Origin of the sequence: Pseudooceanicola aestuarii, from assembly GCF_010614805.1 — a bacterium.
Classification (GTDB): Bacteria; Pseudomonadota; Alphaproteobacteria; order Rhodobacterales; family Rhodobacteraceae; genus Pseudooceanicola; species Pseudooceanicola aestuarii.
This window is the reverse complement of record NZ_JAAFZC010000001.1, coordinates 970,001-1,027,671: the sequence shown is the minus strand read 5'-3', so window position 1 is coordinate 1,027,671 and position 57,671 is coordinate 970,001. Positions and strand designations below refer to the sequence as shown.

Genomic DNA, 57,671 nt, shown 5'->3' with positions numbered 1-57,671 from the left:
CGATGACACGCGTCGCCGAACTGACCGGCCGCGAGTCGAGCTTGGAAACCGAAATCGATCGCCTCGTCCAACGTCGCGACCGGCTCCGGATTTCGTCCGAGACGGCCGAGGCCGCTGCCGAAGAAGCGCGGGCCAGCCTTCAGAGCGTTCGCTCGGAACTCGAACAGCTCGGCGCACGGATCGACGAACGCAATACCGAGCTTCGGCGGCTGAACGACCGCATTTCCGAAGCCCATGAAGCGCTGTCCGCAGCCCGCGCGAGGCTGGCCGACATGCCAGCGAAGCCGGAGACGGAAACACCTGAACAGCCGGCCGGGACTGTGGCAAGCCCCGCCGAGGCAACCGCACCTTCGGACGAGGGTATCGAGACGGACGACGAGGCCGCCCAGCCCGCAAGTGAAGAAGGAAATCAATAATGCTTACGGACAACACGATCATCGTGCTTGCGACGGCGGGTGTCCTGATCCTGCTTGCGCTGGTGCAGCTTTTCTTGGCCACCCGGCATGACCGGGCGGTCACCGCCGCCGGTCCCATCGAGGAACTCTCGGTCTACGAGAAGAGGCTCGAAGAAAAACAGCGGCTCATGGATGACCTCGAAGCCGAGCTTGAGAAGCGGCGAGAGGCGATGGCCGTGGTCGCCGATGTGCAGGCCGAAGTGGATGGCCTGCGCCGGCAGAAGGAAGAGCTGCTTCAGGAATGGGAAAGCCTTCGGGAACGGCGGGACGAAGTCGCGGCGGTGCGCCGCGAAACCGAGGAAGCCGCCGTCGAGCGTCAGCAGCTTGAGACGGAAATCGCCCCGCTGCGCGCCGAGTACCTCGAAATTCAGGACCGCCTGAACAAGGCCGAAGAGCTGGTTGGGCGCATCGACTCTCTCAAGGAAGAGCACGGAACGCTTTCGGCGCAGGTCGACGAGCTGCGGGACAGGAAAAGGGAACTGGAAGAGGCCGACGAGAAGGTCTCGCGCCTTGAGGCCCGGGCGCAGGAGCTTGAGACGACCAATTCCCGCCTCGAGGGCCGCCAGGCCGCACAGGAAAGCGAGCTGGGAAACCTCGAGGCGCGGGTCTCGTCGGAACGCGAGGCATTGGCCACGGCCCAGACCGAGCATGGCCGACTGGCCGCCGATGTCGCGGCACAGGGCCAGGAGGCGCGGCGCATCACCGCCGAAATCGAAACGCTGGAGGAAACGCGCAGCACGCTTGAGGCGAGGTTGGCACACCTGAAAGCCGAAATCGCACGCAGCGAAGGCCGCTCTGTCGATGGCGAGACCGTCGAAACCGATCCGCTGCGCGAACTCAAGGAAACGCCTCCGGTCGTCGTGGCGATGCGATCCTGGAAGCCCGCGCCGCAAAAGAACGAAGCGGACGCAATCCAGCGGGTGGAGAGACGGCTTCGCGCAAAAGGCCTCCATTACCCGACGCGGACGCTGCGTGCCTTCCATACCGCGATGAAGGTCAATGAGACGACCCAAATGGCCGTGCTCGCCGGCATCTCCGGGACGGGCAAGAGCCAGTTGCCACGGCAATACGCCGCCGGCATGGGGATCGGCTTTCTTCAGGTGCCAGTTCAGCCGCGCTGGGACAGCCCGCAAGACCTCATGGGGTTCTACAACTACATCGAAGGCAAGTTCCGCCCAACGGACATGGCGCGCGCGCTTTGGGCCGTGGACGAGCTGCACAATGAGGAAGCGGACCGGGATCGCATGATGATGATCCTGCTGGACGAGATGAACCTTGCCCGGGTCGAATATTACTTCTCGGATTTCCTGAGCCGCCTCGAAAGTCGCCCGCGCCCAAGCGATGTGGGCGATGCGAATGAACGCAAGGATGCCGAGATCGAGCTTGAAATTCCGAACATGCAGATGCCGCCGCGGATCTTCCCCGGCTACAACCTTCTGTTCGCAGGCACGATGAACGAGGACGAAAGCACGCAGTCCCTGTCCGACAAGGTCGTCGACCGAGCGAACATCCTGCGCTTCGCGGCGCCGAAGAAAATCAACGAAGGTCATGCGGAAGGCGACGTCGAACCGACCAGGGCTCTATCGCGAGAAACCTGGACGAGGTGGGGCCGCTCGAGCGCCCACGTTGACGGGGATGCCCGGGTGACCGCAAGGGTCGAGCAGATGGTCGACCTAATGCGCGAGTTTCAGCGTCCCTTCGGTCATCGCCTGGGCCGGGCGATTATGGCCTACGCGGCGAATTACCCGGAGGTCGAGGGCGGTCGCGGCGTCGACGACGCGTTGGCTGACCAGGTCGAGATGCGCCTCCTGCCCAAGCTCCGTGGCGTCGAAGTCGACATGGCGGCTCCGCAATTCTCCAACTTGATGACCTTTGTCGATCGCGATCTGGGCGATGCTCCACTGGCCGAGGCGATCGACGAGTCCGTGCGCCTGTCCGAGGCCACGGGGCAGTTCGTGTGGAGAGGGGTCTCACGCTGATGCGGCTGATAACGCGGCCGTGGTCAGCCAAGTCCTTGGGCGAAGGCGGAGCGTTCGGGCCGAACGATTGCCTGCTCGGCGAGTTCCAGGGTCAGGCTCCGCGCGGCCTGGAATATGCGACGCTTCTCAGCGGCATGGTGAGGAACACGCCCACGGGCCTGGCGCTGGTCCCCTATCCCAAGCGCGACCATGCTGTGGCACCCGAGCGCGAAGACTTCCCGGTTCGCCCCCGCTTCGGCCACGACCCGGTAACGGAAGCCGAGAAAGAGGGAGCGGCCGCGCTTCAGCACATGAACGAAGTCCTTGCCAGGATCCAGGAGTTGGAGGAAGCGCTCGAAGATCCAGCTATGTTGTGGGAGCGCCTGCGTGAGGCGTGGCAGCGCGCCGAGGACGAGGCCGACCCGAGGATGGCTGAAATCGTTCGGCAGGCGAGGCGAATGCAACCCGTGCTTCGGGAAATTGAGAAACGGGTCCGACGGGTCTTGCGCAGACACCGGGAACTGACACCTCTCGACCGCGTCCAAGAGATGGACCGCGCATCAATGGTCTGGCTCAGCCGGCAACCCGGCCGAAGCATTCCGGAGCGTGCAGGGGCCTCGCAGCGGATCCTTGCGACCGTGAGACGCGAGAACTTTGATACTCTGGAAAACCGCGTTCTTCATGCCTATGCGCGCCTGGCCGTAGATGCGGCCCGGCAATGGATACGGGAGCATCCAAGCGCCAAGTCCAGCGCGCGCTACGGTCAGGTCGACGCATTCCGGAAATCTTGCCGGACCCTGGCGAGAACGCTTGCGGATCTCGGGGTCGCGATCGCGCCTGCCGGCATCACCCCCAATTACGTCCTGATGCAGGACCGCAGCTATAGGGAGGTTCACGATTGTTGGCTCCGGCTTCTGCTGCGGCGCAGGACCGAAGACGATCTGTGGGCGTGGCAGGCGGAGACGTGGACCGATTTTGCCGTTCTCGCGATCATCCTCGCAATCGATGAACTGGACGAAGCGGAACTGGTCGCTCAGTCCCCGATATCCTGGAACGAGGAAGCGGCAGGGGGGCGTTGGTTCGATCAGGATAGACCGATCGCGGTATTCTGGCTCCGCGACACGAACCGGATCGTGGAGGTCCAGGCTCGTCCGGAGAAACCGGGAGCTCTGCTCAGCGTCGCGCGATCTCACGTGGCATTGCGGATCTCCGATCCCAGTCGAACGGATTTGCCTCGACGCGTTGCGGTCTGGACGCCCCACGCGATGCGACGGCTGGATCTCGACGAATGCGTCATCGAGGCGGCATCCCTTCTGAACCAGATGCAGCCGCTGGCCCTGACCGAGGTGCTTCGCCATGGGCTCATCATTACTCCCGCTCGAGGCCGACCTGAAACCACGAGCGTTACTCGCGGCAAGGTCGCAGTCAGGGCCATCGCGCTCGGACCTTCCGGCAATGACCTTGCGCAGGGGTTTCAGGCGGTGCGCGATTTCGTGCAGGGCGAGATCCACGAGACATCGAAATGACAGCCAGGAAGTTCTGCGGGTTTGACGTGAACGGTTGGCGCGACTTCGTTGCCAGGAATTGGCGCTCAAGGCCGGGGGAGGAAGACGAGGTCGGCCCCGTCGAAGTCGTTCCAAGTGGCCCGCTTACTTCTGTTGTTAATGTCGGAAATGCTGGCACAAGCCGTTGGATCGGAGGCGCTCAGGCAGACGCCGCTCCTCACGGACTTGGTGGGGGGTGGGGTGAAGTCGGAGCACCAGAGCGCCGCATGTCGGTCCGGGAGCTCCTCGAAATGAAGGACGAGGACGTCACAAAGTTGGCGTCCTGCTTCGCGGGATCGACCCAGGGGGCCGCCTACAACATCGCGTCAATCGACGAGGGCCCCGACGGGTCCGAGACGGCACAGGAACACCTGCTCGCTGCGCTGTCCGCCGGTAAGTATCGGAACGGCTTGCTTGTCTGGCGTCCTGTTCTCGCGGCGCTCTATGCAATCGAGCATGGTCTCGTAGCGGAAGGACAGCGCGTGGGTGTGGTCTGCCACGACCGGCGTGGCCTGGCCGTTCAACACCTTATCATCAGGGGGGCACGCGGCGTCCTGGCACCGGAACGGCGCGAGGCTGCGACGCATACGCCAGGGAGTATCGGATACGAAAATCTCGTGCATGCCGCGCGTAAGGTCGCAATCGGTCAGGCCGGCCTCACATCGAGAACAGCCCATCGCGCCATCGCACGTTCAGTCGGAAAGATGGCCTTGGGACTGACTTGTCCGCCCGAGATGGTTCGGGTCCAGAACGGGGACTGGGAACTCCTCGAGTTGAGCGGATACCAAGCTGCCGACAAGGTGACGGAATTTAACGAGGTTCTCGACCTGCAGGGCTGCGACGTGGTGCTCCTGGAGACGCTGACCGAAGGGGCTCTCAAGGACCGCATCGCCGCAAGTATCGGGAGCTCGTCGCCCGTTTCCCTTAGCGTGCTGCCGGCACCGGCCGTGGCACACGGCGCCTTGCTTGCGGCGCATAGGGCCGGGAACGGGGTGCCGATCTTTTTCGACTTCTTGCCCAGGCTGTCCACCATTGTCTACGGGGCTGATGGCGCGGCGAATTTCGACCTCATTAGACCGGAAGAGACGCTTGAAGCCGGCCGCACTTATCGGAGCCCTAACCCGGCAACGCTCGCGATACCGGCGGGGCAGGAGAATGTCTCCGTGTATCTTCGAAAGGAAGCTTCACCACCACCGCGAAAGGCGACCATCGCGATCGGCACGCCGCTGAGGGAACAGGCGGCCGTGTCGCTCTGGGTCGAGCAGAAACCGGCGGCCGGTCGGGCAAGAATCCTGATGGAAGCGCCAATATTGGGTCGGATCTTCACGGTCGACTGGGACGATGCACAAGAAGATGCCCGATCTTGGGATGAGATCATCGAAAGCCAACAGCACCATGTCTCAATCCCGCAGCGCTTGGTTCTTCCATGCGGGATGCCCGCATGGGAAGACACCGCTCGCGCCGATGGTCTGCTCAGTCTTCTCCAGTCGGAACCCTTCCGCATCAACCCCGATTGGGAAACGCTCGCGGCGAAGCTGTCGCAACGGCCGTTCGGGCAATACTGCATCTCCAGCGATGGAGATCTTCCCGCCGAGATCGGCCGGGAGGAAATTGAGCGACTCGATATCCTGACGGACAAGGCGCTGGACGTTACACGCAGACGCCTGGCCGGCGAAACGGGCGCAGGGACCGAAGACAACGCGGCCTTGAAGTTCTTGACATGGCAGTTCCGGCGGTGTCCGACCGACGTGGTCAAATGGTTGACGGAGTGCATCGAGACGTGTGGGCGGGCCCACCCGTTCGTGCGTCACCAGATGAGCTGGGTCCTCGTCTACCAGGGGCTGGGACGGATCCTTCGCGATGAGGAGGCCGTTGAGCGCGTCGTCGAGATGCTTCTGTCCTCGGACGTCGAGAACTGGGTGTGGAATCGGCAAAGCGCGTGCATGGCCTTTCTGCTGTCGCGGTCGGATATGACCCCGATGCTGCTGTCTCGGGAGGACGTTGACAGATTGGCAAGCCGCACGCTGACGGACTTTAGGCGCAACATCGGTGAAGAATACACCAAGTTCAACTACGCGCCCTTTCTGCTCGCGGGTCTTCTCAGGTGGCGCCTCAAAGACCCCACGGCCCTGGTGTCTGGCATTGATCCCTTGGCCGACGATTTCCTGGCGATCATCGAGGAAGTCGAAGTTGATCTGATTGGCCGCCGTAGACCGAGTGCCAACCTCCAGCGGCGACGCGACAAGATCTTGCCGATTCTACGGGATCTCAAGGAGGAATTGCTCGGCGAAGGGACAAACCCGGATCTTCTTATGGACATCTACGGTGCGAGCTGACGCTGAGATGCTGCATGCGCAGTTCAGCGAAGTCACTTGTAGCTTCTGCACATGCCTTACGGCTCTATGCCCGCCAAGTCAGCTGGGAAGCAGACGCGGGGCATGCAGAGGCGGTAAATGTCCGCTCACCGCCCGCCCTAATCCAGATTGCCGTGGTGGTTGCAGATACAAGCGCGCACGCGCGACGGGCGCCGGGAGGATCCCGCTCAGCGCATGCATGCAGGCCCGGAGTGTATCCTGCCATTTCTCATGAAGACCGGGAAGCTGTCGCGAGGCGCACTGGGCTTCCATGCTCGCTGTGAAAGGACTAAAATGCAGGGATGGAGAGCCACTATGGGAGCCGGTGCGTGCTGAAACCTGACGGCGAAAACCTTTGTGCGTAGTCCGCGAAATCCTTTGTGCGCAAAGGATGGTTTAACCCATTCAAATCTCAAGGGGCGTAGCGAAGCACTACGCGCGCGCCTACATGGGGGTGTAGGATCGCGCATAATCCTGCGCGGTCCCCATAAGTTTGCGCGATTTGCCCATAATGTAGCGCGGATATGCATGCACAGGTTCTTGGGTGCCGTTGGCATTCATCAGCGAAAGGCTTATCGCAAAAGAGATAACATTGAAGGGGGGACTGCCTTCTGGTTGCAACTTTCCTTTTCAGCGTAAAGCGACTGATAGTTTGATGCCTATTGCGAGCGAGATATTTTCATGAGCGGCAACACTACGTCCGAAATCGACCAGATTGATGAAGTTGCCAATGTCCATGGCGACGTGGGCGAAAAATCCGGCTCAGGTTCCGGGGCTATGAAGCTGACGAAAGCCACGATCAAAAACTTTAAGGCGATCGAGGAAACCACCGTTCCGTTGTCAGATTTCACGGTTATTGTGGGAACCAATGGCAGCGGAAAGAGCTCTATCCTGCAAGCTCTTCATTGGATGCTACAGAGTGGTCGAAATCTAAGCGTGGAGCCACGATCCCCGGCAACCGCGACAAAAAATGCTGAGGCCTCCACTCTTTCGGAGCTCGAAGCGACATACATGCCGTCGCCAGAATACAAGAATGCTTCTCATTCAACCGAGTATGGCAACTTTGCCGCAGCTCCCAGAATGGATTTGGAAATCGAAGCAAGCATTGATGGGGCACCGACCATCGGAAGCTCGATGTGGATCAAGTCCGCACGAAACGAAGGTATTAGCGTCCATATTCCCTCCAACAATCTGATCACTACGCTAATACGATCTCAGCAGCGGGAAATTTCCGCATATATTCCGGGACTTGCGGGCATACCATTGTCTGAGGAAAAGCGGTCTAAGAGGATTGTCCACCGCCAAGCAGCGGCAGGCGACGCAAATACGGTTCTCAGAAATATATTGGAGTTGCTCAAGGCAACCGCGTCGACACATGGAGCGGATGGTCTTGCAGAAGTCGAGGAACTTGTGTCTCGAGTCTTGGGGCCACTAAACCTCCAAGTCACTTTCGATGATGAAAAAGACTACAAAATAAATGCTGCGTTTCAAACGGAAGCGATGAAAGTCGCCGATCCTAAGCGCTTTAAGCCGTTGGAGCTGGCCGGTATCGGATTTCTACAAGTCATCCAGATATTTGCATATTTGGTTTATTTCCGACCTCGGCTTCTCTTGGTCGATGAGCCGGATTCGCATCTTCATCCCGATGCGCAAGAACGACTTACTCTCGCTCTCATGGATGCAGCCATCAAGTATGACTGCCAAGTTCTCCTTACTACGCACAGCCCCAGTGTCGTTCGAGCTCTTACTGTGGATGCGACGCTCATCTGGATGAAACAAGGAAAGGTTGCCAGCGACAATACTGATGAAATCCGGCGCGACATGGGTTGGGGCTTGCTGGACAAGAGCATCCTGTTGGTAACCGAGGATGATAAGGTTGGCATGTTGAACAAGCTGCTCAGCCAGTGGCCAACCTTGTTTCAGAAGACCGCAATCTGGCCTGCCCGCGGTAGCTCAAGCCTTCCTCCGGCAGCGAGCATCGCAGGCCTTCGACAGTTGTTCGGTAATAAAATGAAGATCGTGCTCCACAGGGATTGCGATTTCATGCTGCAAAAGGAACAAGCTCTTCTCGCGCAGCCTTACAGCGATCAAGATATCGCGGTCTGGTTCACAAATGGCTCAGACATTGAGTCTTACTGGATCAATGATGCCGTAGTTTCATTTGAGTTTGCAGTGTCTGCGGAGGAAGCCCGCGAGTTGATCAATGACGCATGCGATCTGCTCGACGCAGAGGATGCTGCAAAGCGCTTCAACTGTAAACGGACAGAGGTGCTCAAACAGATACCAGCCTACCGAAAAGGCGAGGCTGAGTATGTGGGAACGGCAGAAGCGCGAGATAAGCTTTCTGAGCGCGGCAGAGAGTTCACATATGTAGGCAAAGAACTCCTTTCAGCCGTGCGCAGGTCAGCCACAGATAAAGGACAAAAAGGTGGACATGGGCTGGGGAAAGCTCTTCCAGGAGATCCAGAAGTGGCAGAAGACCTGAAGATGCTATTGCAGGGCCTCTGAGATTGACCTACCGAACTCGCGAGGAGGCAAGGCAGGACGTGTTCGACTACATCGAGATGTTCTACAACCCGAAGCGCCAACACGCCCGGAACGGAATGCTGTCGCCGGTCGACTTCGAGCGGCAGCAGAAACTGAGACACGAAGGCGTCTGAGAAACGCGGGGCAATTCACTCGCATCGACGAGTTCGGGCGGGAACTTGTCGAAAAAGGCACGCAGGTAGAAGTGACTGTTCTTCAGGTTGCCTGCAGTGAGGATCGCCCGACCAAGCACTCACCCAGTCGGCAGATGCTCGGCGGGGGGTAGGGCCGTTGTCTCGACTTCCTCGACGAGCGCGCGCGGCACTTTGTGCCGCCCGACCGTGCCGCGTTCTGCGTGCAGAACCACCTGAGCAGCAGCGCAGGCATCCTCGCCGGCATCGTGATGTTCAAAGGACAGGCCGAGGAACTGTTTCAAGGATGCCAGACCGTGCCCACCGTTCCCTTTGAGCTCAGGCCAAGCACGGCGGGCAACGCCAACGCTATCCAGCCAATGCCGATCTGGCTCGGAACGCCCCAGCCCTGCACAGGCAGCACGGATTGCGCTGCGGTCAAATCCGGAGTGCTGGTAGACCATACTGCCCGACAGCAGCGGCTCCAAGGCCTCCAGAACTTCGTTGATACGCGGAGCGTCCCCGACCATGCCGCCGTGGATCCCGTGCAGCCCGGTAAACGACCAATGGCGGGTCTGCGGGTCAACAAGGGTGACCCAGGTGACGATGCTGTCGTCCGGACGAATACAGGCGACACCAACTTGGCAAATGCTTGCGCGGTCGTGGTTGGCCGTCTCGACGTCGAGGGCAAAGAAGCGAAAGGGGCCCGCGGGCAACGGCGGCAAGACGTTCTCCGCCGCGACGGCACCGCCTTCGAAGCGGGCCTTCTGGCGTGAGAGCGCGGCCCGCTCGAAGGGGCTTAGCCCAAGCCGCTCGATCAGTGCATCGACGAGGGCCTCGGGTTCAGCATAGGAATCCGTCCGGCGGAAGTTCCATGCCTTCGCAGCGGGTGGTGCCAGTGCAATGACTTGTGCTTCCAATCCGGCAATCGTCGGGCGCTTCTGCAGTCGGGCGAGGCGGCATCGCGATCAGGGCTGCGAGCACATCATGGGCGGCGATCGTCATGGTCGGGTATTTCCGTGCTCTTCAGCGTTGCAGGCGATGGACGGCGCTGCGGACGTGGATCATGTCGAGGTGGTCGGAGGGCGTGAGTGCGGCAGTGACGAAGCCCGTGCCCAGGATCAGACGCGAGTGCTACCCGCTGGTCTCGTTTTGGAGCAGATGGAATCCACCGGCGTGACACATCTGGCGATAGGTGCGGCTGGTCTTCAGCATTGTGTGGCCTCTTAACTCGGCAGAAACTTGGCGGCGGGAGATCGCTGGATGCGCCGAAATTACTGACGATCGGTTCATATACGGCTCTCGAGCTTGCTGCTCTTGAAAGCTTGTGTATAGAAAGCCCGTTTGTCATACGTTGTGAAAGTGTTCGAGTGTGGACTCTCGCTGCTACAGAGGTGGTCCTGAATTTTCGACCAGTTTGCCGCCGGGCTAAGCTATGGCATGGGTTTCATTTCAGGCGGCAGCTTTCAGGTTCGGGGCCCGACTATCATATGCCTCGATGGGCGTCAGCAGCCCATGGGGTGAGTGCGGGCGCTTTTCATTGTAATAGGTGATCCAGGCGCCGATCCCCTCACGGGCTTCAGAGCCGGTCTCGAAGGCGTTCAGGTAGACGCATTTGTATTTCAGGGATCGCCAGAAGCGCTCGATCATCCGGTTGTCCGTTGCGCGGCAGTCGTTTGCTTGCAAACGATGAGAGCGGGGCCAGCGCCCGCGGCCGTCCATCGAGATCTTCACCTTGGCGTCATGCAGTACATCGGTGAAGTCGGTGCTGGTGAATTGCGAGCCCTGGTCAGAGTTGAATATCTCCGGCGGGCCGTATCGGGCCAGCGCCTCCTTCAGCGCCTCGACACAGAACCCTGCATCCATGCTGTTCGACAGCCGCCAGCTCAGAACCTTCCGGCTGTGCCAATCTATGATGGCGACAAGATACAAAAAGCCCGGGCGCATGGGGATATAGCTGATGGCGGTACACCAGACCTGGTTGGGGCGGGTTATGACCAGCCCCTTGAGAACGTACGGGTAAATCCTGTGCTCGGGATGCTTCCTGCTGGTCTTCGGCTCCTGGTAGATCGGCACAAGACGCATGAGGCGCATTAGCCGCCGCACACGGTGGCGACCGCATTTATGCCCCTCTCGCTGCATGTGACGGGCCATTTGCCGCGACCCGTACCAGGGCGTTTCCAGGAACTGCCGATCGATGATCTCCATGAACGTCAGGTTCGCTGCGCTTTCGCCGCGCGGGTGATAATAGAGGCTGAAGCGCGCCAGCGACAACAGGCTGCACTGCCGCCGGACGCTGAGATCGGGGTGATCGTGCTTCACCGCTTTCTGCCTCCAGCGCCGAGGATGAGACTGGAGGCATCGGCCAAAAAAAACCCGCTCCACGACCAGCTGGCCGATCTTGGCGTGCAGCTTCTCGACATCCTTCTCGGAAATCGCCGGCTCGGTCGAGGCGCCACCGCCAAACGCCGATGCCATGTTCTCGATCACCGTTCTCTTCCATCCGCTGATCATGGTCGGATGGACGCCGTACCTCTTGGCCAACTCGGCCGTCGTCAACTCTTCACGGATGGCTTCAAGAGCAATCTTGGCCTTGAACTCCGCAGAATAGCGATTCCGCTTCGTTACGTGGTGGTGTTCCTTCGTCAGTCGCTACCGCTTGGAAACTGGTCCGAAATCCTGCGACCACCTCTGGCGCGTGTTTCCGACCAGAAAACATGACTGGCGAGGTAGGTGTTCAGATACATCAGCCCGAGCATCAGCAAGGTCGAGGTCGCGATCATGAGGAAAAAGCGGGAATAGGCCTTCGGGGTTCTCCTGAAGTTCTCGGAAGAACAACAACCTTCCAGTGGGTGGATGTTCCCGGAAAACTCTATTCAGTTGGAAAGCGGGCGGTGGTGGGGGGATTTCCGACCAGCCCCCCACCGGGCGGGCGATGGCCCGGCCCGGAGACCATCCCGGCGCGTCGCCTCGGGCAGCGGCGCGTCCGAACCCTGCCCTCGTCCGCTCAGGCGAGGAACTGACCAAACACCTGGGTCTGCATCTTGCGGCCGTCGGGATCGGCGGCGGTCTTCAGGGCGGTCAGGGCCTCAGCCCAGTCGGAGGTCCGGACGCGGATCGGTGGCGTGTCGGAGGACAGAACGTCGATCACGACCTGCGCGACCTCCTCCGCTGTCTGGTAGGCGCCGGAACCGCCCTGGCGTTGCTGCGATCCGCTGACGTATTTGCGCAGGATCGGCAGGTATTCATCCTCCAGCATGCCGCCGGTATCCGCGATCTGTTTCAATACGGTGTTGGCGAATTCGGAGGCGATTCCCCCCGGCTCCACCGCAGTGAAGTGGATGTCGAAATGCGGGGTCACGTAACAGGCGAGGGATTCGGTGAACCCTTCGACTGCGAACTTGGCGCCGCAATAGATCTCGTTGAACGGCTGGCCGACCAACCCGCCGACCGACGAGATGTTGATGACATGCCCCGCGCGCGCGCGGCGCATGTGCGGCAGGACCGCCTTGGTACAGCGGACCACGCCCATGAAGTTGATATCCATGATGCGCTGGATATCCTCCTCCTCCGCCTGCTCCAGACTGCGGGCAAACCCCATACCCGCATTGTTGATCAGCACGTCGATCCGCCCCTGCGCGGCGATGATCTGATCGACGGCCGCGCCCACCGATGCGGCATCCTGCACGTCCAGCTGTAGTACGTTCACCGTTACCCCCGCGGCCAGGGCTGCGGTGTCCAGCGTGGACCGGCGGTCGGTGTTGCGCATCGTGGCATAGACAACGTGCCCGTTCTGCGCCGCCTGAACTGCGATGGACACGCCCAATCCGGTGGAAGTTCCGGTGACGAGGATGATCTTTGTCATGGAGGAGAATCCTTTCGAAAAGGTAAAGCGAAGTGGAGATTTCAGGCGGCGATCGACAGCCACACGCGGTCGAACATTGTGGTCACGGTCTGGCAGGTCACCTCCGTCCCGGTCAGCACGGAGGAGCGCGCCAGCTGCATCGCCGGCGCCACCAGCAGCAAGGACAGCATCCCGCTGTCGAGAGGCGCCAGCGTCCCGTCATCGACGCCACGCTGCAAAAGGTCAGAGATTTCAGCGGCATATCCTGCGATCACCTGTTGGTCCCCGGCGGTCAGCACCCCAGCGGAGGCACCGTATTCCAGGAACAGGAAATCGCGCGGCCGGGTGGCCACAAACTCGAACATCCCCATCCACATCCCCCGGATCATCGCCGCGCTGTCGGCCATGTCAGCGGCGGTCAGGGCGGTGTGAAATTCCTGTTTAAGGTCCATGTAGACGCTGCGCAGCATGTCGTCCTTGCTGTCGAAATGCACGTATACCGTCCCGGCAGAAACCCGTGCCCGCCGCACCACGCCGGCGACGGAAGCGGCGGCAAAGCCCTTGTCCACCGCCTCCGCTACCACGGCGTCGCGCAATTTGCGTCGGGTTGCATCCTTGGTCGTGCGGGGCATCGGGGTCTCCATCTGGGGCGGATTGCCCCGGTTGACCCGCAGGTAGGATAATGAATGTTCATTATCAACATTCCGCATCCCACATTTCCGTGACCACCCGCAGCGATCAGCCACGATGCCAGGTCGCGAAACGCCGAACGGGCGCCCGATATGGGACGCCCGTTTCGCAATATCTTCTGGTTCCAAGTGGTGAGCCGTGCAGGATTCGAACCTGCGACCCACTGATTAAAAGTCAGTTGCTCTACCAACTGAGCTAACGGCCCACTTGAGGCGCCGATCTAGGCTGCGGGCCGAGGGAGGTCAACCGAAAAATCCTCCGGATCGTCGGGTTTTTCGCGGCTTTCCTCGAAACGACACGGAAGTCGGCCATGCGCGCGCGACATGGCTGGGCCGTCAGGGGGCGCTTTGCAAAGGGTCAGTGCGGGTTTATATGCGGGACATGAGCGAGCTGACTCCCCATTCCGCCCGGACCGCCGGGCCCTTGAGCTTCATGAAGATGCACGGGCTTGGCAACGATTTCGTCGTCCTCGACAGCCGGGGGGGCGATGCCGTGACCACGCCTGCGCTGGCGCGTGCCCTGGGCGATCGCAATCGCGGCGTCGGATTCGACCAGCTCGCAGAGATTCGCGACGGCACGGATGGCGCGGACATCACGCTGGATTTCTGGAATTCCGACGGCACGCGCGCGGGGGCCTGTGGCAATGCCACGCGCTGCGTCTCGGCCCATGTGATGGGCCAGAAGGGCGCCGACAAGCTGTCTTTGCGTACCACGCGCGGGAAGCTGCACGCGGTGCGGCGGGATGGCGTGGTCTCGGTGAACATGGGCCCCCCGGTTCTGGACTGGGCCGCCATCCCCCTGGCGCGCCAGGTCGATCTGCTGCACCTGCCGCTGGACGGGGATCCTGTCGCGGTGGGCATGGGCAATCCGCATTGCGTGTTTTTCGTCGATGATCTGGCGGCGGTGGATGTCGCCGCATGGGGTGGCGCGGTCGAACATGACCCCCTGTTTCCCGAGGCGACGAATGTGGAATTCGCTCAGCTGCGCGCCGATGGCACGATCCGGATGCGGGTCTGGGAAAGATCCACCGGCATCACGCTGGCTTGCGGGTCGGGTGCCTGTGCCACCGCCGTTGCCGCTCACCAGCGCGGACTGACGCCCCGCGCCGTCACGATGGAGCTCGATGGCGGCATCCTGCACCTCGACTGGCGCGACGACGGTGTCTGGATGGCCGGGGCCACCGCCCATGTCTTTACCGCCGAACTGACCCCCCGTTTCCTGGAGTCGCTGGAATGAGCGTGCCCAAGTTCTCCACCCTCGGCTGCCGGTTGAACGCCTACGAGACGGAGGCGATGAAACGCCTGGCCGAAGAAGCGGGCGTGCAGGATGCCGTGATCGTCAACACCTGCGCCGTCACGCAGGAAGCGGTGCGCAAGGCTCGGCAGGAGGTGCGCCGCCTGCGCCGGGAGAACCCGGGCGCCCGGGTGATCGTCACCGGCTGCGCCGCGCAGACCGACCCGGACACCTTTGCCGCGATGGAGGAAGTCGACCTGGTCATCGGCAACACCGAGAAGATGTCGCCCGCGGTCTGGAATCGTCTGACCCCCGATCTGATCGGTGAGACAGAGCGTGTGATCGTCGATGACATCATGTCCGTGACCGAAACCGCCGGTCACCTGATCGACGGCTTCGGCACCCGGTCGCGCGCCTATGTGCAGATCCAGAACGGCTGCGATCATCGCTGCACCTTCTGCATCATTCCCTACGGGCGCGGCAATTCCCGCTCGGTCCCGGCGGGGGTGGTGGTCGACCAGATCCGCCGGCTGGTGGACAGCGGCTTTGCCGAAGTTGTGCTGACCGGGGTGGATCTCACCTCCTGGGGCGCCGATCTGCCCGCCACGCCCAAGCTGGGCGATCTGGTGATGCGGATCCTCAAACTGGTGCCGGATCTGCGGCGGCTGCGCATCTCCTCGATCGATTCGATCGAGGTGGATGAAAACCTCATGCAGGCCATCGCCACCGAACCCCGCCTGATGCCGCATCTGCACCTGTCGCTTCAGGCCGGGGATGACATGATCCTGAAACGGATGAAGCGCCGCCACCTGCGTGACGACGCGATCCGCTTCTGCGAAGAGGCGGTGCGCCTGCGCCCCGACATGACGTTCGGTGCGGACATCATCGCCGGTTTCCCCACGGAGACCGAGGCGATGTTCGCCAATTCGCTGAAGCTGGTGGAGGAATGCGGCCTGACCTGGCTGCATGTCTTCCCCTATTCGCCGCGCCCGGGCACACCGGCGGCGCGCATGCCGCAGGTCAATGGTACGGCCATCCGCGACCGCGCCGCACGGCTGCGGGCGGCGGGGGCGCAGCGCGTGGCCAGCCACCTGGCGGGGCAGGTGGGGCGCGATCATCAGGTGCTGATGGAAAATCCCCGCCTCGGCCGGACCGAACAATTCACCGAAGTCGCCTTTGCCACCGAACAGGCCATCGGCGGCATCGTTCCGGCCCGGATCACCGGCCATGACGGCCAGCGGCTGGCGGCCTGATGCACCCGAACCCGATCTACCGCCGCGAAAGCCGGGATCGGAACCTTGCCTTTGCGCGGGATGTCGGGTTCGGCGCGCTGGCCGTGCCGGCTCCCGATGCGGCGCCGCTGGTGGCGCAGGCGCCGTTCGTGTTCAACGACGATGGCACACTGGATTTGCACCTCATGCGCTCCAACCCGGTGATGCGCGCCGCGCCTGCCTTCGCCACGCTGATCGTGCAGGGGCCGCATGGCTACATCTCTCCCGATTGGTACGGGATGGCGGACCAGGTGCCGACATGGAACTACGTGGCCGTGCATCTTACGGGCCGGGTGGACCCGTTGCCTCAGGATAGGTTGCGCCCCGTGCTGGATCGCCTGGCGGAGGAATACGAACGCCGCCTGCTGCCCAAGCCGATCTGGACCTCAGACAAGGTGCCCGAAGAGATCATGACCCGCCTGATGCGGGCGATCCAGCCGCTTCGGATGCAGCTCACGGGTGTCGAAGGCACCTGGAAGCTGGCCCAGAACAAACCCGCAGACGCGCGTCGCGGCGCGGCGGAGGGGCTGGAACAGGCTGCCCTGCTGCCCGGCGCCGCCGCCCTTGCCGCCTGGATGCGCGCCGTTACCGATTGACCTGTTGCCGCACGTCCTGCCCCTCCTGCGCCGGTCCGTGATCTTCCCCTCGACCCCGTCTCCTTTTCCCCGATCCCGCCCCCTTCGGGCGTCAAAATACCGCCGCCGGAGGCATGGCGCGCAGCGCCATCCGTCGCCCGATCCAGCCCGATGGACACTTCTTCAAACCGCCTCTAACCTCCGCCGCAAAAGGGAGGATCCTTCATGAAACTCGTTCACTCACCCGCCTCGCCCTTCGTGCGCAAGGTTCGGGTGACCATCCTGGAATGCGGCCTGCAAGACCGCGTGGAGATGCAGCAGGTGGCCACCAGCGCCACCGCGCCGGCGGCGGAGGCCATTGCGGCCAACCCGCTGGGCAAGATCCCGGCGCTGCTGCGGGAGGACGGTCCCGCGATCCACGACAGCCGTGTGATCACCCGCTACCTGAACGCCGTGGCCGGTGCGGATCTATATCCCCAGGCGCGGCAATGGGAGGTTCTGACCCTCGAATCCCTGGCCGACGGCATCATGGAGGCCGGCGTTCTGATGGTCTACGAATACCGCCTGCGCCCGGACGACAAGGTTTTCCCGGAATGGGTCGAGGCACAGTGGAACAGGATCACCCGCACCCTGGACGTAATCGGCGATCGCTGGATCAGCCATCTGAACGGCCCGCTGGACGCGTCGCAGATCGCGCTGGCCTGTGCATTGGGATATCTCGATTTCCGCCACGGCGACCGCAATTGGCGCGCGGATCGTCCGGCATTGGCGCAATGGGCCGAAGGCTTCGGCCAGCGGCCCGCCATGCAGGACACCGTTCCGGCCTGATCGACGCCGCCAGAGCTGACGCAAAAAAGGGGGCGATGCCCCCTTTTCCATGTCATCCGCTCTGTGACGCTCGGCAAGTAGCGGCCCCGCATGATCATTCATGCGGCACCGGGGGGAGGGCGCCTCAGAACTTCAGGCCGACGCCGAAATTCACCGAATTGGTCAGGATCCGCGTGTCCAGCGTGCCACCGCCGTCCAGATCGGCGGAATTGTCGGACCAGGTGAACTGGTATTCGCCGAAAACCGACCAGCGCTCCGTCATCTGGTAGCTGGCACCGGCGGTCAGCCGGGCGGCGGGGCCGGTCATCTGGTAGCCGAAGGTTTTCGGCCCGCCGGTCGGCGTGGCGTCCACATGCGGCACCGCGATCCCGACGCCGGCGCCCAGGTAGGGCGTCACGCTGCCCCATTGGTCCTTCCAGCGGCGCGTGGCGTTCAGGGTGATCAGGTTCAGCCCGTCGGTGAATTCCAGCCGGTCGAATCCGGCGGCCTTCATCTCGCCCTCGGGCGCGTAGACCTTGGCATGGGTGAATTCCACGCCGAAACCCCAACGTTCGTTCTTCCACCAGGTGGCCCGTGCGCCGTAATAGGGGGGCATCTCGAAGCTCTTGCCCTGCCAGCCGATCAGCGCGGAATAAGAGCCGCCACCGGGATAGGTGCCGTCGATCCGGCTGTGCGGCGAGGTCTGGTAACCAGTATAGAGGTTCAGTTCGATCTCCGCCGCCGCGGGCGCGGCCAGGGCGGCGCCGGCAATCAGGCCAAGTGCCGTTGATCGAAGCGGGCTGCGATGGGTCATGGCGGGGTCCGTTCCTGTAAGGTGTCTCCCCCGTCCATACCCCCTTGGATCCTATCGCTCAAGCGCGACACATCGGCACCCTCACCGGGTGCAGGCGATTGTATGCTGGACTGGTCTTTGAGACACGGTTAAACACCGCGGCGGAACGGCTGCGAGCATGACGCGGCCCGAAAACCCGTATTCGGCCGTCACCGGCCCAGGAATGGAGTCAAGTTCGTGTCCCACGCAGAAGATCACAGCGGCACCCGGAGAGACTTTCTCTTCTACGCCACCGCTGGCGCAGGCACTGTCACGGCAGGCGCCGCGGTCTGGCCGCTCGTCAACCAGATGAACCCCTCCGCCGATGTTGCGGCGCTCAGCTCGATCCGGGTGGATATTTCCGGGATCGAACCGGGCACCCAGCTGACGGTCAAATGGCTGGGCAAGCCGGTGTTCATCCGCCGCCGTACCCCGGACGAAGTTTCTGCCGCCAACGATGTGGACCCCGCTTCGCTGCCCGACCCGCTGGCGCGCAACGCCAATATCGACGGTGATGCCCCTGCGCTGGACGCCAATCGCGCCCTGGCCCCCGAAGGGGCCGATGGCGAGGCTGCCGAGGAATGGCTGGTCATGATGGGTGTCTGCACTCACCTGGGCTGCGTTCCCCTGGGCGAGGCCGGCGATTTCGGCGGCTGGTTCTGCCCCTGCCACGGCTCCCATTACGACACTGCCGGCCGGATCCGCAAAGGCCCGGCTCCTGAAAACCTGCCCGTTCCGGTCGCCCGCTTCGAGGGCGAGACCGAAATCGTTCTGGGCTGACGGAGGAGAGGACACATGGCCGGTATTCCGCACGACCATTACGAACCGAAGACCCGTGGCGAGCGCTGGATCAATTCCCGCCTTCCCGTGATCGGTCTTCTTTACGACACCATCATGATTCCCACGCCCAAGAACCTGAACTGGATGTGGATCTGGGGCATCATCCTGACCTTCTGCCTGGCGCTTCAGATCGCCACCGGCATTGTCCTGGTGATGCATTACACGCCGCATGTGGACCTGGCATTTGCCTCCGTCGAACACATCATGCGCGACGTGAACGGCGGCCACATGCTGCGCTATCTGCATTCGAACGGCGCGTCGCTGTTCTTTGTCGCCGTGTACATGCACCTGTTCCGGGGCCTCTACTACGGGTCCTACAAGGCCCCGCGCGAGATCACCTGGATCATCGGGATGCTGATCTACCTGGCCATGATGGGCACCGCCTTCATGGGCTACGTTCTGCCCTGGGGTCAGATGTCCTTCTGGGGCGCGACCGTGATCACCGGCCTGTTCGGCGCCATCCCCTTCATCGGGGAGCCGATCCAGACCTGGCTGCTGGGCGGACCGGCGGTGGACAATGCCACGCTGAACCGCTTCTTCTCTCTGCACTACCTGCTGCCCTTCGTCATCGCGGGCCTGGTGATCGTGCATATCTGGGCTTTCCACACCACCGGCAACAACAACCCCACCGGGGTCGAGGTGCGCCGCGGGTCCAAGGAAGAGGCGGCAAAGGACACCGTGTCCTTCTGGCCCTATTTCGTGATCAAGGATCTCTTCGCCCTGGCGGTCATCCTTGTGGTCTTCTTCGCCATCGTCGGCTTCATGCCCAACTACCTGGGCCATCCCGACAATTACATCGAAGCAAACCCCCTGGCGACGCCCGCGCATATCGTGCCGGAATGGTACTTCCTGCCGTTCTACGCGATCCTGCGCGCCTTTACCGGCGATGTCTGGGTGGTGATGTTCGCCAGCTGGATCACCGGCGGCATCGTCGACGCCAAGTTCTTCGGCGTTCTGGCGATGTTCGGCGCGATCGCGGTGATGGCGCTGGCGCCCTGGCTCGATACCTCCTCCGTGCGGTCGGGCCGCTATCGCCCGATGTTCAAGTGGTGGTTCGCGCTGCTGGCGCTGGACTTCATCGTGCTGATGTGGGCCGGGGCCATGCCGGCAGAGCCGCCGTATTCGACGATCTCGCTGATCGGGGCCACCTATTGGTTCGCCTACTTCCTGGTCATCCTGCCGTTGCTGGGCGTCATCGAAAAGCCGCTCGCGCAGCCGGAAACCATCGAAGAGGACTTCAACAATCATTACTCGGCGACCGGCGGCACCAAGACCGCTGTCAAACCGGCCGAGTAAGGAAAGGACAGAGTCAGATGTTCATGAAACCCCTTCTCTCTGCCCTTCTGGCCCTTGGTCTCGCCTCCGGCGCGGCCCAGGCGGCGGGCGACGAGGGCCACACCCACGACGTGGATTTCTCCTTCGAGGGTCCGTTCGGCGCCTTTGATCAGAACCAGCTGCAACGCGGCCTTCAGGTCTATACCGAGGTCTGCGCCGCCTGCCATGGCCTGCAATACGTGCCGCTGCGGACGCTGGGCGACGAAGGTGGCCCGCACCTGCCCGAAGATCAGGTCCGGGCCTATGCCGAACAGAACTTCGAAGTCTTCGACGCGGAGCTGGATGATTTCCGTCCGGCGAAGGCCACGGACCATTTCCCCGGCTCCAACCTGGAAAACGCACCCGACCTCAGCCTGATGGCCAAGGCGCGCGCCGGGTTCCACGGGCCCTACGGCACCGGGATCAACCAGTTCGTGAAGGGCATCGGTGGCCCGGAATACATCGTCTCCATCCTGACCGGCTACACCGGGGAGACGAAGGAACAGGCGGGTGCCACCTTCTATGAAAACACCGCCTTCCCTGGCGGCTGGATCGCCATGGCTCCGCCTCTGGCCGGTGAGGACATTGAATTCGCCGATGGCCATTCCAACGAGCTGCATCACGAGGCCGAGGACGTCGCCGCCTTCCTCATGTGGGCGGCAGAGCCCAAGATGATGGCGCGCAAACACGCGGGCTTCACCGCCGTGATCTTCCTCACCATCCTGTCCGTGCTGCTCTACCTCACGAACAAGAAGATCTGGGCGCCGATCAAGAAAAAGGCCAAGACGTCGGCCTGACACGCGCCCCCTACATGATCCAAAAAGGGCCGGTCGCGACGTGCGACCGGCCCTTTTTGCTGCCCATTCTCCGGACCGATTTACCTGCTATGCGTTACGCTTCGCCTCCTTCGGGCTCAAATACCGTTGGGGGTGAATTGCGCGCCCGGCGCGCAAAAGGGGGCTGAAGGCCCCCTCCATCCCGGAATGGATGTGCGCCGCAGGCGCTCCGCCGGATCGCGCGGCAAGCCCGAAACGCAAACGGATGCTCAGGCGGCGGCGATGCCCTTGTCCAGCGCGGCCAGCACCTGTGCGATCTCCGCCTCGGTGATGGTCAGCGGTGGCGACATGAGGATATTCGGCGCGCCGGGCCGTACCATGGCCCCGGAGTCGTAGGCGACCTTCTGGATCCGCTTCACAACGCCCGCGTCCATCGGCGTCTTCGACGCGCGATCCGAGACGAATTCCAGCCCGGTCATCAGCCCGTGTCCGCCCCGGACATCGCCGATGATGTCGTATTTCTCCTGCAAGGCCAGGCAACCGTCGTACAGCTGGCGCCCGCGCTCCGCCGCGTTCGCGCGCGGGTCCAGGCGGCGCAGTTCCGACAGGTTGGCGACCACTGCCGCGGCGCCGACGGGATGGGCGGAATAGGTGTAGCCATGGTAGATCGCCCCTTCGCCGCTCTGATCGCTTTCAAACACCTCGGCGATTTTGTCGGACATCAGCGCGGCCCCGACCGGAAAATAGCCGGAGGTGATACCCTTGGCCATCGACATCATGTCGGGCTTCACCCCCCAATGGCGGGAGCCGGACCAGTCACCGGTCCGGCCAAAGCCGCAGATCACCTCGTCCGCGATCATCAGGATGCCGTAGCGGTCACAGATCTCCCGCATCAACGTCATGAAGGAGGGGTCGGGCACGATCACGCCGCCAGCCCCCAGGATCGGTTCCATGATGAAGGCGGCGATGGTGGCGGGGCCCTGGAATTCGATCTCGTCCACCATGGCGGCGGCGATGCGTTGCGCCAGTTTGGCGGGATCCGTCTCGTCGAAGGGGTTGCGGTAGGTATAGGGCGCGGGGATGTGGTGACAGCCCGCCAGCAGCGGCTCGTAGGCGGTGCGGAACCGGTTGTTGCCATTGACGGAGGCGCCGCCGAAATGGGTGCCGTGGTAGCCCTTCTTCAGGGACAGGAACTTGGTCCGTCCGATTTCGCCGCGCAGCCGGTGATACTGGCGCGACAGACGCAGGCAGGATTCCACTGAATCCGACCCGCCAGAGGTAAAGAAGACGCGGGCCATCCCGTCTTCGGCGAACATCTCCTGCACCGCTTCGGCGGCTTCGATCGCGGGGGGGTTGGTGGTACCGCCAAAGGCGGAGTAATAGGGCAGGATATCCATCTGCGCGGTGACCGCGTCCTTCACCGCCCGGTTGGAATACCCCAGGTTGACGCACCACAGCCCGCCGACCGCGTCCACCACCCGGTGGCCGTCGATATCGGTGATGGTGCTGCCTTCGGCGGATTGCACGATCACCGGGGCATTGGCCTGCATGTCCGCAGGGTGGGCCATGGGGTGCCACAGGTGGCGGGCGTTCAGCTCTTTCAGCGTGGTGTTATCCTTCATCGCGGGACTCCTTCGCGGCCAGTTTGGGCCACGCTACGCCCTTTGCCGGCCATGTCCAGTGGCCGCGCGGCGCCGGTCAGGGATCCAGCCGCACCTGCGCCCGTGCCGACCGGCCCGCCGCATCGATGACCGTCAGGTCGGTGAAGCCGGGGCCAAGACCGGGCAGGAAGGCTTCCCGCCCGCGCTGGCCCGTCAGCACCGGCGCGCCGTTGACCAGCCAGGTAAAGGGCGGCCGCCCGTCGCGTACCCGCACGGGCAGGGGGGCGCCGTCCAGCGGCAGGCGCACGCCGTCGGGCGGAAAGGCCAGCGCCGGGGCATCCGGATCGCGCGGCATCCCCTCTGTGCGGCGCCGGAACTGGCGCAACGGTTCGGGCAGCAACGAGGCTCCGACCAACAGCGTTTCCGGCGGAGGCGGGGGCAGGGGGCTGGCCTGTCCCGTCAGGGAGCCTGCAAGTCGGTCGAAGGCCTGAAACAGCAGTGGCGCGGCCAGGTCCGCGCCAAAGGCCCCCGGCACCGGCGTGCCATCGGGTCGCCCCAGCCAGACACCGATCACATGCGCCCCGTCATAGCCGATCGCCCAGGCATCGCGGTGGCCATAGGATGTGCCGGTCTTCCAGGCGATCCGCCGGACTGGCGCGCCGCCAGGCGGGGGCAGGTCGGCCAGCACATGCCCCACCTGCCAGGCCGAAGCGGCCGAGGTCAGACGGCGGGCTGCCGTCGCCGGTGTGCCCTGGCGGTGATGCAGGGCGCGGACCTGCCCGCCCTGCGCCAACCCGGAATAGAGCTGCACCAGGTCCCGAAGCGACATCCCGACCCCGCCAAGCGCAACGGCCAGCCCGGCGGGGCCGCTCAGCCGGGGGGTCACATCGGCGCGGCGCAAGGCGGCCATCAGGTTGGCGGGGCCCAGGGCCTCGGTCAGCAGAACGGCGGGCAGGTTCAACGACAGACGCAGCGCATCGGCGACCCGGATCCGCCCGCGAAAGACGCCGTCGAAATTCTGCGGGGCGTAGCCGGCGAAATCCGTCGGCCGGTCGTCGATCAGGGTTTCGGGATGGGCAAGCCCCCGGTCAAAGGCCAGCGCGTAGATCAGCGGCTTCAGCGTGGAGCCGGGCGACCGGACAGCCTGCGTCATGTCGACGAACCCCTGTCCCCGCTGGCCCAGCCCCGCCGACCCGACAGAGGCCAGGATCGCCCCGCTCCGGTGATTGGCCACCAGCACCGCCACCGACAGGCCGAAGACCTGCCCGCGCAGGGCCTCCCTGGCCAGGCCTTCCAGCCGCGCCTGAAGATCGGCATCCAGCGTCAGGTCGTGGCGCAGCGCCTCGGGCCGTTCGGCGCGGGCGCGGTCGGAGAGATGCGGCGCCAGCGCGGGAAAGGCCCGGCGCCGCTGCGGCAGCGGATCGGACAATGCGGCAGCCAGGGCGCTGGCGTCGATCACCCCGGCGCGATGCATCCGCTGCAACACCCGGTCACGGGCTGTGCGGGCGGCGCGGGGGTGGCGGTCCGGGCGCCGGGCCTCGGGCGATTGGGGGAGGGCCACCAGGAACGCCGCTTCGGCCGGGGTCAGGCGGGTGGGTTCCTTTCCCAACCAGGACAGGGTGGCGGCGCGCAGCCCCTCGATATTGCCGCCATAGGGGGCGAGGGTCAGGTACAGGTTCAGGATCTGCGCCTTGTCCAGCCGCCGTTCCAGCGCCAGCGCCAGCCGCGCCTGCCGCAGCTTGCCACGCCATTGGCCGGTGCCGCTGTTCTCCAGAAGGCGCGCGACCTGCATCGTCAGGGTAGAGGCGCCGGAGACGACCCGCCCGGACCTGAGCGCCTGCCACCCGGCGCGCAGGATCGCACGGGGATCGACACCGGCGTGATCGGCAAAGCGCCGGTCCTCGTAGGTGACCAGCATCCGCAGGTAGCCGGGATCGATCTCCGGGCGAGGCGGGGCGGCCAACCGCCACAGCCCGTCGCCCGCCGTGTAGGCCCGCAGCAGCGCGCCGTCGCGGTCCCGCACCTCGACCGAGGTGGCAGGCACCAGCGCCGGCATCGGGGTCGCGTCGATCCAGCGGTCGACGCCGTCGCGTGCACCGCCCGCAAGCAGCAGCACGGCGGCCAGCCCGGCCAGCCATCCGCCCCGTGCCACAGCCGTCACTCCGCGATGGTGATGCGGCCGGCATCCGTCCGGGCGCGGTAGCGGGGGCGATACATGTCCTCCACCACGGCGGCGGGGTGGTGATAGCGGCCCGGCGTGATCGCGCGTACCACGTAGGCCAGTTCGAACGGCTTGGCCGAGCGCCAGTCGACGGCGGCAAGGAACCTGTCGGCGCGGAACTCGGTGGTGCGGGTTTCCACCGTGTCCAGCCAGTCCAGCGCACCGGGATCGCCCGCGCGCAGCAGGTTGGGATTGTCGATCTCGAACCCGGCGGGCAGGGCATCGTCGATCATCAGCCGGGCGCCTGTCTCCTCGAACGGGGTGACGCGCAAGACGGTGACCAGCCGATCGCCAGCGTGCAGGTCATCCAGCGTGGCGCGATTGCCCTGCATGTCGAAATACAGCCGTTCGATCCCGTAGCCATAACCGCCGGCGGGGGCGGGAATGCGGGGGGTGCCGATCGTGGTCAGCGTCAGGCTGGTGGCGCGGCTGCCGGTGTTGCGGATCTGCTGCGGGGTCAGGGTCTGCGCTTCCTCCCGGCGGATCAGCGGCGCGGTCTGCGGGGTGCCATTCACGCTCAGGCCGCCGCCGCCGGGTGCCTCTGTCAGGGCATGGGCCGCAAGAAGGGTCCAGACGCTTTCCTGGGTGGAGCGTCGCCCCTCCGGTGCGGCGATGCGGTTGGCCAGCCGCGCCCGGTCCACGGCGGTGGAGCCACTTTCCACCGCAAGGGCCAGCACACCGGCGGCATCGCGCAGGTTGGTGCCGTAATCGGCGCGATAGACCGGCCCTTCGGCGCTCTGGCGGTGGCGCATCATCGCGTCGGCGCGGGCGAACATGGCGTCGGCGCGGGTCTGGTCGCCGTACATTGCCAGCGCCGCGCCCAACTGCGCGGCGGCCAGCGGGGTCGCGAAATCATCGCCTTTGGCATCGGCGTAGTAGCGCAGGTCCCCCATTGTGGCGATGCCCTCGCGGGCCAGCACCATCAGCGCATAGGCCAGCGCGCTGCCGCCTCCATTGGTGTCGGCCTCGAAATCCGGGGCGTAGTTCACGCGGTTGCGCAGATTGTCCATCGCCGTGGCAAAGGCCGCGTCGGGCACCGTATACCCTGCCAACCGGGCCCGCGACAGGAAGTCGGAGACATAGGCGTCCAGCCAGCCATCCCCGGCGCGCGCGCGCCACAGGCCAAAGGCCCCGCCCCCGGTCTGCCGGGTCAGGACGCGGGTGATGGCCCGGTCGATCCGGTCACGGACCCGGGTGTCGTCCTCCAGCCCTATCTGCCCGGCGACCGACGACAGGTAGAGCAGCGGCATCGCCTGCGAGGTCACCTGTTCCGTGCAGCCATAGGGGTAGCGGTCCAGCATCGCCAGCATCCCCGGCGCGTCGAACCGCGCCAGCGGCCCGGCAGAGATCAAGGCCGTGCCGCTGCCCGGTCGCATCCCGGTAAAGACCTGATCATCAAGGGTGAAGATGTCGCCAGCCGCCAGTTCGAACCGGCGGGTGGTGGCAATCTCGGGATCGTTGGCGCGCACCGGCAGGGTCAGATCCTTGGCCAGACGTGTGCCGTCCGGGGTGGTCAGGGTGACGCTGACGCGGTGGTCGCCCACATCCCCTGCCGTGACAGGAAGGGCGAAAGAGGTGCGGCCCTGAGGGCCCAGTTCGAAGGTTTCCGGCAGGGTTGCGGCGTCCAGCGTCACGCCGTCTGCCGCGACCTCCAGCGCCATATCGCCGGCAGGTCCGGTGGCATGAACGATTTCCAGCAACAGGCGCGACGTGTCACCCGGCGCCAGGAACCGGGGCAGGGTGGCGGTGACCACCACGGGGTCACGTACCAGCACATCCGCCTCGGCCGATCCGACGCCGGTGGGCGACCAGGCCAGCGCCATCAGCCGCACGGTGCCGTTGAACTCCGGCAGCTCCATGGTGACCTCGGCCCGGCCGTCGCCATCGACTTGCAGCGGCCCGGTGAAGAAGGCCACCAGTTCCTCGGTCGGGGGTGGGGATTGCAGGCCGGGCTGCGTACCGGCATCGCCACCGGACCGGACTTGACCCATCGCGCCGTCCAGCGAATTGATCAGCCGTCCGTAGAGATCGCGGAATTCCACGCCCAGTCGCCGCTGGCCAAAATAATGCGCCTGTGGGTCGGGGGTGTCGAACGCGGTCAGGTTCAGGATGCCGACATCGACGGCGGCCAGCGTGACATGGGCCGTTTCACCGGCGGGCAGGCCCTCCAGCTGGACGGCGGCGGTCAACGGACCACGGGGGCTTGCCGTCTTGGGCGCGTCCAGCGTGACCTTCAGCGCCTTGTCGCCGGGATCGACCGGCGCGTAGGACAGGCCAAGCGCGCGGGCCGGCATCTGCCCGGCAGGCACGTCCATCGGGCGCAGTACCGTCGCTGTGACATAGGCGCCCGCGCCCCAATCCTCGGTGACGGGGATCGACACGTGGCTTTCACCCTCCGGCACCTCCACCGCGATCATGTCGATCAGCCGGTCGGAGACCACGGTGATCAGCGCCTTGCCCGCATGGCGCGGCACCAGCCGCAGGTCGGCGGTGTCGCCGGGGCGGTAGCCGGGCTTGTCCAGCGACAGTTCCAGCATATCGGGCGTGGCGGCGGGGTCGGCGGGCACGTACCAGCCGGCGTAAACCTCGGCGGAGGAGGCGGTATAGGGGCCGTCGATCCGCTCCACCACGATCTCGTAGCGCCCCCAGTCCACCGGCGCGGTCACCGTGACCGGATCGGGGCCCAGGGTGGCGGTGCCGGTGGTAACCTCGGTGCGGGTGGTGAACTTCTCCCATTCCCAGGAGCCGAAGCGCTGGAACCATTGATAGCGGTCGCGCACGCGGTTGACGGTATAGCTCACTTGCATCGGTCGCGGCGCCAGGTCGGGGCCAAGCGCGATGAGGTCAAAGGCCGCCTCGCTCCCCTCGGGGATTACATCTTCACCTTGCGGACGAATGCCGATCACCGGCCCGGCGGGGGCCAGCTCGCGGGTCAACCGCCGCTCCACCGGGCGACCGGAGCCTTCGAGCACCCGCAGCGTCACGTCCAGCCGCCGGGGCCGGGTGTCGTCCTGGGTGATGAAATCCAGTGGCAGCGGCGCGCTCAGCTGGCCGTCGGCATCGGTGCGCCCGCCGGCAAAGCCTTCGCCATCGGCGCGGGTGGGGGCGTCATGCAGCCCCAGCAGAAAGCCCGGCCATTCGGACAGCTGACGTTGCGGAGTGGCGCGCAGCTCTCCCTCGACCCGCAGGTCACCGGCAGGAGCGCCAAAGAGGTAGCGCGCCGAAAGGGTCAGATCGGGGGTATCACCGGGGGCAATCGTGCCCTCCGGCAGGGCTAGGTCGAAATCAATCCGTTCGGGCAGGAAATCTTCGACCAGCACGGTGGTGGAGGCCAGCGGCGCGGCGTCCAGATCGGATTTCACGTCGATCCGCCAGGCGCCGCGCGGGGCTGTCTCGGCCACGGGCAGGGCGATCACATGCCCCCCGGCCGCATCGCGGGTCGAGGTCTGGCGCGCGTATTCCACGCCGTCGGGCCGGGTCAGGATCGCGGTCAGCGGCACGCCGTCCAGCCCCCGCACCTTTGCATCGCGGGCCAGCGCGGTCAGGTGGATCACCTCTCCCGCGCGGTAGGCGCCCCTGTCCGTGGCCAGGAAGACGTCGATCGGCGGGGCAGGCGCTCGGCCCGCCACCCCACGGTCGGACAGGTCAAAGGCCGGATCGGTCAGCGACAGGAAGGCCATGTCCCGTGCCCCGTCGCGCACCGTGACCAACGCAGGCGTCGCGCCGCCGGTGCCGCGTGTCAGCCCTGGGGCGAACACTGCATGCCCCTGATCATCGGTGCGTGCCGTGCCCAGCACCGCGTTGGCGTTGGAGATCAACTGAACCTCCAGCCCGGCGCGGGGGTCGGCATCGGACAGGCCCCGGACAAAGACATGCAGCCCGTCATTGCCCGACAGGGTGGTCAGGCCCAGATCGGTCAACAGGAACCATTGGGTCACCGGCTCCACCTCGTAGGGATCGTCGCCGGGGATCTGCGCGGTCAGTGCATAGGCGCCGGGCGGCTGGTCGGCCAGCACGTCACCCAGCGGCAGGCGCGTGGTCATCGACTGGTTCAACCGGTTCTGCAATATTCCGGTGCCGGTCCAGATCTCCTGCGCCAGCTGGGTGGCAAAGGTCTCCTCCTCGTAGGGATGGATGTTGCGGTTGAAAAAGCTCTGCTGGATCGCGCGGGTCAGGTTGCGATCGCTGACGCGGTGCAGCTTCAGCTCTACCGTGTCGGCATTGACCGAAGTCACGGGCAGCGCGGCGCCGGCCGATTTCGCCAGCACGTAGCCCCGGCCGGGGAACCGCACCTGCGGATCGCGGTCGCGGATGTAGAACCGCAGCTCTGTGTCGCGGGCCAGGGCGGTGCCGTCGCGGGCGGGCAGCCCCGCGCGGAAGGTCACGCTGTAGCGTTCGCCATGCTGGCCGCCGGTGATGCAGATGTCGCTGCCCGTGGCCTCTACGGCCATGGACCGATCCGGCAGGCGGACGTAATCACTGTAATCGACCCCGGCGCGCACCAGCGGTTCGGTGAATTCCGCACAGATGCGCGGGGTCGTGGCGTTGTGATCGACGCGGTGATCGGTAATGCGAAAACCGTACAGGCCAGCGGCCCGGTCCAGCTGTTCGGCGATGTCGGCGCGTGGCGACAGGCGGTGCGCCAGTTGCAGGGCGGGGATCATGTCGCGGCCCCGGTCGGCCACCTCCAGCGCGCGGGCGATCAGGGTCAGCGCCTGCGCGCGGGCCGGATCGCCGGGTGCACGGAGATAGGCGTTGGTGGCGGCAGAGAGGGCGCGCGCGGCATTGGCGCGGGTCTCGCCGGATTGATCCTTGGGGATCTCCAGCAGCAGGCGGGCATATTCGGCCCATTGGTCGGCGGCGTCGCTTTGGGCCACGGCGCCGCCCATCCAGCGCATCGCGTTCAGCAGGTCGCCGCTGGCCATGCGGTCCCGCGCGGCGCCCAGCAGGGCCTGGGTATCGTATTGCCCGGCCGGGTGACGGGCGCCGATCATCCGCGCCTGATCCCGTGCCGCCGTCAGCCCCTGGGGACCCAGGAATCCCAGATCCCCGGCCCGCTGCGCCGCCAGGTCACGTGCGGCCTGCGGCACCGGCGTCATCCGGGCCGAGCGTGCGCCTTCATAGGGAGTCTCGCCAGTGATCGCGGATTTCGGGAAACAGGAATTGTTGCGGGTGTTGAAGGTAAAGCCGGCGCAATCCGCGATGCTGGCACAGGCGTTGCGGCAGGCGTCGAACGTGGTGTCGAACAGCTGTTGCAGATCCGCCCCGGAGAAATCGCGATCCGGCGTCACCACCATGCGGTGATCGGGGATCAACGGGTCTGGCCGGGCGTCCTGTGCCGGTGCGGCCGATACAAGGGACAGCAGGGCCGCCACAAGGACGGTGCCGAGGATGGCGCGCATGGGAACTCTCCTTACCTGAGCGTGGGGATGGTCGCATTCCCCCGATCCGCAGGCAAGGATTCGTCCCCCGCCCGCGACCTATCCCGGCGTGGACCGGATGAAGACCGGCCCGTCCGGCGTGGATCGTTCCGGGTCATGACGATAGCCGCCGCTGTCGAATTCGACCAGCGCGGCGGGGTCGGTCAGGCGGTGGGTCACGATATACCGCGCCATCGCGCCACGCGCCTGTTTCGCACTGAAGGAGATCATCTTGGCCACGCCGCCCTGTTCCTCCAGAAAGGCGGGGGTGATCACCCGCAGGCCCAGCGCGCGGATGTCCACGGCCCCGAAATATTCCTGGCTGGCGCAATTCACCAGCGTGTCGGTGCCCAGCTCATCGGCCTGGGCTTTCAGGTGGCGGGCGGGCAGGTCGCGCCAGAAGGCGTACAGGGTTTCGCCGCGCCGGGTTTTCAGCCGGGTGCCCATCTCCAGCCGGTAGGGCTGAATCCCGTCCAACGGTCGCAAAACGCCGTAAAGGCCGGAGAGAATGCGCAGATGGTCCTGTGCCCAGGCCAGGTCATCCGCCTGAAGGGAGCCGGCGGCCAGCCCGGTATAGGTATCCCCGGCAAAGCCGAAGACCGCCGGACGCAGGATCGTATCTTCGGGAGTTTCGGACCAGGCGCGGTAGCGGTCGCGGTTCAGGCGGGCCAGGTCTTCGGACAGGCTCATCAGCGTCCGAAGATCCTTCATCGTGCGGTTGCGCATGGTGCGCGCCAGGCTGTTCGCCTCGGCCAGAAAGGCCGGAACGCTCATGGAATCCGGCCGGTCCGACCAGTCCAGGCGTTTTGCGGGCGACAGAACACAAAGCATGGGAATTCCTTTTTCAAAATGTGGGGTTAGCTTACCCCGCCTGTCGGAGGATATCCAGAAAGGCATCGCCAAATCGTTCCGCGCGCCGGTCGCCGAGAATACGGCCCAGCGCGTCGGGATCATGGGGCCGCATCTGCGCCACCTTGGCGATCTGCGCGGCGGAGCACGACAGCGGCTTGTCGATGCCATCGGCGCCCCGCGACAGGGCGGTCTGGGCCTCCATCAGCTGATCGTAAAGGCTGCCGGCGTCGCGTCCGGCCAGGCGGCGGCGGGCGGGGTGGGTTTCCTCCACCGCGCCGGCGATGACCTCCAGGAAGGCGTCGCCATAGGCTTCCAGCTTCTTGGCGCCGACGCCGCCGACACGGGCCATGGCGTCCAGGGTGGCGGGCCGGGTTTCGGCCATCTCGATCAGGGTGCGGTCGTTGAAAATGATGTAGGCGGGCACGTTCTGCGCCTCGGCCAGCGCGCGGCGCTTGGCCTTCAGGGCCGACAGCAGCGGGGCGTCCTCCTCTGCCACCAGAGTCTTGACCGCAGGACGCCGGGCCCGCGCGGCGGCAATGGTGTCGCGACGCAGGCGGATCGTGGCCTCCCCGCGCAGGATCGGGCGGGCGGCCTCGGTCATGAAAAGCGCGCCGTGACGGTCCACGTTGGGGCGCACCAGATCCTGCCCCATCATCTGACGGAACACCGCCTGCCATTCGCGGCGGTTGTAATCCTGCCCGACGCCATAGGTGGGCAGCTGATCGTGCCCGCGTTCGCGCACCTTGTCGGTCTCGTTGCCGGTCAGGATGTCGATCAGGTGGCCGGTGCCGAACCATTCGCCGGTGCGCAGGATCGCCGACAGCGCCTTGCGCACCGCCTCGGTCCCGTCGAAGGTTTCGGGCGGGGTGTCGCACAGATCGCAACGCCCGCAGGTCACGTCTTCCTCGCCGAAATAGCGCAGCAGGGTGGCGCGGCGGCAGGTCTGCGCCTCTGCCAGACCCAGCAGTGCGTTCAGACGGGCGTGATCGGCGGCGCGGCGGTCGGGCGGGGCCAGCCCCTCGTCGATCTGCGACCGCCGCAGGCGGATGTCATCGGGGCCGAACAGGGTCAGCGTTTCGGCCGGCGCGCCGTCGCGACCGGCGCGCCCGATCTCCTGGTAATAGGCCTCGATCGACTTGGGCAGATCCGCATGGGCGACCCAGCGGATATCGGGTTTGTCCACGCCCATGCCAAAGGCCACGGTGGCCACGACGATCAGCCCGTCTTCCTGTTGAAACCGCAGTTCGGCGGCGCGGCGGGCGTCCGCCTCCATGCCGCCATGGTAATGGATCGCCTGAGCGCCCGACTCGTTCAGGGCACGGGCGAGCGATTCGGTCTTCGCCCGCGTACCGCAATAGACGATGCCCGACTGGCCCTTGCGCGCAGCGGCGAAGTTCAGGATCTGGGTGCGGGGGGAATTCTTGGCCTCGAACGCCAGATGCAGGTTCGGCCGGTCGAAACCGCGCAGGAACATCTGCGGGATGCGGGTGCCGAACAGGCGGCTGACGATCTCTTCCCGCGTTTCGGCATCGGCGGTGGCGGTAAAGGCGGCCAGCGGCACGTCCAGCGTTTCGCGCAGCGCGCCGATGCGCAGGTAATCGGGGCGGAAATCATGGCCCCATTGGCTGACGCAATGCGCCTCGTCCACCGCGATCAGGCTGACATCGGCGTGGCGCAGCGTGTCGCCCAGCCCGACGGAGGACAGGCGTTCCGGCGCAAGATACAGCAGTTTCAGCCGGCCCTCATGCAGGGCGGCGCGGGTGGCGTCGTTCTCCTCCTCGCTATTGCCAGAGGTCAGGGAGCCGGCGCTGACCCCGGCCGAGGTCATCGCCCGCACCTGGTCCCGCATCAGCGCAATCAGCGGCGAGATGACCAGCGTCACCCCCGGCCGCATCAGGGCAGGCAGTTGGAAACACAGGGATTTGCCGCCGCCGGTGGGCATGATGGCCAGGGTGTCCTGCCCCTGCGCCACCGCCTGAACGATCTCTTCCTGGCCGGGGCGAAACCCGTCGAATCCGAATACGTCGCGCAGCAGCGCGTCAGCCTTGCCCATGTCCCCCGCCGGTTCTGGTCCGTTCCGAAGCGGCACTGTTCCACACCGCTATACGGGGCGCAAGCGAGCGGTCAGTAGAACGCGGCGGCGTTGTTGGCGACGACGATGCGAATGATCATCAGGCCGACCAGCACGATCAGCGGCGCCAGGTCCAGCCCGCCGGTGGGCGGCAGGATGCGGCGGATCGGACGGTACAGCGGTTCAAGGATCCGGGTCAGCCCGTTCCAGATCTGCGCGACAAAAGGCTGCCGCAGGTTCAGCACGTCAAAGGAGATCAGCCAGCTCATCACCACATGGGCGATCACGAAGAACCACACGATATCGAGAATGAGGTCGATGATCTGCAACACGGAATACATGGGCGCGCCTTTCTGTCCAATCGGATCAACAGGTAAGCGCCCCCGACGCCGCCCGCAAGTCGGACGCAGGGTTTCGATTGACGCCCCCGCACACAGCGCTGATTTGGGCACAGCAGCAGCAAGGAGCCCGGCGCATGTATCCTTTTGTCCGAATGGCCAAGGAAATCATCAAGTTCCGCAAGGCGCCGCCACTGGGCGTGGACGGGGTGCATGTCTCTCATCACCGGATCTGGCCCTGGGATCTGGATTTCATGATGGAACTGAACAACGGGCGCACCCTGTCGATCTACGACCTCGGGCGCATCCCCTTTGCCCTGCGCGCCGGTCTGTTCCGGGTGTTGCGACAAAATGGCTGGGGCCTGACCGTGGCGGGCAGCGTCCTGCGCTATCGGCGCAGGATGACGGTGTTTGAACGGGTCGAGATGCAGAGCCGCCTGCTGGGATGGGACGCGCGGTTCGTCTATATCGAGCAATCCATGTGGAAGGACGGCACCTGCGCCAGCCACGGCATCTTTCGCACCGCCGTCACCGGCAAGGGCCGGATGGTCCCGACGGAGGCGGTCTTGCAGGCGCTGGGGCTGACCGATACGTCGCCCTCCCTGCCCGATTGGGTGGCGGCGCTGTTCATGGCGGACGACAGTCGCCCCTGGCCGCCGACACGGGTGTAGGCGCCTCCCTGATCCGTGCGCGCGCCTTTGGGTGACAGCGGTGTGAAACTGCGCCCCCTGCGGGAGGTATCCCTTGCCCCGACGTCGCATTGTCGATCATATCGGCGCGACCACATCGGGGGACGGACATGGCATTGCGCAAGCGGATCTGGGGCTGGTTCTTCTTTGACTGGGCCAGCCAGCCCTACAACACCCTGCTGATCACCTTCATCTTCGCCCCCTACGTGAAGGAACTGATGGGCGACGGGACCGCAGCGCAGACCGCCTGGGGATTCGGCATTGCGGCGGCGGGGATCATCATTGCGCTGCTGGCGCCGGTGCTGGGCGCTGTGTCGGACGTGTCGGGCAACCGGATGCGCTGGATCTGGCTGTTCTCCGCGATGTATTTCATCGGCGCCGGGATGCTGTGGTTCGCCGCGCCCGGCAGTTTCAACATCTACGTGACGCTGGCCTGGTTCGCGCTGGGCATGATCGGGATGGAATTCGCGACGATCTTTACCAATTCCATGCTTCCCGACCTGGGCCCGAAAGAGGAAATCGGACGCATTTCCGGCAATGGCTGGGCCTTTGGCTATCTTGGCGGGCTGATTGCGCTGGCCCTGATGCTGGCGCTTTTCGCCGAAAGCGCGGAAACCGGGCGCACGCTGATCGGTATTCCGCCCATTCTGGGGCTGGATGCGGAGATGCGGGAGGGCACCCGCGCGGTCGGACCCCTGACCGCGATCTGGTTCGCGGTGTTCATGATTCCGTTCTTCCTGTTCGTACGTGATCCCAAACCGACCCGTCCGCCACGCGGCGCGGTCAAAAAGGCGATCTCCGGCCTGGGCCGAACCCTGCGCAACCTGCCGGAGCGCAAGTCGCTGTTCGCCTTCCTGGCCTCCTCCATGTTCTATCGCGATGCGCTGAACGGGATGTATGCCTTTGGCGGGATCTATGCCTCGGGGGTGCTGGGCTGGTCGGTGACCTATATCGGCGTCTTCGGCATCGTGGCCATCATCGCCGGAGCAGTCTTTGCCATGGTGGGCGGCTGGGCCGATGCGCGGTTCGGACCCAAGCCGGTGATCACGGCGGCGATCCTGGTGCTGACTTTCGTGGCGGTGTCGATCGTCCTGGTCTCTCCCACCTCGGTCTACGGCGTGGCGGTGGTGGAGGGGTCGGCCCTGCCCGACCTGGTGTTCTTCGTGCTGGGGGCGCTGATTGGCGCGGCGGGGGGCGTGGTGCAGGCCGCCAGCCGCACGATGATGGTGCGCCAGGCCGATCCCGAGCGCATGGCCGAGGCCTTCGGCCTTTATGCGCTGGCCGGCAAGGCGACGTCCTTCCTGGCGCCGCTGCTGATCGGGATCGTCACGGCGCTCAGCGCCTCTCAGCAGATCGGCGTGACGCCGCTGATCTTCCTTTTCCTGATCGGGTTGATCCTGCTAGGCTGGGTGAAACCCGAAGGAGACGCCAGCCCATGATCCGCCCCCTTGCCGCCCTGTGCCTGATTGCCCTTCTGGGAAGCTGCGGCGGCACGGAGCGGGCTGTCTCCGTCTCGACCCAGCAGGAGATTCCGGCGGCGATGCGGGGCAAACCGGCCAAGCAGTTCTTCGGCGCTGCCCCCGCCGGATCGGCCCAGGCGCCGCAACCCTATGGCAGCTACGCCAAGGGCTGTCTTGCCGGTGCGGTGCAATTGCCGGAGACGGGACCGACCTGGCAGGCGATGCGCCTGTCGCGCAATCGCAACTGGGGCCATCCCGAAACCATCGACTACCTGAAAGACCTGTCGGCACAGGTGGCGCGCCTGCCGGGTTGGGAGGGGCTGTATATCGGCGATCTGTCCCAGCCGCGCGGCGGGCCGATGCTGACCGGCCATGCCTCGCATCAGATGGGGATGGACGCGGATATCTGGATGCTGCCGCCCGACCGGCTGAACCTGTCGCGGGCCGAGCGGGAGAATCTCTCCTCCATCTCCACGCGCCGGGCGCGCGGCGCCTATACCAACGACCGCTGGACCGATCAGCACATGGAGGTGCTGAAACTTGCCGCCAGCGACCGACGGGTGGCGCGAATCTTCGTCTTTCCCGGCGCCAAGGTGCGGATGTGCAAGGAGGCGACAGGCGACCGGTCCTGGCTGCGCAAGATCCGGCCATGGTACGGGCACCATTATCATTTCCATGTCCGGCTGGCCTGTCCCAGGGGGGCGCGTGACTGCGTGGACCAGGCGCCGCCGCCGCCCGGTGACGGCTGTGACGAGGCAAAGGGCTGGGTGGACCGCATCCTGAACCCGCCGCCGCCCAGGCCGCGCGATCCGAATGCCCCCCCGCCCAAGCCCAAGCGGGAGCTGACGCTCGCCGATCTGCCCGGTCAATGCGTTTCCGTCCTGCAATCGCGCTGATTCTCTGCCTTGTTCCGTCCTGCGACGCCCCGCCCGCCGGGTGGCGGCTGAGCGAGGTCGCGGCAGAGCAACGAGACAATCGGATCCCCCTGGGAGGCCTGTCCGCGATCGAAGTCTCCGCCGATGGCAGCACCTTTGTCGCGCTGACCGACCGGGGACAGGTCGTCGAGGGCCGGTTGGAGCGCAACGCCGGAGAGCTGGCCGCTTTGCGGGTTGCCCGCCTGCGCCAGCTGGATGACGACGGCGGCACGTTGATCCATGAGTTCAAGATCGACAGCGAGGGGCTGGCCATCGGGCCGCACGGGACGCGCCACATCTCCTTCGAGGGGCCGGCGCGGGTCTATCGCGACGGAGCGACCCTGGACCGCCTGCCGGACCCGCCCGATCATGCCGCCCTGGAGGACAACACCGGCTACGAGGCGCTGGCCGTCGATGCGCAGGGCAGGCTGTTGACCCTGGCCGAACAGTCGCGGGACACTGATTTCCCCCTGTTCCGGTACGAGAACGGGGCCTGGAGCCGGATCGCACGCATCCAACGGGAGGGGCGTTACCGGCCCGTGGGCGCCGATGTCGGCCCCGACGGGCAATTCTACCTGCTGGAGCGGTCCTTCTTCTTCGGGTTCCGCAACCGCGTGCGCCGGTTCGACCTGACCGCCCCGGCCGATGCTCCCCGCCCCGGCACGATCATCTGGCATGGCGACAGCGGGCTGAACCGCAATCTTGAGGGGCTGGCCGTCTGGCATGACGGGGCGGGCGCGTTGCGCCTGACGATGGTGGCGGACGACAATTTCATGGCCCTGCTCCGCAACGTCGTGACCGAGGTGACGCTTGCATCGCCAGCCCCGGAGGAGTAGACGCCCGAAGTCCTCCCGCCGGGAGGCACAAGTCTCCGCGACCTTGTCTAAAAAACGGACCAAATCATGACCCGCATTCACCTCCCCGGCATTCTTGCCATGGCCGCCATCGTCGTGGCCTCCAATATACTGGTGCAATTCCTGTTCGGCCAATGGCTGACCTGGGGCGCCTTTACCTATCCTTTGGCCTTTCTCGTCACCGACGTGATGAACCGCGTCTACGGGGCCGCCGCCGCGCGGCGCGTCGTCCTGGCCGGTTTCGTCACCGGCGTGATCTGTTCGGTGATCGGCACCCAGATCATGGGCGAATTCGGCCCGCTGGTCACCTGGCGCATCGCGGCCGGGTCGGGCCTGGCGTTCCTGCTGGCGCAGATGACCGACGTCCTGGTGTTCGACAGGTTTCGCGCCGGGCGCTGGTGGCGCGCGCCGCTGGTGTCCACCCTGGTGGGATCGTCGCTGGACACGGCGGTCTTCTTCACCATCGCCTTTTCCGCCGCGCTGACCTTTGTGGAGCCGGGCAACGACGTGTCCTGGGCCGGCGAGGCGCTGCCCCTGCTGGGCCTCGGGCCGGTCGTGCCGCTGTGGGTCTCGCTGGCGGTGGCGGACTGGCTGGTGAAGCTGTCGCTGGCCCTGATCGCCCTGCTGCCTTTCCGGGCAATCGTCACGAAAATTTCGCCAGAGATTGCGTGAATTGTTTTGACAGACACAAAATCTGTGTCACCCTCCTGAGTATCGGAAACATTCAGAAAGGAGGTGCTCTAGTGTCTATTGAGGTATTGGAGAAAGGTGTCGGGACAGTTCGGAGGATATGCGGCTAAGGCAGCCCTTGGCCGGATAGCATCCGGATTGGTGGATGTCTAACCGACCCCACCTCCTATTCTCGAGGAAGGGCCGTCCGTTCCGGGGCGGCCCTTTTCGCATGGGATCAATCCCCCGTGCCACGCGTTAAGGGGACAGGAGGCCCCCCATGCTGAACATCACCGACCGCATCACCATCGAAGATTGGGAAATCACCGAACAGTTCATTCGCGCCGGGGGGCCGGGTGGGCAGAACGTGAACAAGGTTTCCACTGCCGTCGAACTGCGGTTCGAGGCGGAGCGGTCGCCCAATCTGCCCGACGCGGTCAAGCGCCGTCTGCGCCGCCTTGCCGGACGCCGCTGGACCAAGGAAGGTGCCATCATCCTTCAGGTCAGCGAGGAACGCTCCCAATCCCGCAACCGCGAGATCGCCCGCGACCGGCTGGCAGAACTGATCCGCAAGGCAACCGAAGTCCCCAAGCGCCGGGTGCCCACCAAAGTCTCGAAGAACCAGAAGCGCAAGCGGGTCGAGGCGAAGAAACAGCGGGCGGAGGTCAAGGACGGACGCGGCTGGGTGCGGTGAAGCCGCCGCCCGACCGGACACCTGTCCCAACCGGGATCTGGCGCGGCGCGGCCGCAGATACTTGCGGCGTCAAACCACCACGTCCATCCCCTCCTGCTCCCCTACTCCGAAGACCCGTTTGTAGCGGGTGATTTCGGCCTCCGGGCCCATGGCCTTGCGGGGGTTGTCGGACAGCTTGACCGTTGGCCGCCCGTCGGCCGCGACCGCTTTGCAGACCAGTGAGAAGGGTGCCAGCGCGTCGCCGGGGACGAGGCCGCGGAAATCGTTGGTCAACAGGGTGCCCCAGCCAAAGGAGACGCGCACGCGGCCGGCGAACTGGCGGTGCAGTGTCTCGATCTTTTCCACGTCCAGCCCGTCGGAGAAGATGATCAGTTTCTCCCGGGGATCCTCACCGCGCGAGATCCACCAGTTGATGGCCGTTTCCGCGCCCTCCGCAGGGTCGCCGCTGTCGATGCGGATGCCGGTCCAGCCGGCCAGCCAATCGGGCGCGCGCTCAAGGAAGCCGCTGGTGCCGTAGGTGTCGGGCAGGATGATGCGCAGGTTGCCGGAATGCTCTTCGTGCCAATCGGCCAGAACGTCGTAGGGCGCGCGGGCCAGGGCGTCATCGTCCGGGGCGAGGGCGGAATAGACCATGGGCAATTCATGGGCATTGGTGCCGACGGCTTCGAGGTCGCGGCGCATGGCGATCAGGCAGTTGGACGTGCCACTGAACCGGTTGCCCAGCCCCTCGGTCATGGCCTGGACGCACCAATCCTGCCACAGGAAGGAATGCCGCCGCCGGGTTCCGAAATCGGCGATGCGCAGGCGGTCCAGGTCGCGCAGGCGGGTGATCTTTTCCCAGATCTTGGTCATCGCGCGGGCATAGAGCACCTGAAGTTCGAACCGGCCCATCTGGTCGGTGATGGCGCGGCCGCGCAGCTCCATCAGGATGGAGAGCGCGGGAATTTCCCACAGCATGACCTCGGGCCAGCTGCCTTCGAAGGTCAGTTCGTATTGATCGCCGCGCCGTTCCAGGTGGTAGGGCGGCAGGGACAGGTTCTCGAACCATTCCATGAAGTCGGGGCGGAACATCTGGCGTTTGCCGTAGAAGGTATTGCCGCGCATCCAGGTGGATTCGCCGCGCGACAGGGACAGGGTGCGCACATGGTCCAGCTGTTCGCGCAGCTCGCCTTCGTCGATCAGCAGGGCAAGAGGGACAGAGGTGGACCTGTTGATCAGGGAGAACGTCACCTGCGTGTCGGGATTGTTGCGGAACACCGATTGGCACATCAGCAGCTTGTAGAAATCGGTGTCGATCAGGGACCGGACGATCGGATCGATCTTCCAGCGGTGGTTCCAGACACGGGTTGCAATATCGACCATGGGGCCCTCCCTTCAGGCTTTCGTGGTTAAAGCAGCACGGCGGGGGGGAGGCAAGCCAAGGGGCCTTCGCACCGGGGGGAGAACGGTGTAAGACGCGCGCGACAAGACCGCGTTCAGGAGTAGGCGACAATGGGTCAGATGCGCGTGAGGAGCGCCCCGCGGATGATGCATCTGGTCTGGGGGCTGGTTTTCGTGCTGGCCGCCTGCGGGGTGCGCCCGACGCTGACCCCCTATGCCGGCGATGTCGCGCGGATACAGCAGGTGCTGGTCGCGACCACGCGGGCGCCCGGTGATGGCACGTTGAAACCCTATGGCGGAAAACGGTCGGATGACATCGACTTTGCCCGTTATGGCATCTCCATCCCGCCGGACCGGAAGCCGGGGGAAATCCGCCTGCCGCGTCGCGATCCCGATCCGTCCCGCGAATTCCTGACCGCCGAGCGGGAGCGGTTCGGGGACGAGGCGGATTTCGTCGCCGCGCTCAATGCAAGTGTCGCGGATCTGCCGCGCGGCGAACGCCAGGTCACCGTATTTGTGCACGGGTTCAACGTCAGCTACCCGGCGGCGGTGCTGCGCGCCGCGCAGATGGCCCATGATTTCGAAGTGCCGGGCCCGATGGTGCTGTTCTCCTGGCCCTCTGCGGGACGGTTGACGCATTATGTCTATGACCGCGACAGCACGCTGGTCGCTCGCGATCGTTTTATCGAGGTTCTGCGCATGATCGCCCGCTCCGACGCGGATTCGATCGTCGTGCTGGCCCATTCCATGGGCGCCTTCCTGACGATGGAAAGCCTGCGCACGCTGGAGGCGGTCGAGGATCACCAGGTGATCGACCGGCTGGCGGGCGTGGTGCTGGCGGAACCCGATATCGACGTCGACGTGTTCAAGATGCAGGTCAGGCGTGTCGATCTGGATCACACGCCCATCGCCATCATCGGGTCGCAAAAGGACTATGCCCTGCGCCTGTCGCAATTCGTCGCCGGCCAGCATCCCCGCGTCGGTGAGAACGAGAGTATCGAGGAAATGCGCCGGCTGGGCGTGCTGGTCATCGATGTCACCGGCGCGCAGGACCAGTCTGTCACCGGGCATACCGCCTTTGCCACCAACCCGCAGCTGCTGGAATTGTTCAGCAGCGGTCAACTGGCGCAGCGGATCATCCACGGCAACGTGGGCGAGGACATCCTGGTCGGCGGCTTGCAGGCGGCCGGGAATGTCGCGCTGGCGATCGCCTACTTGCCCTACCAGTTGACGAATTGACCGCAGCGCTCCGCGCCGTTGTGGCCGCGGGTGGCCCGTACAACCGGGAAATGGACGGCCCCCGCTGCGGTAGCGGGGGGTGGCCGATGCCGGGCATTGCGGCTTGATCCGCTGGGTGGGTGGGGTAGACAGGCAGGAGCTGAACCACAAATCTACGCGAAAGGGCCGGAACCGTGACCCAGATTACTCCTGTCATCCTCTGTGGTGGCTCAGGCACCCGGCTTTGGCCGCTATCGCGCAAGAGCTACCCCAAGCAATTCGTGCAATTGATGGGAGAGGAAACGCTGTTCCAGGCGTCTGCCCGGCGGCTGTCGGGGCGGGACGGGGGGCTCGACTTCAGCGCGCCGGTGATCCTGACGAACTCCGATTTCCGCTTTATCGTCACGCAGCAGCTGGCCGGTGCGGGGGTCGACCCCGGCGCCATCCTGATCGAGCCGGAGGGGCGCAACACCGCCCCCGCGATCCTGGCCGCCGCGCTGCGCCTGGCCGAAACCGATCCGCAGGCGGTGATGCTGGTCGCGCCTTCCGATCACGTCGTGCCCGATGGCGCGGCGTTCCGCGCCGCGGTCGCCCGCGGGCTGACGGCGGTGGAGGCGGGCAACATGGTCACCTTCGGCATCACGCCGGCGCGGGCGGAAACGGGCTATGGCTACCTGGAACTGGCAGCGCCTTCGGATGGTGATCCGGTCAGCCTGTCGCGTTTCGTCGAGAAACCCGATGCGGCCAGCGCCGAACGCATGGTGACGGACGGCAATTTCCTGTGGAACGCCGGGATCTTCCTGTTCCGGGCCTGTGACATCATCGCCGCCTTCGAGGCGCATCACCCGCAGCTTTTGGGCCCTGTCCGGGGCGCGCTGACCGAGGCGCAGGTGGACCTGGGCTTCTTGCGGCTGGCGCCCGGCCCCTGGGCCGAGGCGGAAGATATCTCCATTGACTACGCGGTGATGGAAAAGGCGGCGAACCTGTCGGTCGTGCCGTTCACCGGGGGCTGGTCCGATCTGGGCGGGTGGGATGCCGTCTGGCGTGAGATCGGGCCGGATGATCAGGGCGTCGCCCTGTCCGGCGAGGCGACGGCGATTGATTGCCGCGACACGCTGCTGCGGTCCGACAGCGAACGGCTGGAAATCGTCGGCATCGGGTTGGAGAACGTGATGGCCGTGGCGATGAACGACGCGGTGCTGGTCGCAGACATGTCGCGCGCCCAGGACGTGAAGGAAGCCGTCGCCGCCCTGAAGAAGAAGGCCGCCCCGCAGGCTACCGGTTTCCCCAAGGATCACCGCCCCTGGGGCTGGTTCGAAAGCCTGGTGGTCGGCAGCCGGTTCCAGGTAAAGCGGATCATGGTCCATCCCGGCGCCGCCCTGTCCCTGCAAAGCCATTTCCACCGCTCCGAACACTGGATCGTGGTGGAGGGCACCGCGCGGGTCACGGTGGATGAGGAGGTCCGCCTGGTGACGGAAAACCAGTCCGTCTACATCCCGCTGGGGGCCGTGCACCGGATGGAAAACCCCGGCAAGGTGCCGATGGTCCTGATCGAGGTGCAGACCGGCGCCTATGTCGGAGAGGACGATATCGTCCGTTACGAGGACGTCTACGCACGCGGATGACGGGCCGGAACCGGCGTGCGGCGATCGCCTGTGCCGCCGGTTCCCCCGGTCTGGCCGCCCCGCAGTCCCGGCGCGCCGCGCCCCTTGGCCGCTGGCCGGGACAGGACCGGTGTGCCGGGCAAAACCCCGGATGGCCGCGGGGGCAGGCCGACGGCGGGAAGACGCCGATTTTGCCTCAGCCTGTTGAATTTCGGCGATTTCCCGTAACGTCTTTTGTGCGCCTGCTTGTATCGATTCAGCGCCACCCATAGGATCGCGCAATCCTGCGGGCGCTTGAATGGGAGGGTGATGATGGCGACTGGACAGACCGATTCCGCAAACGGGGGCGCTGCCGGTGCTCACCTCGCGACTGCCGGGGGGTTCGATGCGGACACGGTGTCCGCCCTGATGCATCACGGGGAGCCCCGACAGCTGTCGCCCGGTGAAAACCTGGTTGAAGAAGGGGGCAAGGCCGAGGAATTCTACCTGGTCCTGAACGGACGGTTCACCGTCTACTCCGGCCTGCGCCCGATCGCTGAAATCGCCAGCGGCGAACCCGTGGGGGAGATCGCATTCTTCTCTGGCGGGGACCGCACCGCGACGGTGGTCGCCAACCGGGCGAGCGAGGTGCTGGTGATTTCCCGCGCCGCCTACAAGGCGCTTTGCACGCAAAGCCCCGGCGTTGCCGATGCGATCATCCGCACCCTGGCCGCACGCCTGTCGGGCAGTGTCCGCCATGCGGAGGCACTGAAACCGCGCGGCGGGCGGATCGTGGCGCTGCTGCCCTCGGGGCCCGCACCGCTGGACATGGACCGGGCTGCCCGCATGGTTGACGCGCTGGGCGGTGCCGATGCCGTGGGGATGTACCGCACCGCCACCATGGATAGGCCGATCTGGGAATGGGTCGCGGCGCAACCGCCGACCCGGACGCTGGTTCTGGTGGCTGATGGCGATCCGCGCCGCAGCGCTGAAATCATGGATAATACCGACATGGCCGTCGTTCTGGTGGATGCAGATGCCACCGGCCGGCCCGAGGATGAAGCCCTGGCGCGGGAGCTGGCGATGCGGTTCCTCCCCCATGCCGTGCACCTTGCGATCTTCCGCCCCGACGGGGCGCAGATCACCGGCACCGCAGCCCATCTGGAACGTTGGCCCGCCAGCCTGCACCATCATGTCCAGACCGGCGTCGCGGCGGATTACGAACGCCTGGCGCGGTTCCTGAACGGCACCTCCCTGGGGGTGGTCTTCGGCGGCGGCGGGGCGCTGGGCACGGCGCATCTGGGCATGGTCAAGGCGTTGCAGGAACACGGGTTTCATTTCGACATGCTGGGCGGGGCTTCTGTAGGGGCGGCGATGGCCGGCGCCACGGCGATGAAGTTGACCCCGGACGAGGTCGTCGAACGCTGCGAAGAGATTTTCGTGCGATCCAAGGCGATGAAGCGGCTGACCGTGCCGCTGTTCTCAATCCTGGATCAGAAATTTTTCGACCTGCAATTGCGAAAGCATTACGGCGACATCCAGATCGAGGATCTGCCGATCAACTATTTCGCCGCCGCCACCAGTCTGACGGCGAATGACCTGGTCGTGCGTCGGCGGGGGGACTTGTGGCGGGCGGTGCGGGCTTCCGGCTCCATCCCGGCGGTTCTGCCCCCCATGGTGCTGGACGACGGCGAAGTCCTGGTGGACGGCGCGGTGATCGACAACGTGCCGATCGGGACGATGCGCACGCTGAAATCCGGGCCCAACCTGGTGTTCAGCCTCGGGATGCGCAGCCCATGGCGGGTGAATACGGATTACGCCCTGCTGCCCGGACGTGCCGGTGCGATGGGGCGGCTGGTCTTCGGTCGCCGGATGGGTGGCAAGTTGCGGTTCCCGGGCATCGCCTCGGTCCTGACGCGGACGATGGTGGTGAATTCCGAACGCCACCTGTCGCGGATCGACCAGGGGTCGGACGTCTTCCTGGCGATCAATCCGGGGATGCGCATGGGCTTTCTGGAATGGTCCAAGGGGCGCGTCTTGTACCAGCGCACCTACGAGAACGCCACGCGCAAGCTGGAGCGGCTGGCGAAGACGGAATCGGGCTACGCGCTGCTGCTGGCCTTTCGCGACGAGATGCAGAGCGCCCCGGACCCGGCGGAGGCCACCGCCGCCTGATTCCGCACAGCACCTTCCGGGCCCTCCCGGTTGCCCATTCAATCCTCCCTGATCCGCGCGATCGGGGGGATTTGACGAAAACCCGAGGCAAAGGACTCATTTCCGCCGCCCGTTCGGGCTGATTCCCGCCGCGCCCCCGCTGTCATCTGGCGCTGGGTGAAATTGGCGCTGGGGGCGCAGATGGGTGTTCTTCTGAACGGGGCCGGCATGTTGCCGGACGCGGGTGATGTCTACGCGGTGGGATCGGTCGACCTGGAACTGGTCGAGTTCGCGGGCGAGACGCTTCTTTATGCGACAACACGGGCCGGGGGTGGCATCACCACTTACAGGCTGACCCAAGGCGGCGCGCAGATTGTCGACAGGGACCGCATCGCGCAGGACAGGTTGCAGCTGATCGCGCCGGAACTGGCCTGGTTGCCGGCGGAACAGGGCGGGCAGCTGATGGTGGCCGGGCTGGGCGGGTCACAGCTGACCGGCTGGACTCTGGCGGGCAATGGTGGGTTGTCCAACAGCCGGGACCATACCGTCAACGGGCTGTCGCTGAACCGGGTGACCGACATGGTCACACTGGCGCAGTCGGACGGGTCCGTCCTGGCCTATGCCGCCTACCTGGGCCGGGGCTTGCAGATGTTCGAGTTCGAGGCCGATGGCGGTCTGCACCGGCACCGCGACCAGGGAGAGGCCGGGCCGGGCGCCGGGCACCGGGTCAGCGACCTGCTGGTGACCCGTGCAGGCGGTACCGATTTCGTGCTGGCGACCCATGCGACGGCGGATGCCATCACCCTTTACCGGGTGAAGGGCGACGGAAGCCTGCAACATGTGAACGATCACGGCGCGGAGGGCGGCCTTTGGATCGACGCCCCCACCGATGCGGAGGCGCTGACCCTGTACGGGCAGACCTACGTCATCGTCGCCGCGGCGGGGAGCGGGACACTCAGCGTTGTGCGGCTGGATGCGGACGGCACCCTGACACCGGTGGATCACGTCATCGACGACCGGCTGACCCGCTTCGACGGCGTGGCCGAAATCGCCACCGTCAGCGCGGGGGGGCGCGGGTTTGTCCTGGCGGGGGGCGGCGATGACGGCCTTTCCCTGCTGGAGCTGCTGCCGGGCGGGCAATTGCTGCACCATGTCTCCATCGCGGACCGGCTGGACCTGTCGCTGGCCAATGTCACCCGGATCGAGGCGCGGATCATCGGTGACAATCTGGAGGTGTTCGCGCTGAGCGAGACCGAGCGCGGCGTGACCCGCCTGTCCTTTGACCTCGGCCGGGTGGGCGATGTGCGGCTGGGCGCGGACGGGGCGGACATCCTGTCGGGCGGCGGCAAGGACGACGTGCTGGACGGCGGCGCGGGGGATGACACCCTGTCGGGCGGCGGCGGCGATGACGTGCTGATCGCCGGGGCCGGGTTCGACCACCTTACCGGCGGCTCCGGGGCGGATGTCTTTGTCCTGACACCGGGAGAGGAAACGGTGACGATCCAGGATTTCGAAGTCGGCCGCGACCGCCTGGATCTGACCCGCCTGACGCCGCGCGCGACGCTTCAGGAGCTGGTCTTTTCCAGCACGGACCGTGGTGGGATATTGTTGGTGGCCGGCAAGCAGATCGACCTGATCAGCGCCACCGGCGATCCGCTGCGGATGGACGATTTCCCCGCCGACGCGCTGATCCAGATCACCCGCGCGCCGGTGGAAAGCTACGTCGCGAGCGATCCGCTGGTCTATTTCTCCGGCGATGCGGGCGACGACCGGGTGATCGGCGATACCGGCGCCGACACCATCCAGGGCATGGGGGGCGATGACACGCTGGCCGGCGGCGCCGGTGATGATCGTATCCTGGGCGAGGATGGCGCCGACGAATTGCACGGTGGCGCCGATGCGGATCTGGTGATGGGCGGCGGGGGCAATGACACGCTGCGCGGCAATGCCGGGGCCGATCTGCTTTATGGCGGCAACGACCACGACGGGCTGGAGGGGAATTCCGGCGATGACCAGCTTCATGGCGACCGGGGCGATGACCGTCTGCATGGCGGCCTTGGCCGCGATCACCTGAACGGCGGCAGCGGAGCCGACGTCCTGAACGGCGACGGCGACAATGACGCGCTGCACGGCGGCTGGGGCGCCGACACGCTGATCGGCGGCCCTGGAGAGGACGCGCTGTTCGGCGGCGGCGATGGCGATCTGCTGCGCGGCGAGGCCGGGCATGACACCCTGCATGGTGAGGGCGGCGACGACCGGCTGGAAGGGGCGGAGAATTCCGACCGGCTGTATGGTGGCGAGGGGCGCGACACCCTGATCGGCGGCGATGGCCAGGACGAGCTGTACGGCGATGGCGGCAACGATGCCCTGACCGGGGGCACCGGCAATGACCGGCTGACCGGCGGCACAGGTCAGGACACGCTGTCCGGCGGTACACAGGAGGACCGGTTGTATGGTGGCGCAGGCGGCGACCATCTGATGGGCGAGGGCGGATTTGACCGGCTGGAGGGAGGATCGGGCGACGATCTGCTGGACGGCGGCAACCAGGCGGACAATCTGTTCGGCGGCCAGGGCGAGGACCGGCTGCTGGGCGGCGGCGGCTTCGACCGGCTGTTCGGCGGGGCGCAGGGCGACGACCTTGTCGGCGGCGCCTGGCATGATGCGCTGTTCGGCGAATGGGGCGACGACACCCTCGATGGCGGCTCGGGCGATGACCGGCTGTGGGCGGGGGGAGACAATGACCACCTGTTGGGCAATTCCGGCAATGACCAGCTGCATGGCGGCGCGGGGTTCGATACGCTGGAGGGGGGCGCGGGCGACGACGTGCTGTGGGGCGATTTCAACGCCGATACCTTTGTCTTTGCCGATCATGGCGGGGATGACCGGCTGATTGATTTCGACGCGTTGAACCCGCATGAGCGGATCGACCTGCGGGAGGTTTCGGCCATCCGGGATTTCGCCGATCTGCTGGCACAACACCTTGAACCGCTGGCCGGTGGCGTGCTGATTGATTTCGGCGGCACCGGGTCAGTTTTTCTGGATGCGGTCGGCATTGCGGATCTGGATGCCGGGGATTTCGTGTTGTGATCCCGCGCGTGACCGTCCCGGGACGTGGAAATCGGCCTTGCGCTTCAGCCCGTTGGGCGCGAGGTTGGGCGCAAGCTTCGAGGAGGCACAGACATGAAAATCTCGATGAAGGTGAACGGCCGCGAGGCCAGCGGAGAGGTCGAGGGCCGGACCCTCCTTGTGACCTTTTTGCGCGAAACCCTGGGCCTGACCGGAACGCATGTCGGCTGTGACACGTCGCAATGCGGGGCGTGCAGTGTGCATGTGGACGGCCAACTGGCGAAGGCCTGCACCATGTTCGCCGCCGAAGCGGACGGCGCCGAGGTCAAGACCATCGAAGGCATGGCCGGTGCCGACGGGGCGCTGAACCCGTTGCAGCAGGCGTTCCAGGACCACCACGGGCTGCAATGCGGGTTCTGCACGCCGGGCATGATCATGGCCGCCGACAGTCTGCTGGCCGAAAATCCCAAGCCGACGGAGGGCGAGGTCCGCGACTACCTTGAAGGGAATATCTGCCGCTGCACCGGCTACCACAATATCGTCAAGGCGATCCTTGCCGCATCGGGCCAGGACGTGCCGCCGGTTTCGGTGGAATAGGGGGCTGCCATGTATGAATTCGAATTCGTGAAGCCCGCCACCGTCGAGGCGGCGATAGAGGCGCTCAAGGATGAGGACGCGCAGCCGCTGGCCGGGGGGCAGACGCTGATCCCGACGCTGAAACAGCGGCTGAACATGCCGTCGAAGCTGGTATCGCTCAAGGGGATCACCGCCCTTCAGGGCGTCCGCGAAGAGAGCGGCACCCTGCGGATCGGTGCCGCCACCACCCATGCGGAAATCGCCCGCGCCACGGCAACGCTGTTTCCGGGCCTGGCCTCGCTGGCCGGGCGGATCGGCGATCCGGCGGTGCGGAACCGCGGCACCATCGGCGGCAGCATCGCCAACAACGACCCCTCCGCCTGTTATCCCGCGATGCTGATGGCGGTGCGCGGCAGCGTGATCACCAACACCCGCGAGATCCCCGCCGAGGCGTATTTCCAGGGCATGTTCGACACCGCGCTGGAGGACGGAGAACTTGTCACCGCCATCTCGATCCCGGTGCCCGAGGCGTCGAATTACCAGAAGTTCGAACAGCCGGCCTCCCGCTTTCCGCTGTGCGGGGTCTTCGTGGCGCGGTTCTTGGATCGCGTGGGCGTTGCCGTGACCGGCGCGTCAAACGACGGCGTCTTCGCTTGGGCAGAAGCGGAGCAGGCGCTGGCCACGGATTTCGCGCCCGCCGCCGTGACCGCGCTGGCCGCGCTGGACGGCGAGGACATGATTGACGACCTGCACGGCAGCGGCGCCTACCGCGCCCACCTGGCCAGTGTTCTGACCCGCCGCGCGGTCGAGGCAATGGGCTGAGCGCCGGTCTTCGGGCGCCGCCCTAGCGCGGCGCCTGTCGCCAATCCGCCGCCCAATCGACGCGGGACACTCCGGCAAGGCGTCGGATCCGATCCAGCTCTGCCTCCAGGCGGGTGGTGCGCCCCCTGCCAAAGCTGACCCCCCGTTCCGGCCACAGTCGTGACACGTTCAGCACGTCCGCCTGTCGGTCAGCCTTCATGTCGATGCGCCCGACCAGTCGGTCCCCCTCCAGCAGGGGGAAGACGTAGTAGCCGTATTGGCGCTGCGCCTCGGGCAGGAAGATCTCGATCCGATAGTGAAACCCGAACAGCCGTTCGGCCCGCTTGCGATCACGCAAGGCAGGGTCGAACGGGCTGAGTACGCGCAGGCGGCCGGGCGGTTCGGGGGGCGTGACCTCGGCCAGACCCGGCCGGGCAAAGCAGATGCGATGCGCGCCGGTGACCGTTTCAATCGCTACCTCCTGCAACCGGCCGGCGGCGCGTTCGGCGGCGCACCAGGCCCGCGCTTCGGCCGGGGTGGCGATGTCCCAGAAAGCGGCCAATTCACCGCTGGTGGCAAAACCTAGCCGGTCCAGCGCCGCGCCCATCAGCCAATCCAGCGTTTCGGCCTGGGACGGGGCCCGCAGCCGGGATTGCGGCAGCACGCGGCCCGGCAGGTCGTATTGCTTGCGAAACCCTACCCGCCGCGACACGGCCAGCGCGCCGCTGCGCCACAGATATTCCAGCGCTGCCTTGGTGGGGTGCCAATCCCACCAGCCGGTCGATTTCGGCGCGGGCGCGTCACGCAGATCGGCGGCGCAGATCTCGCCATGGGTGGTGACATGGGCCAGCACCCGGTCCAGTTCCGCCAGAAACTCCGGCCCCTGCCATTTCGGCCAGCGCCCGCGCAGACGGTCGGCATCGCGGCGAAAGCGCAAATGCCAATGGGGGTAGAAATCCGCCGGGATCACCGCCGCATCATGGGTCCAGTGTTCGAACAGCGCCCGGTCCTGTTCGATCAGCCGCGTCAGATGCGCCGGGCGATAGGCGGGGCGGCGAGCAAAGAGGATCAGGTCATGCGCCCGCGCGACGGTATTGACCGAATCGACCTGCACAAAGCCCAGCCGATGGATCACCTGCGCCAGGTCCGCGCCCTTGCCCGGCCCTGAAGGCACATCGGCCAGCCCGTGCCGATCCAGAAAGATCCGCCGCGCCTGGCGGTTGGTCAGCTGCGGGCGCACCATCCCGGTCACATGCGAAGCGTGTCGCCAAAGCTGATCTTGGGCGACAGCTCGACCTTGCTGGTGTCCTCCACGACCATTTCGTCGCGCTCCAGCCGGTCCAGGATGATCTGCGCGGCCCGGCTGCCGATCTCCTCGCGGCAGGAATCCATGGTGGCCAGCTTGCGCGGCAAACCCTGAAGCAACTGCACATCGTTGAACCCGGCCAGCCCGACCTTGCCGGGAATGTCGTAGCCTTGTTCCATCATCCACAACAGCCCGCCGGCGCCGATCATGTCGTTGGAGAAGTAGAGGCAATCCAGATCCGGGCGCCGGGTCATGATGGTCTGCGTGATCTCCCGACCTTTCCCCAGGGCGGACCCCTTCGAGTAGAATTCGGTCTCCGCGATTTCCACGCCGCCCTTGGCCAGCGCCTCGGTGAAGCCCTCGAACCGTTTGCGCGCGCGGTGGTCGGCGCCCAAAGTGGTGCCCAGAAACCCGATCTTGCGATAGCCCGCGCGCAGGATGGCGCGGCCCATCTCCCGCCCGGCGCGGCGATGGGAAATCCCCACGGCGGCGTCGATCGGGGTGCCATCGGTATCCATGATCTCCACCACCGGGATGCCGGCGGCCCGCAGCATGGCGCGGCAGGGGTCGGAATGCTCCAGCCCGGCGATGATCACCCCCGACGGCCGCCAGGAGAGCATTTCGTAGAGGACTTTCTCCTCCTTCTCGGGCAGGTAGTCGGTGATGCCCACCACGGGTTGCAGGGAGGATGTCTCAAGCACCCGGTTGATCCCTGTCATCACCTCGGGGAAGACCATGTTGGACATGGAAGGGATGATCACGGCGACCAGGTTCACCCGCTGGCTGGCCAGGGCACCGGCGATCTTGTTGGGGACATATCCCATCTGCTTGGCCGCGTTCAGAACCTTTTCACGGGTCGCGACGGAAACATCGCCACGGTTGCGCAACACCCGGCTGACGGTCATTTCGGATACGCCCGACGCTTCGGACACATCGCGCAGGGTCAGGGGGCGAGGGGGTTGTTTCTTCACCGGAAATCCTTTCGCCGTGGTTGTGGAATGGTATCCCGACGGGCTTCGCCGGTGCAAGCGGCCTGTGATCCTGCCCGTAGCCCTCCCAGGTCCCCGCCTGCCGCCGTGCCAGAGCGGGCCAGGTTTCCCCACTCCACCCCCATGACAAGCGCTGCGCGCCGCGTTATGACGGGCCCGTGGCCCCGTGGCTCAACTGGATAGAGCAGCCCCCTCCTAAGGGGCAGGTTGCAGGTTCGAATCCTGCCGGGGTCGCCACCGTCTTCCCGTCCCCCTTTTTCCATCCGATTGACATTGCCCGCCGCCGGGCGCAGTCTTTGCGGACACACGGGGGGTTCCGACAAGGGGCTGAGATACCGATGGCGCGGCGACGTGCAGCGCGGTGACCCGATGAACCTGATCCAGTTCACACTGGCGTAGGGATGGTGAACCGGCTGCGCGGGCGTTCCGTGGGGCCATCGGGCAGGGAACCCCCTGCCTCCTCCATTCATTGCGGCGAACTGGGTCTTCATTGCACAGCGCATGGAGGCTCTGACCCATGAAAGACCTGACACCCCACGTGACCACCGGCCCCCTGCCCGCCTCCCGGCGGGTCTGGCATGCGGGCCGCCTGTACCCCGAGATCCGCGTGCCGATGCGCGAGATCGACCTGCATCCCAGTGCGGGCGAACCGCCGGTGACGGTCTACGATTGCTCGGGGCCCTATACCGATCCGCAGGTGGAAATCGCCATCGACCGGGGCCTGCCGCGCCTGCGCGAGGCCTGGCTGGCGGCGCGCGGCGATACGGAGACCTATGACGGACGCCATGTCCGACCGGAGGACAATGGCCATGTCACCGGCGCGCGAATGGTGCCGGAATTCCCGGTCCGCCATGCGCCCCGCCGCGCCCGTGGCGAACAGGCGGTGACGCAGCTTGCCTATGCCCGCGCAGGGATCGTCACGCCAGAGATGGAGTTCGTCGCGATCCGCGAGAACCTCGGTCGGTGGGACGTCGGTGCGACCGCCCGCGACGGGCAGGATTGGGGGGCAAGGATCCCCGATCTGGTGACGCCCGAATTCGTCCGGGACGAGATCGCGACCGGCCGGGCGATCATCCCTGCCAATATCAACCACCCGGAGGCGGAGCCGATGGCCATCGGTCGCAACTTCCTGGTGAAGATCAATGCCAATATCGGCAACAGCGCCGTCACCTCCTCGATGGCGGAAGAGGTGGAGAAGATGGTCTGGGCCACCCGATGGGGCGCCGATACGGTGATGGACCTGTCCACCGGGCGCAACATCCACAACATCCGCGACTGGATCCTGCGCAATTCCGCGGTGCCGATCGGGACCGTGCCCCTGTATCAGGCGCTGGAAAAGGTCGGCGGCATAGCCGAAGACCTGACCTGGGAGGTCTATCGCGACACGTTGATCGAACAGGCCGAACAGGGGGTGGATTACTTCACCATCCACGCCGGGGTGCGCCTGCACATGATCCCGATGACGGTGGACCGCGTGACGGGGATCGTCAGCCGGGGCGGGTCGATCATGGCCAAGTGGTGCCTGCATCATCACAAGGAGAGTTTCCTTTACGAGCATTTCGAGGAGATCTGCGAGATCTGCCGTGCCTATGACGTCTCCTTTTCGCTGGGGGACGGGTTGCGCCCCGGCTCCCTTGCCGATGCCAACGATCAGGCGCAATTCGCCGAGCTGGAAACGCTGGGCGCGCTGACGCAGATCGCCTGGGCGCGGGATTGCCAGGTGATGATCGAGGGGCCGGGCCATGTTCCGATGCACAAGATCAAGGAGAACATGGACAAGCAGTTGGAGTTTTGCGGCGCGGCGCCGTTCTACACGCTGGGGCCGCTGACCACGGATATCGCGCCGGGTTATGACCATATCACCAGCGGAATCGGCGCGGCGATGATCGGTTGGTTCGGCACGGCGATGCTGTGCTACGTCACGCCCAAGGAACACCTGGGTCTGCCCGACCGTGACGATGTGAAGACCGGGGTGATCACCTACAAGATCGCCGCCCATGCCGCCGACCTTGCCAAGGGGCATCCCGCCGCCCGCCTGCGCGACGACGCGCTAAGCCGGGCGCGGTTCGAATTCCGCTGGGAGGATCAGTTCAACCTGTCGCTCGATCCCGAAACGGCGCAGTCCATGCATGATGAGACCCTGCCCAAGGAGGCACACAAGGTCGCGCATTTCTGCTCCATGTGCGGGCCGAAATTCTGTTCGATGCGCATTTCTCACGACATCCGCGCGGAGGCTCAGAAGGAGGGGATGGCGAAGATGGCGGAGAAGTTCCGCGAAGGGGGGGAATTGTATCTTCCCGCCGACGCCGTGGCGACAAGGGACGGGGAGGACCGGACATGATCCGCCGCCCCGACTCCCTGCTGCGCGAGCTGCGCGCCACCACGCCGTTGGTGCAATGCATCACCAATTACGTCGCCATGAACATCGCCGCCAACGTGCTGCTGGCGGCGGGGGCCTCTCCGGCGATGGTGTCCGATGCCGAGGAGGCCGGCGAATTCGCCGCGATCGCAGGTGCCTTGACGGTGAACATCGGCACCCTTTCCGCGCCGTTTGTGGAGGGGATGCGCGCGGCCATCGCGGGGGCGCGACAGGCCGGGCGGCCCTGGGTGCTGGACCCGGTGGCCTGTCAGGCGACGGCGCTGCGGCGCCGCGTCTCGGCGGAACTGACCAGGTTGCGGCCCACGATTATCCGCGCGAACGCGTCGGAGATCCTGTCGCTGGCAGGGCAGGACAGCCAGGGCCAGGGCGTCGACGGCCGCGACGGCGTCGCCATGGCCGAGGACGCCGCCCTCCGCCTGTCGCGTGACACCGGCGCGGTGGTCGCCGTAACCGGGCCGGAGGATTACGTGACCGACGGGACGCGCGCGGCGCGGATCTGCGGCGGCTCTGACTACATGCCGTTGAACACTGCGTTGGGCTGTTCGCTGACCGGGCTGTGCGGGGCCTTTGCCGCGCTGGAGGCCGATCCGTTCGATGCGACGGTGGCGGCGTTGGCCTTCTATGGGGTGGCGGGGGCGCAGGCCCATCAGGATGCCACCGGGCCGGGCAGCTTCGCGCCCCGGTTCCTGGACGCGCTGCACGGCCTGACGCCCGATGCCCTGGCGGCGGAGGCGCGGATTGCAGAGGCGTCCGCCCGATGATGCGGTTCGACCTGTCGACCTACCTGGTGCTGGACCCGCAGCTGTGCGGAGCGCGCGGCGTGGTGGAGACAGCCCGTGCCGCCGTCCGTGGCGGTGCCACCATGGTGCAGCTGCGTGACAAGGCTGCGGATACCGCGCGGATGGTCGCCACGGGTCGCGCGCTGCAACAGGCGCTGGCCGGGACCGGCGCGACGCTGATCATCAATGACGATGTCGCGGCGGTGCGGGAACTCGGCGGTTGCGGGCTGCATGTCGGGCAGGGCGATCTGCCGGCGGCAGAGGCCCGCGCCCGCATCGGCCCCGAGGCCATACTTGGGCTGAGCGTGGAGACGGTCGCGCAGGCCGCGCAGGTCGATCCGGCCCTGGTGGACTACATCGGCGCCGGGCCGGTCCATGCGACGGCGACGAAACCTGATCACGAACCGCCCGTGGGCTTCGACGGGCTGGCCCGGATCATCGCCGCCTGTCCGTTGCCCGCCGTGGCCATCGGCGGGCTGAAGCCGGGTCACGGCGGGGCGGCGCGGGCGGCCGGGGCGGCGGGCATGGCCTTCGTCTCGGCGGTATGCGGTCAGTCGGATCCGGAGGGCGCCGCCCGCGCGCTGGCTCGCGAATGGTCTGCCCTAGCCTGACGGCCAGAGCGCGTGGAAATGATGCAGGGGTCCGTGGCCCCTGCCGACCTCCAGCCGATCAGAAGCCGCCAGCGCGCCATGCAGGTACTGCTTGGCCCGGCGAACCGCCTGTTCCATCGGATGATGCGGCACCAGCGCGGCAATCGCGGCCGACAAGGTACAGCCGGTGCCGTGGTCGTTCACCGTATCAAGGCGCGGCGCGGGCAGGGCATGGGTGCCTGTCGGGCCATGTAGCAGATCGGTGGAGGTCTCCGCTCCCGCCAGGTGTCCGCCTTTCAGCAAGACCCATTCCGACCCCAGATGCAGCAGCCCCGGCAGCGCCGCCTCCATGTCCTGAGCCGTCCAGTCGTCCGCGCGGTTCAGCAACACGGCGGCCTCCGGCAGGTTCGGGGTGATCAAAGTGGCGCGCGGCACCAGCAGATCTCGCAATGCCGAAACCGCGTCGGGGTCCAGCAGGTGATCGCCGCTTTTGGCGACCATCACGGGGTCCAGAACGACCGGAATGCCGGGGTGGCGGGCCAGGCGGTCGGCCACCGCCGCGATGATGCCGGCATTGGCCATCATACCCAGTTTGACCGCATCGACACGCACGTCGTCAAACACCGCGTCGAGCTGATCGGCAACGAAAGACGGCGCCATCATTTCGACCCCGCGGACACCACAGGTGTTCTGCGCCACCACGGCGGTAACCACGCACATCCCGTGCGCCCCCTGCGCGGCGAAAGACTTCAGGTCCGCCTGGATACCGGCCCCTCCGGTCGGATCGGTTCCGGCGATGGACAGGATGTTGGCGATCATTCCGTCTCCTCCGCCATCGCGCGCGCCGCCTGCCGTGCCAACCGCGCGACGTCCCGGCTGACTCCGCCGGGCAGATCCGCGATCCGGTCCAGCGGAACCCAGGCCGCGTCCAGCGCATCATCACCGGCCACGGGGGCGCCCGCCACCCAGCGGCACAGCACCGCGATCAGGATGAAGTGGCGGTCCCGTTCGGAATCAAAGGCATCGAGTGCGGTGAAGACATCCAGTGCTGCGGCGCTCACCCCCGTCTCTTCGTGCAATTCGCGCAGCGCAGCGGCGGTCAGGGTCTCCCCATGCTCCACCTTCCCGCCGGGAAATCCCCACATGCCGGCGTCTGGCGGATTGGCCCGCCGCACCAGGAGGACGGCCTCTCTATATACAACAACGCCGAGAACGGCGGGAATGGGGGGTGGAACATCGGCACGTGGCATTGCGGCCTCCTTGAAAGGCCGGCGGGGACAAGCCGTCACACCCGTCCCTGCGCCGGCATGATCCGGATCAGGTTCAAAGGGTCACCGCACCACAGCGATATCTCAGCCCCTTCTGCGGGGCCCCCCTCGGTCGGGGGAGGATAGCAGAGAGGGTGGCACGGGCAATCACCCCGGAATCGCGACACGAGAACCGGAATCATGGGGCCGATTCCGGCCCGAGCGGCGGGAACGAGTCGGATTCCGGGTGATTCAGGGGGCGAACTGCCGGGTTTTACAGGGGATGAGTGTCGGAAATCAGGTTCCATCCCCCTCGCACGACACGAAAGGTGAAGAAAGTGGCGGTAATTTATTATTCTAAATCAATTAGTTGACCCATAGTCGCATAACTTCATGTAAGAAAAGTGACGTTTCTTTTGAAAAAGCGCTTGCGGACCCCCGGTGCTATCCGTAAATACCCCCTCACCGGCGGCGCTGAGGCGCACAACGGAACGCCAGACGGAACGACGGAGCGACGCTCTAAAGGGACAGACGGTAGAAAACATTGAGGCATCTGAAGCGGGTCGCGCCAGAAAGTAGATTGGCGCTTCCGGTTGATTTTGTTTCGACGCTATTTGAAATTGATGGTATCTGAAGAGATATGTGGGCGGTTTGGTTCATTTCGATGAA

At 65.6% G+C, this 57,671-nt stretch carries 43 protein-coding genes, 2 tRNA genes, 1 pseudogene and 2 riboswitches (1 of these 48 cut by a window edge); of the genes and pseudogenes, 29 read left to right on the top strand and 17 right to left on the bottom strand.

Features of this window, described 5'->3' with window-relative positions:
* The 6 genes and pseudogenes from G5A46_RS04795 to G5A46_RS04770 form a co-directional block, all read left to right on the top strand.
* Positions 1 to 416 carry the 3' end of a coiled-coil domain-containing protein gene (locus tag G5A46_RS04795; protein ID WP_163847792.1) on the top strand. 1,213 nt of this gene lie to the left of the window's left edge, so the window shows 416 of its 1,629 coding nt (coding positions 1,214-1,629); the start codon falls outside the window, past its left edge; it ends in the stop codon at positions 414 to 416.
* Complete coding sequence (locus tag G5A46_RS04790; protein WP_163847790.1) at positions 416 to 2,434, top strand: McrB family protein; 2,019 nt, start codon at positions 416 to 418, stop codon at positions 2,432 to 2,434. Before G5A46_RS04795 ends, G5A46_RS04790 begins: the two co-directional genes overlap by 1 nt.
* Entirely contained in the window at positions 2,434 to 3,939 is a 1,506-nt protein-coding gene (locus G5A46_RS04785) for a hypothetical protein (RefSeq protein ID WP_163847789.1), read from the top strand. Before G5A46_RS04790 ends, G5A46_RS04785 begins: the two co-directional genes overlap by 1 nt.
* A 269-nt stretch (positions 3,940 to 4,208) precedes the next feature.
* Complete coding sequence (locus tag G5A46_RS04780) at positions 4,209 to 6,293, top strand: hypothetical protein (protein WP_163847788.1); 2,085 nt, start codon at positions 4,209 to 4,211, stop codon at positions 6,291 to 6,293.
* A gap of 699 nt (positions 6,294 to 6,992) precedes the next feature.
* On the top strand, positions 6,993 to 8,819 hold the full coding sequence (locus G5A46_RS04775) for an ATP-dependent nuclease (RefSeq protein ID WP_163847786.1): 1,827 nt from the start codon (positions 6,993 to 6,995) through the stop codon (positions 8,817 to 8,819).
* Positions 8,819 to 8,971: pseudogene (locus G5A46_RS04770) on the top strand (IS3 family transposase); the annotation flags it as partial. The gene G5A46_RS04775 and the pseudogene G5A46_RS04770, both read left to right, overlap by 1 nt.
* A 119-nt stretch (positions 8,972 to 9,090) precedes the next feature.
* Here G5A46_RS04770 and G5A46_RS04765 read toward each other — a convergent pair.
* From G5A46_RS04765 to G5A46_RS04745, 5 genes are all read right to left on the bottom strand, one after another.
* On the bottom strand, positions 9,091 to 9,888 hold the full coding sequence (locus G5A46_RS04765) for an exonuclease domain-containing protein (protein WP_239520614.1): 798 nt from the start codon (positions 9,886 to 9,888) through the stop codon (positions 9,091 to 9,093).
* A gap of 532 nt (positions 9,889 to 10,420) precedes the next feature.
* Positions 10,421 to 11,617, bottom strand: a complete 1,197-nt coding sequence (locus G5A46_RS04760) for an IS3 family transposase (protein WP_163849884.1) — start codon at positions 11,615 to 11,617, stop codon at positions 10,421 to 10,423.
* A gap of 358 nt (positions 11,618 to 11,975) precedes the next feature.
* A complete protein-coding gene (locus G5A46_RS04755) occupies positions 11,976 to 12,833 on the bottom strand; it encodes an SDR family oxidoreductase (protein ID WP_163847785.1) in 858 nt (285 codons plus the stop codon).
* A gap of 41 nt (positions 12,834 to 12,874) precedes the next feature.
* Entirely contained in the window at positions 12,875 to 13,522 is a 648-nt protein-coding gene (locus G5A46_RS04750) for a TetR/AcrR family transcriptional regulator (protein ID WP_239520612.1), read from the bottom strand.
* 109 nt (positions 13,523 to 13,631) lie between these two features.
* A tRNA-Lys gene (locus G5A46_RS04745) sits at positions 13,632 to 13,707 on the bottom strand.
* A gap of 176 nt (positions 13,708 to 13,883) precedes the next feature.
* On the opposite strand from G5A46_RS04745, the gene dapF reads away from it, so the two are divergent.
* The 4 genes from dapF to G5A46_RS04725 all read left to right on the top strand — a co-directional run bounded on the left by dapF (position 13,884) and on the right by G5A46_RS04725 (position 17,409).
* Entirely contained in the window at positions 13,884 to 14,738 is an 855-nt protein-coding gene (gene dapF / locus G5A46_RS04740; protein WP_163847783.1) for a diaminopimelate epimerase, read from the top strand.
* Positions 14,735 to 15,988, top strand: a complete 1,254-nt coding sequence (mtaB, locus tag G5A46_RS04735; protein ID WP_163847781.1) for a tRNA (N(6)-L-threonylcarbamoyladenosine(37)-C(2))-methylthiotransferase MtaB — start codon at positions 14,735 to 14,737, stop codon at positions 15,986 to 15,988. Before dapF ends, mtaB begins: the two co-directional genes overlap by 4 nt.
* On the top strand, positions 15,988 to 16,602 hold the full coding sequence (locus G5A46_RS04730) for an FMN-binding negative transcriptional regulator (protein WP_163847779.1): 615 nt from the start codon (positions 15,988 to 15,990) through the stop codon (positions 16,600 to 16,602). The genes mtaB and G5A46_RS04730 overlap by 1 nt, the downstream gene beginning before the upstream one ends.
* Positions 16,603 to 16,806: 204 nt before the next feature.
* The gene (locus G5A46_RS04725; protein WP_163847777.1) at positions 16,807 to 17,409 is read left to right on the top strand and encodes a glutathione S-transferase; all 603 of its coding nucleotides are present in this window, start codon (positions 16,807 to 16,809) and stop codon (positions 17,407 to 17,409) included.
* A gap of 124 nt (positions 17,410 to 17,533) precedes the next feature.
* Here the strand turns inward: G5A46_RS04725 and G5A46_RS04720 are convergent, their stop codons facing one another.
* On the bottom strand, positions 17,534 to 18,202 hold the full coding sequence (locus G5A46_RS04720; protein ID WP_163847775.1) for an outer membrane protein: 669 nt from the start codon (positions 18,200 to 18,202) through the stop codon (positions 17,534 to 17,536).
* Between the two features lie 216 nt (positions 18,203 to 18,418).
* Between G5A46_RS04720 and petA the strand changes: the two genes are divergently transcribed.
* From petA to G5A46_RS04705, 3 genes are read left to right on the top strand one after another with little or no spacing between them, the layout of a single operon-like run.
* On the top strand, positions 18,419 to 19,000 hold the full coding sequence (gene petA / locus G5A46_RS04715; protein WP_163847773.1) for a ubiquinol-cytochrome c reductase iron-sulfur subunit: 582 nt from the start codon (positions 18,419 to 18,421) through the stop codon (positions 18,998 to 19,000).
* 15 nt (positions 19,001 to 19,015) lie between these two features.
* Positions 19,016 to 20,356 (top strand): cytochrome b, encoded by a 1,341-nt coding sequence (gene petB, locus G5A46_RS04710; protein WP_163847771.1) that lies wholly within the window; start codon positions 19,016 to 19,018, stop codon positions 20,354 to 20,356.
* Between the two features lie 17 nt (positions 20,357 to 20,373).
* Positions 20,374 to 21,171 (top strand): cytochrome c1, encoded by a 798-nt coding sequence (locus tag G5A46_RS04705; protein ID WP_163847769.1) that lies wholly within the window; start codon positions 20,374 to 20,376, stop codon positions 21,169 to 21,171.
* A gap of 248 nt (positions 21,172 to 21,419) precedes the next feature.
* On the opposite strand, the gene G5A46_RS04700 is transcribed toward G5A46_RS04705, so the two are convergent.
* The 6 genes from G5A46_RS04700 to G5A46_RS04675 form a co-directional block, all read right to left on the bottom strand.
* Complete coding sequence (locus G5A46_RS04700) at positions 21,420 to 22,772, bottom strand: aminotransferase class III-fold pyridoxal phosphate-dependent enzyme (protein WP_163847767.1); 1,353 nt, start codon at positions 22,770 to 22,772, stop codon at positions 21,420 to 21,422.
* Positions 22,773 to 22,848: 76 nt separating this feature from the next.
* Positions 22,849 to 24,807: a penicillin-binding protein 1C gene (gene pbpC / locus G5A46_RS04695; RefSeq protein ID WP_163849882.1), complete on the bottom strand. Its 1,959-nt coding sequence runs from the start codon at positions 24,805 to 24,807 to the stop codon at positions 22,849 to 22,851.
* 101 nt (positions 24,808 to 24,908) lie between these two features.
* A complete protein-coding gene (locus tag G5A46_RS04690; protein ID WP_163847765.1) occupies positions 24,909 to 30,374 on the bottom strand; it encodes an alpha-2-macroglobulin family protein in 5,466 nt (1,821 codons plus the stop codon).
* A gap of 78 nt (positions 30,375 to 30,452) precedes the next feature.
* Positions 30,453 to 31,223 (bottom strand): peroxide stress protein YaaA, encoded by a 771-nt coding sequence (yaaA, locus tag G5A46_RS04685; RefSeq protein ID WP_163847763.1) that lies wholly within the window; start codon positions 31,221 to 31,223, stop codon positions 30,453 to 30,455.
* A 31-nt stretch (positions 31,224 to 31,254) separates the two neighbouring features.
* Entirely contained in the window at positions 31,255 to 33,297 is a 2,043-nt protein-coding gene (gene recQ / locus G5A46_RS04680) for a DNA helicase RecQ (RefSeq protein WP_163847761.1), read from the bottom strand.
* Positions 33,298 to 33,368: 71 nt separating this feature from the next.
* Positions 33,369 to 33,656, bottom strand: coding sequence for a YggT family protein (locus G5A46_RS04675; protein WP_163847760.1), 288 nt, complete (start codon positions 33,654 to 33,656; stop codon positions 33,369 to 33,371).
* Between the two features lie 134 nt (positions 33,657 to 33,790).
* Here G5A46_RS04675 and G5A46_RS04670 point away from each other — a divergent pair, with 134 nt between their 5' ends.
* The 6 genes from G5A46_RS04670 (at position 33,791) to arfB (ending at position 38,933) form a co-directional block, all read left to right on the top strand.
* A complete protein-coding gene (locus G5A46_RS04670) occupies positions 33,791 to 34,324 on the top strand; it encodes an acyl-CoA thioesterase (protein WP_163847758.1) in 534 nt (177 codons plus the stop codon).
* A 128-nt stretch (positions 34,325 to 34,452) separates the two neighbouring features.
* Complete coding sequence (locus G5A46_RS04665) at positions 34,453 to 35,781, top strand: MFS transporter (RefSeq protein WP_163847756.1); 1,329 nt, start codon at positions 34,453 to 34,455, stop codon at positions 35,779 to 35,781.
* On the top strand, positions 35,778 to 36,698 hold the full coding sequence (gene mepA / locus G5A46_RS04660) for a penicillin-insensitive murein endopeptidase (RefSeq protein ID WP_163847754.1): 921 nt from the start codon (positions 35,778 to 35,780) through the stop codon (positions 36,696 to 36,698). Before G5A46_RS04665 ends, mepA begins: the two co-directional genes overlap by 4 nt.
* A complete protein-coding gene (locus tag G5A46_RS04655) occupies positions 36,671 to 37,552 on the top strand; it encodes an esterase-like activity of phytase family protein (protein WP_163847752.1) in 882 nt (293 codons plus the stop codon). Before mepA ends, G5A46_RS04655 begins: the two co-directional genes overlap by 28 nt.
* Before the next feature lie 66 nt (positions 37,553 to 37,618).
* A complete protein-coding gene (locus G5A46_RS04650; RefSeq protein WP_163847750.1) occupies positions 37,619 to 38,242 on the top strand; it encodes a queuosine precursor transporter in 624 nt (207 codons plus the stop codon).
* A gap of 277 nt (positions 38,243 to 38,519) precedes the next feature.
* Positions 38,520 to 38,933, top strand: coding sequence for an alternative ribosome rescue aminoacyl-tRNA hydrolase ArfB (gene arfB / locus G5A46_RS04645; RefSeq protein WP_163847748.1), 414 nt, complete (start codon positions 38,520 to 38,522; stop codon positions 38,931 to 38,933).
* Positions 38,934 to 39,002: 69 nt separating this feature from the next.
* Here the strand turns inward: arfB and pncB are convergent, their stop codons facing one another.
* On the bottom strand, positions 39,003 to 40,295 hold the full coding sequence (gene pncB, locus G5A46_RS04640) for a nicotinate phosphoribosyltransferase (protein WP_163847746.1): 1,293 nt from the start codon (positions 40,293 to 40,295) through the stop codon (positions 39,003 to 39,005).
* Positions 40,296 to 40,457: 162 nt separating this feature from the next.
* Here pncB and G5A46_RS04635 point away from each other — a divergent pair, with 162 nt between their 5' ends.
* The 6 genes from G5A46_RS04635 to G5A46_RS04610 all read left to right on the top strand — a co-directional run bounded on the left by G5A46_RS04635 (position 40,458) and on the right by G5A46_RS04610 (position 49,732).
* Entirely contained in the window at positions 40,458 to 41,552 is a 1,095-nt protein-coding gene (locus G5A46_RS04635) for an alpha/beta hydrolase (protein WP_163847744.1), read from the top strand.
* A gap of 173 nt (positions 41,553 to 41,725) precedes the next feature.
* A complete protein-coding gene (locus G5A46_RS04630) occupies positions 41,726 to 43,156 on the top strand; it encodes a mannose-1-phosphate guanylyltransferase/mannose-6-phosphate isomerase (protein ID WP_163847743.1) in 1,431 nt (476 codons plus the stop codon).
* A gap of 291 nt (positions 43,157 to 43,447) precedes the next feature.
* Complete coding sequence (locus tag G5A46_RS04625) at positions 43,448 to 45,289, top strand: patatin-like phospholipase family protein (protein ID WP_163847741.1); 1,842 nt, start codon at positions 43,448 to 43,450, stop codon at positions 45,287 to 45,289.
* A 180-nt stretch (positions 45,290 to 45,469) separates the two neighbouring features.
* Positions 45,470 to 48,355: a calcium-binding protein gene (locus G5A46_RS04620; protein WP_163847738.1), complete on the top strand. Its 2,886-nt coding sequence runs from the start codon at positions 45,470 to 45,472 to the stop codon at positions 48,353 to 48,355.
* A 93-nt stretch (positions 48,356 to 48,448) separates the two neighbouring features.
* A complete protein-coding gene (locus G5A46_RS04615; protein WP_163847737.1) occupies positions 48,449 to 48,931 on the top strand; it encodes a (2Fe-2S)-binding protein in 483 nt (160 codons plus the stop codon).
* A gap of 9 nt (positions 48,932 to 48,940) precedes the next feature.
* Positions 48,941 to 49,732 (top strand): FAD binding domain-containing protein, encoded by a 792-nt coding sequence (locus G5A46_RS04610; RefSeq protein ID WP_163847735.1) that lies wholly within the window; start codon positions 48,941 to 48,943, stop codon positions 49,730 to 49,732.
* A 22-nt stretch (positions 49,733 to 49,754) separates the two neighbouring features.
* Here G5A46_RS04610 and G5A46_RS04605 read toward each other — a convergent pair whose 3' ends face one another.
* Both G5A46_RS04605 and G5A46_RS04600 read right to left on the bottom strand, forming a co-directional pair.
* Positions 49,755 to 50,954, bottom strand: a complete 1,200-nt coding sequence (locus tag G5A46_RS04605; protein ID WP_163847733.1) for a winged helix-turn-helix domain-containing protein — start codon at positions 50,952 to 50,954, stop codon at positions 49,755 to 49,757.
* Positions 50,955 to 50,959: 5 nt separating this feature from the next.
* Positions 50,960 to 51,988 carry a LacI family DNA-binding transcriptional regulator gene (locus G5A46_RS04600; protein WP_239520610.1) on the bottom strand — a complete coding sequence of 343 codons (1,029 nt, stop codon included), beginning with the start codon at positions 51,986 to 51,988 and terminating at the stop codon, positions 50,960 to 50,962.
* A 178-nt stretch (positions 51,989 to 52,166) separates the two neighbouring features.
* Between G5A46_RS04600 and G5A46_RS04595 the strand changes: the two genes are divergently transcribed.
* The 4 genes from G5A46_RS04595 to thiE all read left to right on the top strand — a co-directional run bounded on the left by G5A46_RS04595 (position 52,167) and on the right by thiE (position 55,776).
* Positions 52,167 to 52,243: transfer RNA gene (locus tag G5A46_RS04595), tRNA-Arg, on the top strand.
* 60 nt (positions 52,244 to 52,303) lie between these two features.
* Positions 52,304 to 52,426: riboswitch (TPP riboswitch) on the top strand.
* A gap of 97 nt (positions 52,427 to 52,523) precedes the next feature.
* Positions 52,524 to 54,347, top strand: coding sequence for a phosphomethylpyrimidine synthase ThiC (gene thiC, locus G5A46_RS04590; protein ID WP_163847731.1), 1,824 nt, complete (start codon positions 52,524 to 52,526; stop codon positions 54,345 to 54,347).
* The gene (gene thiM / locus G5A46_RS04585; RefSeq protein WP_163847728.1) at positions 54,344 to 55,147 is read left to right on the top strand and encodes a hydroxyethylthiazole kinase; all 804 of its coding nucleotides are present in this window, start codon (positions 54,344 to 54,346) and stop codon (positions 55,145 to 55,147) included. The genes thiC and thiM overlap by 4 nt, the downstream gene beginning before the upstream one ends.
* Entirely contained in the window at positions 55,144 to 55,776 is a 633-nt protein-coding gene (thiE, locus tag G5A46_RS04580; RefSeq protein WP_163847726.1) for a thiamine phosphate synthase, read from the top strand. The genes thiM and thiE overlap by 4 nt, the downstream gene beginning before the upstream one ends.
* On the opposite strand, the gene thiD is transcribed toward thiE, so the two are convergent.
* Entirely contained in the window at positions 55,768 to 56,574 is an 807-nt protein-coding gene (gene thiD, locus G5A46_RS04575) for a bifunctional hydroxymethylpyrimidine kinase/phosphomethylpyrimidine kinase (RefSeq protein WP_163847724.1), read from the bottom strand. The two genes, thiE and thiD, sit on opposite strands and share 9 nt — an antisense overlap.
* A complete protein-coding gene (locus G5A46_RS04570) occupies positions 56,571 to 57,005 on the bottom strand; it encodes an NUDIX hydrolase (protein ID WP_163847722.1) in 435 nt (144 codons plus the stop codon). The genes thiD and G5A46_RS04570 overlap by 4 nt, the downstream gene beginning before the upstream one ends.
* Before the next feature lie 27 nt (positions 57,006 to 57,032).
* A riboswitch (TPP riboswitch) is annotated at positions 57,033 to 57,142 on the bottom strand.
* Between the last annotated feature and the right edge of the window lie 529 nt (positions 57,143 to 57,671).

Bases quoted from the DNA above. Each gene is read 5' to 3' on its own strand.
- thiD (WP_163847724.1), bottom strand. From the start codon at position 56,574: ATGATCGCCAACATCCTGTCCATCGCCGGAACCGATCCGACCGGAGGG.
- thiC (WP_163847731.1), top strand. From the start codon at position 52,524: ATGAAAGACCTGACACCCCACGTGACCACCGGCCCCCTGCCCGCCTCC.
- dapF (WP_163847783.1), top strand. From the start codon at position 13,884: ATGAGCGAGCTGACTCCCCATTCCGCCCGGACCGCCGGGCCCTTGAGC.
- G5A46_RS04605 (WP_163847733.1), bottom strand. From the start codon at position 50,954: ATGGTGCGCCCGCAGCTGACCAACCGCCAGGCGCGGCGGATCTTTCTG.
- G5A46_RS04750 (WP_239520612.1), bottom strand. From the start codon at position 13,522: ATGCGGAATGTTGATAATGAACATTCATTATCCTACCTGCGGGTCAAC.
- arfB (WP_163847748.1), top strand. From the start codon at position 38,520: ATGCTGAACATCACCGACCGCATCACCATCGAAGATTGGGAAATCACC.
- G5A46_RS04730 (WP_163847779.1), top strand. From the start codon at position 15,988: ATGCACCCGAACCCGATCTACCGCCGCGAAAGCCGGGATCGGAACCTT.
- petB (WP_163847771.1), top strand. From the start codon at position 19,016: ATGGCCGGTATTCCGCACGACCATTACGAACCGAAGACCCGTGGCGAG.
- G5A46_RS04620 (WP_163847738.1), top strand. From the start codon at position 45,470: ATGGGTGTTCTTCTGAACGGGGCCGGCATGTTGCCGGACGCGGGTGAT.
- G5A46_RS04720 (WP_163847775.1), bottom strand. From the start codon at position 18,202: ATGACCCATCGCAGCCCGCTTCGATCAACGGCACTTGGCCTGATTGCC.
- pncB (WP_163847746.1), bottom strand. From the start codon at position 40,295: ATGGTCGATATTGCAACCCGTGTCTGGAACCACCGCTGGAAGATCGAT.
- G5A46_RS04670 (WP_163847758.1), top strand. From the start codon at position 33,791: ATGTATCCTTTTGTCCGAATGGCCAAGGAAATCATCAAGTTCCGCAAG.
- G5A46_RS04785 (WP_163847789.1), top strand. From the start codon at position 2,434: ATGCGGCTGATAACGCGGCCGTGGTCAGCCAAGTCCTTGGGCGAAGGC.
- G5A46_RS04755 (WP_163847785.1), bottom strand. From the start codon at position 12,833: ATGACAAAGATCATCCTCGTCACCGGAACTTCCACCGGATTGGGCGTG.
- G5A46_RS04650 (WP_163847750.1), top strand. From the start codon at position 37,619: ATGACCCGCATTCACCTCCCCGGCATTCTTGCCATGGCCGCCATCGTC.
- G5A46_RS04705 (WP_163847769.1), top strand. From the start codon at position 20,374: ATGTTCATGAAACCCCTTCTCTCTGCCCTTCTGGCCCTTGGTCTCGCC.
- thiM (WP_163847728.1), top strand. From the start codon at position 54,344: ATGATCCGCCGCCCCGACTCCCTGCTGCGCGAGCTGCGCGCCACCACG.
- G5A46_RS04775 (WP_163847786.1), top strand. From the start codon at position 6,993: ATGAGCGGCAACACTACGTCCGAAATCGACCAGATTGATGAAGTTGCC.
- G5A46_RS04625 (WP_163847741.1), top strand. From the start codon at position 43,448: ATGGCGACTGGACAGACCGATTCCGCAAACGGGGGCGCTGCCGGTGCT.
- G5A46_RS04690 (WP_163847765.1), bottom strand. From the start codon at position 30,374: ATGCGCGCCATCCTCGGCACCGTCCTTGTGGCGGCCCTGCTGTCCCTT.
- G5A46_RS04700 (WP_163847767.1), bottom strand. From the start codon at position 22,772: ATGAAGGATAACACCACGCTGAAAGAGCTGAACGCCCGCCACCTGTGG.
- G5A46_RS04655 (WP_163847752.1), top strand. From the start codon at position 36,671: ATGCGTTTCCGTCCTGCAATCGCGCTGATTCTCTGCCTTGTTCCGTCC.
- G5A46_RS04675 (WP_163847760.1), bottom strand. From the start codon at position 33,656: ATGTATTCCGTGTTGCAGATCATCGACCTCATTCTCGATATCGTGTGG.
- mepA (WP_163847754.1), top strand. From the start codon at position 35,778: ATGATCCGCCCCCTTGCCGCCCTGTGCCTGATTGCCCTTCTGGGAAGC.
- G5A46_RS04610 (WP_163847735.1), top strand. From the start codon at position 48,941: ATGTATGAATTCGAATTCGTGAAGCCCGCCACCGTCGAGGCGGCGATA.
- pbpC (WP_163849882.1), bottom strand. From the start codon at position 24,807: ATGCCGGCGCTGGTGCCTGCCACCTCGGTCGAGGTGCGGGACCGCGAC.
- yaaA (WP_163847763.1), bottom strand. From the start codon at position 31,223: ATGCTTTGTGTTCTGTCGCCCGCAAAACGCCTGGACTGGTCGGACCGG.
- G5A46_RS04725 (WP_163847777.1), top strand. From the start codon at position 16,807: ATGAAACTCGTTCACTCACCCGCCTCGCCCTTCGTGCGCAAGGTTCGG.
- G5A46_RS04780 (WP_163847788.1), top strand. From the start codon at position 4,209: ATGAAGGACGAGGACGTCACAAAGTTGGCGTCCTGCTTCGCGGGATCG.
- thiE (WP_163847726.1), top strand. From the start codon at position 55,144: ATGATGCGGTTCGACCTGTCGACCTACCTGGTGCTGGACCCGCAGCTG.
- G5A46_RS04570 (WP_163847722.1), bottom strand. From the start codon at position 57,005: ATGCCACGTGCCGATGTTCCACCCCCCATTCCCGCCGTTCTCGGCGTT.
- G5A46_RS04635 (WP_163847744.1), top strand. From the start codon at position 40,458: ATGATGCATCTGGTCTGGGGGCTGGTTTTCGTGCTGGCCGCCTGCGGG.
- G5A46_RS04790 (WP_163847790.1), top strand. From the start codon at position 416: ATGCTTACGGACAACACGATCATCGTGCTTGCGACGGCGGGTGTCCTG.
- G5A46_RS04615 (WP_163847737.1), top strand. From the start codon at position 48,449: ATGAAAATCTCGATGAAGGTGAACGGCCGCGAGGCCAGCGGAGAGGTC.
- mtaB (WP_163847781.1), top strand. From the start codon at position 14,735: ATGAGCGTGCCCAAGTTCTCCACCCTCGGCTGCCGGTTGAACGCCTAC.
- recQ (WP_163847761.1), bottom strand. From the start codon at position 33,297: ATGGGCAAGGCTGACGCGCTGCTGCGCGACGTATTCGGATTCGACGGG.
- G5A46_RS04665 (WP_163847756.1), top strand. From the start codon at position 34,453: ATGGCATTGCGCAAGCGGATCTGGGGCTGGTTCTTCTTTGACTGGGCC.